The sequence below is a fragment of the Pectobacterium versatile genome, assembly GCF_020166435.1.
GTDB classification, from domain to species: domain Bacteria; phylum Pseudomonadota; class Gammaproteobacteria; order Enterobacterales; family Enterobacteriaceae; genus Pectobacterium; species Pectobacterium versatile.
This window is the reverse complement of sequence record NZ_JAINZP010000003.1, coordinates 230,687-288,357: the sequence shown is the minus strand read 5'-3', so window position 1 is coordinate 288,357 and position 57,671 is coordinate 230,687. Positions and strand designations below refer to the sequence as shown.

The window sequence follows — 57,671 nt, the reverse complement described above, 5'->3', positions numbered from 1 at the left end:
TAGTTGGCCTCCGACGAGAAGAAGTACGTTTTACCGCCGTAGCGATATTTATGTTCCGCGTTCACGTTGGTGAGTTTGGAGCCATCAACCGGATCGATAACGTCCATCGACACCACCGTCGAGAAGTAATTCGTGCCTGCCGCCAGTGACGCTCGTCCAATCACCAGCTCATTATCGTCATTGCTCCAGCCTTCAATCGGCACCGGATTACAGCCGCCCGCCTTCCCGATAGAAGGAATGAAAATATGCACACCGCAGGCGACACAAATCACCTGATTGCCTTCCATCACGTAACCCTGATCGCCACACAGCAGGCAGGCGTCAAACACCACGCCAAGACGCAGGCGATCGGGATAGCGGTTAATGATGAAAAAGCGCACGGCCTTGCCGTCATCGGCAATCCACACAAAGCGATGCAGTTTGCCATCGCGCACCTGCTCAATCGGAATATGTACTTTGCCATCGGCCGCCAGCGTCACCGGCTGAGCTTCCGACAGGCGAGGCGGCTGCGACGCGACCTTGTCCCAATAAAGCTGGGCCAACGCCACCACCACCAGCGCGGTGACCGTCGACAGCAGCGTGCGGCGCAGCGTGCGATAGCCTGCTGTCGCTTTACGCTTTTCAATCGCCTCATGCGTGACCAGCATCTGGCGACGCGCATGCCGCAGCGGCCAAACCAGCCCGGCAGCCAACGCTGCCATGAACAATGCGCTGAGGTAATTTAATAAATACGCGCTATTGGTGACGTGCGCCACATAGCTCAGGCGCGGCTTGGTGAGCCCCAGCGCCTGTAACTTCATCAACAGCAGCAGCAGATTACCGCTTATCGGCAACAGCAGAAGCGCAACCAACAGCGCCAGAAGCGGCCAACGCAGTAAACGAATGCGGCGCGCAATCATGCCGCACAGCGCGGCACAGAACACCAGCCAGCCAAACGCCAGCAGCACGGCGCTGAAATTCAGCAGCAGATCGGTATTAACTACATGGGTGGTTGTCAGCGCGGTCAGATTGGGATCGTTGCCCCACTGCACCGCCGCTCCCGCCACCAACAACGCCTGCCACAGATAGCCAAGGCGCGGGTGGGAAAAACACTGACAGACCAGAAACAGGATCAAGGTAAGCGCTTGAAGCGCCGTAAACCCCAGCAGAAACGCTTGCCCGTTAGGAAAATGTACGCCAATAAACGTCCCGGCAAACAGCGCCAGCAGCGTGATCCAACCTAGCGATCTGACTGTCGGCGTGGAACGATGGCTCCAGTTCAGCCCCAGCAATAGCGCTATCGGCAGGAAGGATTGGAGGGTCGTGATAAAAAAATTCATATATACCCGTCACCTTTCAAGTTGCAGGTGCGTCGGTTGAGCGCGATGCCGGGTGGCATCAGCACGCTGGCCGGAAAATCACCGATTCTACGGGCAACAAAAGTGTGCCCGCAGAAGCGTGAACATGGCCGCGACAGAACATCGCGGACAGAAGACCTTATTCTAAGCCGACGTATTTGAAGTCAAAGCTGACATCAAACGGTTTCCACCAGCGGCCTACGCCCGTCTCACCATCGGTGTGGCGGTGCATACCGGCTTTTGATGGCGGATCGATGTGGTAAGTCACTTTGTAGTTGCCCACGCCCATCATTTTGATGTTCGCGCCGTAGTGCGGGCCATCGCTGGCAACCATCGGCATGAAGGTACCTTCCTGCTTCGCACCGGTATCGGTGTTGGTCAGGGTGTAAGCGATGGTCAGGAACGGCATCCACTCACCGGCACCGAAGCCATTCTTGTTACCTTCAGCAGCGTGGATATCGGCTTCCAAATGGATGTCCGCTTTCGCAGCAGGCAGGCCCATCCCACGCGGTTCCATGTCGATAGGTTGCAGATAAACAGCGGCAATTTCCATTTCGTTCATGGAAACCGGCTCACCCGCTGGATATTCTTTAAACGCCAGCGCGGCAGGTGCAGTGAAAATACCGGCAATAACGGCACCCGCAATCAGACTTTTTTGCATATTCATCAAACCCATCCTCATCTCAGTCGTCCCTCTTCGCTTAATTCGCTAAGCGATTGGGGTTGTTATGGTTATTTGCTGCTCTTATACCCTAAATAATTCGAGTTGCGTGACAAAACGTTAGCGTTTTGAACAACGCTTTGCGTTGACCCTTTAGGGCAAGGCCCATTTATGGCCTTGTAACGCGGCAACTGCGCGAATCCCCAGGAACTTACTCAAGTAAGTGACTGGGGTAAGCAAGGACAAATTGGCTTAGCCAATTTGAACGCCGCTTGCGGCGGCCCCTTAGGGCGAGGCTCAGAGATGAGCCGAGTATTGCCAACGCACAAGCAGCTTGAAGTATGACGGGTATATTGCTTCCAGTATTACATTAACGTCGGATGCCTTCTTTATCAGATGGCAGACGCCCTGCGCCGCATCACCCACAGGGCGATTAGCGCCGCAACCACCAGCACACCCTGTGGAATCAGCGTCTCCACATAAGGATAAATCCCCAACCAGGTGATTTCCGGCACGCCGGTCAGCAACGTTGGTTCAAACAGTTTGCCTTCGATCAGTTCCAACACGCCTTTGCCCGCGAACACAAACGCCATCAGGTACATAAAGCAGCCGGTAAACATGAAGAACGGCTTCAGTGGCAGTTTGACAATGGTGTAGCGCATCACGAAGTAGGCGATCAGCAGGATCACACAGCCGATAGCAAACCCAGCCAGAATGGAGAGGTGCCCCGCCATGTTGCTGGCATCACCGACCAGCGCGTAATAGAACAACACCGTCTCCGCGCCTTCGCGATACACGGCCAGAAAGCTGGTAAGCCACAGGCCGATCATGGAGCCGCTGCTTAGCGAATGGGACAGCTTACCTTCCAGATAGGCCTTCCAGTGCCGCGCTTCCACTTTGGACAACAGCCAGTAGCTCATGAAGAACAGCATCACCACAGCGATCAGCATCGTAATGCCTTCCAGCAGCTCACGGCTGGCACCGGAATGGGTGAACACGAGCTGGAAAATGACGGCGGTAATCACGCTACACAGCAGCGCGACGTAAACCGACTGGCGGATCAGCGGCAGCTTGTCCTGCTGATTGTTTTTCACCAGATAGGCCACGATCGCCGCCACAATCAGCAAGGCTTCCAGACCTTCGCGCACAATAATCAGCAGGCTGTAGATCAACAGGCTCCAGTGGGTTTCGCCGCCGTCGCCCAGCATGGCCACGGCCTTCGCCAGTTCCTGCTGCAACGCGTCGGCCTGCCCTTGCAGCTGCTCCGCAGGCTGTTTGGCGTTCATCAGGCTCACCAGACGGGTGAAATAGCCTTCCAGCGTCGATTTGAACGCCGCATCGCGAGAACCAATTTTGTTCTCCATGCCGGTGGCTTCAAACAGATCGAAATAGGTGTCTTGCACCGCCATGATGGCGGGTTTGACCTGGCCTTGACGGTATTGCGCGATCGCAGCGGCAATAGCCTGATTGATATCGTCGGCGACTTTCGCCCAGTTCGCATCCGGCACCGCACCGGTATCCGCGTTCGCGGCAGATGTCGCCGTCACCTGCTGGCTGTCACGCGTTGTTGGCAACCCCGGCAAGGCATCTTCGATATCCTGCAACAGCGTAGTGACCCGATAGGCGACATCCGTCAGTTGATCGGATTGGCTGGCTAACGTAATCAACGCGGAGAATTGTTGATTAATGGAAGCTGCCTGCTGCGCCGAGCGATTCTGCCTGACTGACATCTCCATTTCAGAGTTTTTAAAGCCCTGATAGTGCGCCTGCTGCACGCTCTGGCTGGCCTTTTTGTAATCGCCGGCCTGATATTCCGTCACGGCTAGCGCGAGCTGGTCATCGATGATTTTGAAACTCTGCTGCCAGTACGGCGCAATGTCAGTGTTGTCATAGGCACCGTGCTGCTCCTGTGCGACCAGCTTGTGCCCTTCCGACAGCACGGGCAGAACGGCATCCAGTTCGCCCTTCAGCCAGGATATTTTTGCCTGTACCTCGGCCTGCGGCTTTCCTTCGCCAATCATGCGGCGAATTTCACCGAACGTAGCCTCTAACTGATAGCTTTTTTGCGCGGAAATGTTGATGCGGATAGGGCCTTCAAGGTTTTCAAACACCTCGAAATAGGCCATCTGAACTTCGGTGCGGGCCTCATCCGGCTTTTGCTGCTCATAGAGCTGAGCCGTTTTATCCAGCCGGGTTTCGATATCTTGAATAAATGAGGCGTAATCGGTCGCGGCAACGGCCACTGAAGAGCTAAACAGCCAACACAACATGAGAAGCGTTTTTTGCCAGATAGACATAAGCGAGTAATGAAGCACAAATGATATTTATTCTTATTATCACTTTGAAACCGCCATCTGTCTTGATTTACGTCACGAAAACATAAGCAATAAAGATTTTATTATGTAACAAATAATTTCAATTATCTATTTAACACCCCATAATCCATTGCTTTTACATATTCTTGTAAAAATACGGCTTTTTGATCGCAAAAACGGCGAAAACCATTTTTTAAAACAAAGCAATAATCATACCATTAATTAGATTTCGCCATTTTAATACTAAATGCACTCGTCGTAAATTGGCATTACTTTACACTCTCATAATCAAATTTACATAAAAAACACCACTTTCCCTCTGTAATCCAAGGCATTACGCACATTGACACTCACGCTTTTCACTGGCATTTTTTGGGCGATGGCTCAATAGCCTTCACACCGCAACCCAATGTCAAAGGAACTCAGCAGAGTCCTTTCTGCCCTGTTTGTCACCAGCCTCATTGGCTATCTCGTGCCCAACTCCTGCGTGCTTTCAGCATTTGTCGCGCATTCAACCCACCGCAGATCAGAATTTTTCCCATCCCTCACCATTACGACCATGCACCGACAACAGCGATGAGGTACCCTGCCTGACAGCCCGATGAACAGGGACAGCCATTGCCGGACGAGAGAAATAAGGTTGTGGATCGCTATCCGAATCCAGATTAAATACGTCCACTACGGCAGACAGTTCGCTGGTCTGTTCATCCAGACGAGCCGCCGCTTCTGCCGATTGCATCACCAATGACGCGTTCTGCTGTGTGACGCTGTCCATTTCGTGTACCGCTTGGCTAATCTGTGTAATACCGCGCGTTTGCTCATCCGTTGCCGCCGCAATTTCACCAATCAGATCGTTCACATCCGCGATAGAAGCGATAATGGCCGTCATCGCCTCGCCGGATTGCCGCACCTGCCCTGCACCAGTTTCAACGCGCGAAACCGATTCCGCAATCAGTGCCTCAATCTCTTTCGCCGCCTGCGCACTACGCTGCGCCAACGTACGAACCTCTCCTGCCACCACGGCAAATCCTCGCCCTTGCTCCCCCGCACGCGCTGCCTCAACGGCCGCATTCAGCGCCAGAATATTGGTCTGAAACGCGATACTGTTAATCACCGAGGTGATATCGGAAATTTGCCGCGAGCTGGCACTGATACCCTCCATTGTTGCCATCACGTTAGCGCTGATATTCCCACCTTTTTGCGCCATCTCAGCCGTATCCTTCGCCAGTTGGCGTACCTGATGTACGTGATCGGTAGTCTGCCGTACCGTGGAGCTAATCTCTTCCATACTGGCAGCGGTCTCCTGCAGTGCCGCCGCCTGCTGTTCCGTGCGGCTGGAGAGATTATCGTTACCATCCTTAATGCTGGATGTCCCGTTGTTGATTTCCGTCGTGCTTTGCCGGATGACGGTCACCGTATCACGCAAACTTTTCTGCAACTTCTTGATATCGGGAATCAACCGTCCCGCACAGTTTTTGCCAAATTCCACCAGCTCACAGCCTAAACGACCTGCCGTTAGCTGCGCCAAATGGGATTTAAGCACTGAAATCGGGATAACCAGATAATTCCTCAGATAGTATTCTGTGAAAATCAACACGATGAGGCCAATAATCATCACGGCAATAAGCGAATTACGATTTTGGGTATTGTGCTCATTCACGCTTGGAATCAACGAAGAAGCGGTAATATTGTCCGAATAGCGCTTGATGTCTTCACCAAACGTCAGGCTAATAGGTGGGTAAATGGAACGAAATATTTGTCGAAACCCTTCGTAATCATTACGTTGCAGCGCGGCATTCATCGGATCAATCGCGGTCGCAATCAGAGTACTCCACGTTTTATTTACCGCCTCAACCGTCGCAGGTTCGACACCAACGTGCTCCGCTGCCTGGAATTTCTCCAGCGAATCTTTGGTATTTTTTAGCGCAACCTGCGCCATTTCTAACGTATTCTTAGCGTTTTCTGGCTCGTTACGCTGCAAATAATCCATCGTTCTTTCCATACGGGTTATGGCTCGAAAATATTGATCGGCTCCATAGACCAGATGGGAATACGTTTTTCGCTGAGTCTCACTTTTATCAAGTAAATTGGTGACCTGATAAAGTGAGTAAAGACTGAATCCTGATGCAATTCCCCACGCCAGTAGCAGGGAAGCCACTATGAGCAGCACCATTATTTTTATGCTAATATTTCTTAGAAATTCCATAATGCACTCCGCGACGTTAACAAATATTTCCTGCCCACACGCTCTGCCGGAAAAGTATTTACTTTTTTGCTCATGACGGTGCCGTCCGTCGTATCACACCCTTTATCCCGCGCGATCTGACAGACGTTCTGGAATTCCCTGATTCATTACCCATTAGATGGGAAATTGTGCTCAAAAAAATTAACGAATAGAATGCGTTATCTTCCCTGAAATGCCAATTTCCGTTATTTTAAACAGTCGATCGAAATCAATATCAAATCCCAATCGGTGGATGATAGAGTGAGTATCGTCAAAAACAGTATAGGCATTAACGGATAAAGAGGATGAATACGCGACAACGTTATTTGTCAGACAAATGCCCTATGGAAAAAAGCAGCGGTAGCCAATATCGCAGGAAAATTTGCCACACACTGAGCATGACCACGATCAGTAAATCGATTTTCTTTATCGGCGATTATCGAAGATTAAATAGCTGCCCCCTGCCATAGGAATGCAGTTCTTAACGATCCAAGACTCGACTTTGGAGAATAATCATGCAGAAAGTGCTTACCGTCTGCCCGTATTGCGGGTCAGGCTGCAAAATTAACCTGCTGGTAGAGAACGGCAAAGTAGTGGGTGCGGAAGGAGCAAATGGCGTCACCAACGAAGGTGAGCTGTGCCTGAAAGGTTATTATGGCTGGGATTTTCTCAACGACACGAAAATTCTGACGCCGCGTTTAAAGCAGCCGCTGATTCGACGTCAGAAAGGCACGCCCTTTGAGGCCGTATCCTGGGATGACGCTATCGATTTCGCCAGTTCCCGACTGAAGGCGATTAAAGAAAAGTACGGTGCCGAGTCGATTATGCACACCGGCTCGTCACGCGGCCCCGGTAATGAAACCAATTATGTGATGCAAAAATTTGCCCGCGCGGTCACTGGGAATAATAACGTTGACTGCTGCGCTCGACTCTGCCACGGCCCTTCGGTAGCCGGGCTACAGGTTACGCTGGGCAACGGCGCAATGAGTAACTCTATCTGCGAAATCGAAAAAACCGACTGCATCCTGATTTTTGGCTACAACGCCGCAGACTCACACCCCATCGTGGCACGTCGAATCCTGAAAGCTAAAGCGCGCGGGGCAAAAATCATCGTGTGCGATCCGCGCCATATTGAAACCGCCCGCATCGCCGATCTGTGGCTGCCGTTGAAAAATGGCTCCAACATGGCGCTGGTCAACGCGTTCGCTAACGTGCTGATCAACGAAGGCCACTACGATAAAGCGTACGTCGCCCGCCATACCGAAGGCTTCGAGGAATTCAGCAAGACCGTCGCGAAATACACGCCGGAGTATGTCGCCGACATCACTGGCCTGTCGCCGAAATTGATTCGCGACGCGATGCGGATCTATGCCGCCGCGCCGTCCGCCACCATTCTCTGGGGAATGGGCGTGACGCAGTGGGGCCAAGGCGTTGATGTGGTCAAGGGGCTGTCCGGTTTGGCACTGCTGACCGGGAATTTGGGACGTCCGAACGTGGGCGTCGGGCCAGTGCGCGGGCAGAACAATGTTCAGGGCGCCTGCGATATGGGTGCGCTGCCCAATATGTTCCCCGGTTATCAAAATGTCACGGATAAAGCGGTGCTGGCGAAATTTGCCGATGCCTGGGGTGTGCCTGAACTCTCCGACAAAATTGGCTACTCGCTAACCGACCTCCCGCACAAAATTAAAGCAGGGAAAATTCGAGCTAATTACGTGATGGGCGAAGATCCGCTACAAACCGAGCCGGATCTGTCGATGCTGCGTGATGCATTCAACGAGCTGGACTTGCTGATCGTGCAGGACATCTTCATGACCAAGACCGCAGCGATTGCCGATGTGATTTTACCTGCAACCTCCTGGGGCGAGCACGAAGGGGTCTATACCGCTGCTGATCGGGGATTCCAGCGCTTTTATAAAGCCGTGGAACCACAGGGCGATGTCAAACCCGACTGGGAAATCATCAGCCTGATGGCAACAGCGCTCGGCTACCCGATGCACTATAACAACACGCAGGAGATCTGGGACGAGCTACGGCAGCTCTGCCCGCTGTATTACGGCGCGACCTACGAGAAAATGGCCGGACTAGGCTATGTGCCGTGGCCGTGCCCGACTGAAGACAGCCCCGGTACGCCGTGGCTGTACGCAGGCAACCACTTCGATCGTCCCGGTGGGAAAGGCCTGCTGCTCACAGCAGAATGGCGACCACCGATGGAATTGGTGGATGAAGATTATCCGCTGGTCTTGTGCACCGTACGCGAAGTTGGCCATTACTCCTGCCGTTCGATGACGGGCAACTGCACCGCGCTGCAAACGCTGGCGGATGAACCGGGCTACGTGCAGGTGAGCCCCTATGACGCCGAGCGTTTAGACATCCACGACCAGCAGCTAGCCTGGATCTCGTCACGGCGTGGCAAGGTGATCTCTCGCGTTGCCGTCAGCGAACGCATCAATAAAGGTGCCGTCTATATGACCTACCAATGGTGGATCGGTGCCTGCAATGAACTGACTCTGGATCATCTCGATCCGGTATCCAAAACGCCGGAATACAAACACTGCGCCGTGAAGCTGGAAGCCATCGACGATCAGCAGGCAGCAGAGAACTATGTACAGCAGGAATACAGCCAGTTGAAAGATCGGCTGCGCAGCACCGCAGAAAACGTCAGTTAATCTCCCTTACCTAAGCCGCCACGAACCTAAGCCGTCAGGTAAAAGCCGTGGCGGCTTAGGAAATACAGATGGTTTAGACACCGTTTAACCGTCCTCGCCGATAATGCCTTTATTCCCCACCTCATCTTGTAAAGATTTATTAATGAAAACGGATGGATTTCCGCTAATCGATAATAACTTTCTACGCAGAAATTAAATTTTCACACCTCTGTTTATCTTTTAAAATTATGTTGGCTATCACCGCCCTTCCCTCCGCCCAATTGTTTTTTATTCCAATTTAGCGCAATTTGCGTTTCATTTTACAATGCTTTAATTTGTTTTTAACAAAAAGAGCCCCCTATAGCGGTAGTTATCAATTCGATTAAAGTAATTTATAAACAATCGGTTAGATGAAAACCAGTGGGGATAAAAGGAATATTATTATTGCTCGTACAGAGGTCTTTTATGTTACCGATTACTGTTGCCTTATCGCTTCCTCATTATCTGTCATTTATTATTCGCATCGACCCCGGAAGCTAACTCCCGTCTTTCATTCGTATTCCCCTGAACGTCGCTGATGTCGGGAAATAACCTGATTTCATCCCTTTCGATATGCGGTTATAAAAAACTGCACGGCTTTTAGCACCCCAAATTCGCCGGAAGAAAGGCAGTAAGTTATTCAGAATATAATAAAAAACAGGAGATTCACTGTGCTCACTATTCTCGGTTTCTCTATGGTCATCTGCTTTATGTACCTGATCATGACCAAGCGAATGTCTGCGCTTATCGCGCTGATTCTTGTCCCTACACTGTTTGCACTGGCGGCAGGTTTCTATCAGGGACTGGGCGCGATGATGCTGGACGGCATCAAAACGCTGGCTCCAACGGGCGTTATGCTGACGTTTTCTATTCTCTACTTCGGCATCATGATCGATGCAGGCCTGTTCGATCCGCTGGTTCGCTTCATTCTCCGTCTGGTGAAAGGCGATCCGTTGAAAGTGTTGGTCGGCACCGCCGTGTTAACCTTAATGGTCGCGCTGGACGGTGACAGTACAACGACCTATATGATCGCGATTGCCGCATTCCTGCCGCTCTATCAGCGGTTGGGGATGAACGTGCTCGGATTGACCTGTCTGGTGAACATCGCCAGCGGCGTGATGAACCTTTCTCCGTGGGGCGGCCCGACGGCGCGCGCCGCCGCCGCATTGCGCGTTGATGCACTGGACGTTTTCCTCCCCATGCTCCCGGCGATTATTTTAGCCAGCCTGACGCTGGTCGGCGTGGCCGTTTTTCTGGGTCTACAGGAACGCAAACGGCTAGGCATCATTGATGTCAGCAGCTTCCAGAATGCCTCGATCAATCTAGGCAACGGCAGCGACGAAGAAAGCGACGCCAACCGCCGTCCTAACATGTTCTGGCCTAACTTTATTCTGACCACCCTGCTTCTGGTGTTTCTGGTGATTGGCCTTCTGCCCATTCAGGTGCTGTTTATGGTCGGCTTCGCTATCGCCGTCATGCTCAACTATCCCAAGCTGGAGGAGCAAAAAGCGCGGATCGGCTCACACGCCGCTAACGTGCTAGCAGTGACATCACTTATTTTCGCCGCTGGGATTTTCACTGGCATTTTATCCGGTACAGGCATGGTAGATGCCATGGCGAAGAGCCTGTTGCAGGTGATACCAGAAAGTTTCGGCCCATATCTTGCGGTGTTCACCGCGCTCATTAGCCTGCCGTTTACTTTTTTGATGTCCAACGACGCGTTCTATTTCGGAATCTTACCGGTTATCGCCCAGACGGCGGTCAATTATGGTATTACCCCAGAAGAGATCGCCCGTGCGTCGATTGTCGGCCAGCCGTTCCACCTGCTTAGCCCGCTGGTGCCGTCGCTCTACCTGCTGGTCAGTCTGGCAAAAGTGGACATCGGCGATCACCAACGCTTTGCAATCAAATGGGCGATTTTTGTCAGCCTGTCGCTGCTGGTCGGTGGTATTGTCTTCGGCGCATTTCCGTTCTATCACCAGTAAAACAGGATTGCTCCGGCCTGACCGGAGCAGACTCTGCTGGCAGGCGAGCCGTACTGACAAGAATATAAAGATTCCTCGTAACACCCTAACCGACATAGCAGGATAGCCATGGCTTTAACTCCCCTACAGACAAGGATTGTCAGACAGATTGTCGCCTACATTCGCCGCGAACAGCTGCCGCCCGGCGCTCACCTGGTCGAATCGTCGCTGGCGCAGGTACTGAACGCCTCACGCACGCCGGTCAAGGTCGCGCTGCTGTATCTGACGGAAAAAGGCATGCTGCATTACCACCGCAATCGGGGGTTTTATCTTGACTGCCATGCCGATGAATTAGGGCATCTGGTCACCGAGTTAGCCGCCAGCAGTGAAGAGCCGCTCTACCGGAAGATTGTTGATATGCGCCTTTCCCGCCGGTTGCCGGAACAGTTTTCAGAAGTGGATCTGATGCGAGAATGTCAGGTGTCCCGCTCCGTATTGCGTAACGTTCTGACGCGTATTCAACAGGAAGGTTGGCTGGAGTTCCGCACAGGTCAAGGCTGGCGAACCACGCCGATTATCGATTCCGTCACGGCCTATGAGGAAAGTTTTACTTTCCGCCTGCTGGTCGAGCCGGTCAGTCTGCTGTCGCCGCAGTTTCGTATCGATCAGCACACGCTCAGCGCCTGCCGTAAGCAGCAGGAAGACATTCTCAATGGGGGTTACCTGACGCTCACGCCGCATGAAATGTTCGATGCCAATACGCACTTTCATGAAACGCTGCTTGCCTGTAGCGGCAACCGCTTCGCCCACCATAGTTTGCAACGAATCAATCAATTACGGCGTCTGGTGGAATATCGCCAAGGGAGTCCAGCCTTCAACCCCAAGCGATTGGAACAGATTGCGGAGCATCTGGCGATTCTGGATTTCCTGCAACAGGGAGAGATCGAAACAGCGGCAGAATGGATGAAAAAGCATCTGGAAAAAGCATGCCACGATAAAGTGAGCATCGATCTTTTTCTGTGAAATAACCAACAGCGAGGTCTCAAATCATCAGTAACATATGTTTAAAAAATAAAAAACACCATTTTAAACACTCTAAACGCTCAGGTAGTTACAAACAGAAACACATAGAGCAATAATTAAACGTTAAATCAACAACACAAAAATCAACTCTTAACTACAAAAATAAAGTCACGATTTAAATAATTAAAAAATTAATTTTCTTATAAAATACCATGTATATAAACTTTTCGTTAATTGTTCTTTTATTTTTACTTAATCTTTAAGTAATTCACCATCTGTTTTATTGATGTATAGCCACATATCATTAGCAACACGACTTCAACACCTTACCCCACCCGCTTTTTCGGTAAAAAAATAAAAATAAACCACTGTTTAATAATGAGTTAATAAAAAAATCACGTTATATGCGATCTACGTATCACATCCCTATTTATCATTACAAGTGACATAGACATGCATTTTTCGCATGACAAAGATCACAATTACATAACAATCCGCAGAAAAAAAATGTAAAAAGCAAGAATCGTTGTAATATCGGCGGGCAGACACAACACCCCAATAACAGGTTCGGGTGAGGGATTGGTGTATTCAGGGAAAGCACCAACCATCACGCGGCAATAATATTGTGTTGTCTGAATCAATTCATCAACATGAGGTTTATATGCAAAGGCAGAAGTTACTTGTACAGATAGTCTTGGCTATCGTCCTGGGAATATTAATCGGCTGGGCTTGCCATCAATATCTTGACAGCAGTCGAGCAAAAGAAATTGCATCTTATTTCAACATGGTTACCGATATCTTCCTGCGCCTGATTAAAATGATCATCGCGCCACTGGTCTTCGCTACGCTGGTTTCCGGCCTTGCAAGCATGGGAGGAAACTCTTCTGCCGTTGGCCGTATCGGTATGAAAGCGATGATCTGGTTTGTCAGCGCCTCGTTCATTTCCCTGCTTATCGGTATGGTCTTCGCCAACCTGTTCCAACCCGGCGCAGGCATGAATCTCGAAATCCCCGTACAGCATGTTGCGACAGGCCTGAACACAGACAGCTTTACACTTAAGAGCTTCATCAGCCATATCTTCCCGAAAAGTATCGTAGAAGCGATGGCGAACAATGAGATCCTGCAAATTCTGGTGTTCTCTCTGTTCTTCGGCTCCGCGCTTGCCTATGTAAAAGGCAATAACAAGCACGCGACCACGATCATTTCCATGATCGAAGAACTGACCAAAGTGATGTTCCGCGTGACCGACTACGTGATGGCGCTGGCCCCTATTGCTGTCTTTGCCGCAATCGCTTCCGCGATTACCACGCAAGGTCTGGGCCTGCTTTACGACTTCGGTAAACTGATCGGTGAGTTCTATCTCGGCCTGGCCGTACTGTGGGGCGTTCTGTTCTTCGTTGGCTACCTGTTCCTGGGCAAAGGCATAGTTAGACTGGCGAAACTGATTCGTGAACCGACCATGTTGGCTTTCGCCACGGCGAGCAGTGAATCTGCTTATCCGAAAACCATGGAAGCGCTGACCAAATTCGGCGTGCCGAAAAAAGTCACCAGCTTTGTGCTGCCGCTCGGTTACTCGTTCAACCTCGACGGTTCTATGATGTACCAGTCCTTTGCGATTCTGTTTATCGCACAGGCTTACAACATCGACCTGAGCGTTACTGAACAAATTCTGATTCTGCTGACGCTGATGATCACCAGTAAAGGAATGGCGGGTGTAGCGCGTGCTTCCATCGTGGTGGTTGCCGCAACGCTGCCGATGTTCAGCCTGCCGGAAGCCGGTATCCTGCTGATTATCGGTATCGACCAGTTCCTGGATATGGGCCGTACTGCAACTAACGTCATCGGTAACAGTATCTCTACCGCCGTTGTGGCCAGTCTGGAAAAAGACGTCCACGATGATGATGAGGAAGAGGTTGCCGACGAAGTCGTTGCCTATAAGGAACCTCAGCAGGCCACGCAAAATAGCTAATGCTTAGTGAGTAAATACTTCATCTATAGCGGCCTTCAGGCCGCTATTTTTTTATCTCTCGTTGCCTGTCTACATTGTCAGGGCGTTTATAGCCCAGACGTCGATGACAGCCCTTTCATGTAGCGCCAGAATTTCTCAGAAGCCACATTCAACCGCGCATCGAGGCGATACAGATAAACCCCCATGCGGATCACGGCATTTTCCATACTCAGGATCGTCAGCTCTTTGTTTTTCAGCTCTTCCTGAATGGAATAGTCCGGTAGCCAGGCAATACCATAACCTTTCTTCGTCATACGTTTGAGCAAGTCGCTCATGGAAGAAACAAAATTGACCGTAAATTTATCGCTGTCGACGCTGGATAAGTAGCGGCTGACCTGACGCCCCATGTAGCTCGTCTCGGTATAGTTGAGTAGCGGCACCGATGAGGCACTGACATCAAACAGTGGCTTCCCTGCACTATCACACGCGCAGACCGGATAAAGCCGGGACTCCAGTATCTTCTCGTGCATGAAAGGCTCCCCCATCAGATCCTCATTGTAGAATGAGAAAATAAAGTCACTGCGCCCTTCTTTGAGATTCAGTACCGCCTCATCGACATCGATCGATTCGACATAAAAGATTTTTTCCTGCGGGTCTGGCACGTCTTTTAACAGCTCCGGCATGATGAATATCGACAGCGAATGCGCCGCGGCGATGGTGATCTTATTCTTGTAATTGTCCCCGCCGTGCAGCTTATTGAGCTGATACTCCAAATCATCCAGCGTATTGCGGATATAGGCGTGGAACACGCGCCCCTGCTCGGTTAACTGTAGCGGCAACGCACTGCGGTCGAAAATATCAAACCCAACCGCGGCTTCCAGCGCCTGAATTCGCCGACTGAATGAGGATTGAGAGATATTCCGCTTCTCGGCTGCCAGCGTAAAACTCCGGTGTTCTTCCAGCACAATAAAATCATACAGCCACTTGGTTTCGATATTATTCAGCATCGTCCCTCACTCAAAACGCTCAGCGCCATGTTTTCGCTCCCTATGCCAACGTTCTGCATCGCCAACAAAGATGCTTCCCACAGCACGTCGTTAAACCCAGTAAAAGCATAGAGATGCCAATAGTTATGCAAATCATACATAGCAGATGGGAATTTAGCAATTCACATTGCCCGGCAGTGTGCGATTATCCTTTTAATTTCATAATGCTACAGGGTTAACAGCATGAACAGTCTCGTGGGAATTCTTGGCGGTATGGGGCCGGGTGCAACCGTCGATGCGATGCAAAAACTGATCAAAAACACGCCAGCCTATCGGGACCAAGACCATATTCCGATGATTGCAGTTTCTATTCCTGATATCCCTGACAGAACACAGTGCATTCTCCAGCACAGCGCGTCGCCGCTGGATAAAATGCTGCAATATATGAAAATTCTCGAAAATGCGGGCGCTGAATGCATCATTATCCCGTGCAATACCGCGCACTATTGGTTTAATGACTTAAAACAGCAGTGCCGTGCGGAAATGATCAGCATTATTGATGTGACCTGTCAGGCAATTAAGAATGCCAACATCACACGCGTCGGCCTATTGGCGACGACAGCGACGGTCAAAGCGAGAATTTATCAGGACAACTTGGTTACCGATAATATTAATTGCTACACGCCGGATGATGCAGACCAACACCAGGTAATGGAAAGCATCTACGCTTATAAATCTGGTGATATCGCAGGAGCCTATAGGCTGTTGTCACCGGTAAAAGATCGCCTGCTGCAGGTTGGCGTCGAGAAAATTATTCTGGGTTGCACCGAGCTTCCTCTGATTCTGGAGCAGGAAGTCAGAACGTCAGCACAATACTATATCGATGCCACGGAAGAGTTAATTAAGAAAACGGTCGAATGGTATTTCTCCCACAGCCAGAAAAATAATATTGCCGCAGGACGGACAGCGCAAGCGGCGAACAGGTACACCCAGCCAGACTTTCCAGTGGAGCAATTTACGCTCCCTGACGCGTCGCTGAGAAGCATCGTGAATAGGATGAATATTCCGGTTGCAGCCACGGCAACATAGCGGTTGAGAAGTCAGGTTAGCATTCATAGCGACGGCAGTTTTGAAGGTTCAGGGGAGTTTTGGCGAATACAAACCTCAACGTTCTGATTGCCGTTTTCTATTGGTTCACGCTAACTTGCGATGAACCAAATTTATCATCAAGACTTAAACCAAAGTCGTAGTCTGCGCAGGCATTGTGTTTTACACTGCGCGCTGCAAAAACTGAGCAGATAAACGATTAAGTAGGCGATAATGGCGATGAACGGAACGATCACAACCTGGTTTAAAGATAAAGGTTTTGGATTTATCAAAGATGAAAACGGTGATAACCGTTATTTTCATGTGATTAAGGTCGCCAACCCTGATCTGATTAAGAAAGATGCGGCAGTCACGTTCGAACCCACCACGAATAACAAGGGTTTGTCAGCTTATGCTGTGAAAATCGTACCGGAAAGCAAATACATCTATATCGCGGGCGAACGCCTTAAGCTCACATCGATCAAGTCTTATCTGGTTTACAGCGAAGAAGTCTCTGCCGATCCTCGCATTGATAAAGAAAATGTGGTGCTGTCTGTGGGAGTACTGATGGGGAGTATCAGGCCAAAATCGGCGGCTAAGCCTGATGAAATGCGCTCGCTGAAAAAACTGGCGATCACCACCTTCCAAGGAACGACGTTAATCTTCACGGAAGATGAGATAGATGTGGATGCCACGGTGAAACTGCTCAAAGTCTGAAATAATTCGGACTGACCCTGTGCCGAGATCCTGCGCCATTCATAAGCAGAATTTCGGCATCGCTTACTCACCTCAGTGCGCCATGGTATAGGGGTCTTTCACAAACGCCAGACCACATTATGTAGAGCCCAGTTAATACTTTCCCCAAACTCAAGCCACATAGCCATCGAGTCCTGCAATCTGGTACAGCCTCAAGAATTACAGGTATAATCCCACAAATTATTCAACGGGTTTAGAAACGAAGATGACAAAACTCACCTTACAAGAGCAGATGCTAAAAGCTGGGTTAGTGACCAGCAAAAAAATGGCCAAAGTCCAAAGGACGGCTAAAAAATCACGCGTTCAGGCGCGTGAGGCAAGAGAAGCTGTGGAAGAAAATAAAAAAACACAGCTTGAGCGTGATAAACAGCTTAGCGAACAACAAAAGCAGGCCGCTTTATCTAAAGAATATAAAGCTCAGGTGAAGCAACTTATTGAAATGAACAGAATCAACATTTCAAAAGGCGATATTGGTTTTAACTTCACAGACAACAATTTAATTAAAAAAATAATTGTGGATAAAATGACTCAATCTCAACTAATTAACGGCCGTCTCGCTATTGCTCGTTTGGTTGCAGATAACAGTGGCGAGAATGAATATGCGATTATCCCTGCAAGCGTAGCCGATAAAATTGCCCAGCGAGATGCAAACAGTATTGTATTAAATAGCGCGCTTAGTCAGGAAGAGCAAGATGAAGAAGATCCGTATGCCGATTTTAAAGTGCCCGATGATTTGATGTGGTAATTAACTGTATTAGTCGATGGCGAATGAAAAGTCCCTCAGCTTCAGGGCTTTTCATGCAGATTTCATGTGTGGCCCCTTCATCATTAGACGGAAGGTAATAATCACTACAGGGATGACAGCAAACGGGATAAAAGTGATATTATCGAATCCACACGATACAGACAGCAACTGACGCAGGCATAAACGCTGGAGACGACTGATGAACAATGAAGTACCGCTGAAATATTATGACATCGTAGATGAGTATTCAACGGAATCCGCAGAACGAGTGAGCGAGTCCGAACGTGAATCTCTGGCGCGCTATTTCCAACTACTGATCACCCGCTTAATGAATAACGAAGAAATCAGTGAGAATGCGCAGAAAGAGATGGCCAGTGAAGCGGGTATCAATGAGCGCCGTATTGATGAGATCGCTACGTTCCTGAATCAATGGGGCAATGAGTAATTCCTGTTGGCGCATTTTGAAAATGAACACAAATTGTGTGTGGTTACGTCCACTTTCGTTCATCGCTGGCAGTCAAATTAAGCAGCAACTAATTTACATCAGGAATGCGCTTCAATTCTCTTCATAGCCGAGTATTTACCCTAAATAATTCGAGTGAGTGACAAACCTGCCTTTGGCAGGTTTGAACGCGGCTTGCAGCGACCTCAACGGAGCGAGGCACTCGCGCGTGTACCGAGTAGCGCAGCCAATGCACATGCAATTTGAAGTATGACGGTATAGATTAGAAAATCTGGTCAGATTGACCTCTCTGCTTATTATCAGACTACATCGCCGCGTGTAATCTAAATACCTTCGGGCTGTTAGACACATTGCAGCCCAATTCAGTTGGTCATGTAAACAACCCCGTATTCGAGCCCTAAAAAAAGCCCTCAAATAAACCTATCCTGGGGCTTCAAATAGCGAGTAAGAACCATCACTGCTTCAAACTTAGCCGCGGTTTTCTTCAATGTAGTGGGCCAGATCCGCCGGGGTCTTCAGAACGGTGGCGACTTCGGTTGGTGGAATCACACAGCCGTAAACGTCTTGCACTTCCAGCACCAGATCGACGGCCAGAATAGAGTCGAGAATATCGGACTCAATCAGCTCATCGTTAAAACCCACGTTACGGGATAAGATCTTTTCAAACAGCGCGAGTATTTCTTGTTCCATCATTTTTCCTGAGTAATTAGATCGTGCGGGCATGGGTATCCAGCAGCTTACGGTCGATTTTGCCGTTAGGATTAAGCGGCAACGCATCTTTGATAATAATTTGGGAAGGCACCATATAGGGTGGAATCACCTTCGAGAGCGACGTTTTAATCGCTTCTGGCGCTAAATTCGTCACGCAGAACGCGGCAATACGTAAAACGCCACCACCCGATTTCATCAGCGGCAGAACAACCGCTTCGCTGATGTCGGATATCGCCAGCAGGCGATTTTCAATTTCGTTGATTTCAATACGGTAGCCATTGAGTTTGATCTGGCTGTCATTGCGCCCCTGACAGTACAGTAGCCCGTCTTCGTAACCCAAGTCACCGGTTCTGTAGCCGCGGAAGGCTTCGCTCTCCCGATGCAGCAGTTTTTCCGCATTCTCTTTCGCGAGCCCAAGGTAGCCACGCATCACATTTTTTCCCCAAATGATCAGCTCCCCCTCAGACGTAATTTCCATTCTGGAGTCTGGCATCATCGCGCCGACCGGCAGCAGGTCATTTTCACTGTGCAGGATTTCATCGGTGATTTCTATGACGGTGGTCGCGATAGTTGCTTCCGTTGGGCCATAGGAGTTGAGAATTTTGGCATGCGGGAAGCGACGGCGTAACTGTTTTACCAGCGCTTTGTTGAGCACTTCGCCAATGAACACGAAGACGTTGAGTTCAGGTAAATATTCACTGTTGAACTGGGGAGACAGCAGCCTCTGGTAGGCGAAAGAGGGCGTTGAAACCCAGACGGAAACGCCGTTGTCTTTCAGGCGGTCGAGCCAGTTTTCTGTCGCGATATCCTCTTTCGCATTCAGAACGATGTGCCCTCCAGTTGCCAGATTCGCCAGCAGCGGGATCAGAGAGAGATCGAAGCTGAACACCGCATGGTTCATCAGCACGGGCATATCAGGCAGCGCAAAGTCCTCGCGCACCCACTTCATGAAATGCCACAGGCTTTCACGCCCGATCTGCACCCCTTTGGGTTTTCCAGTGCTGCCGGAGGTGAACATGATATAGGCGAGATCTTGCTCGACCAGCGCCTGCCCCGCCTCACTGGTAGCAATGAACTGTCTGGTCGCCACATCGTAATAATAAGGCGCACTCGCCAGATGGCAAATCTCGTTGAGCCGCTCCTCCGGATAGATGCAATCCACCGGGATATACGGAATGTTGTGCAGTAGGCAGCTATAGATTGCCACAGCAAACTCGGCCTGCTGATGTCCGTACAACACAACCGGCGAGCCAGCAGGCTGCCGACAATGCTGATAGCGATCCGACCAGTCGGTAACGGCGATAGAGAGTTGTTGCCAGGTCATCGCGTCATCGCTTCCGCTAATCGCCAACTGATCTGGGTTCGCGGGGTCGAGTAATGCCGCCCGGAGGAAATCTTGCAGTTCCTGAAGCTCTAAGTGAAGGTTCATAGGGGAGACATTCCGCTAAAGATGTAGAGGGAGGCCGCAGCGCTTGCCAGCGTAAGAATGCGACCGATGAACACAATAACTGGATGATGTAGACAACTGCTCAGCGCTGGACTGCGTTTGGCTGACCACTGCAGCATGTTGTGAGCAACGGAAATGGCGCCAAACAGCGCGCCGCTAATGACATAGTGTCGTTCGAGCCCGTTCCATGCCCCCATACAAAACAGGGTGCAGAAGATGCCAATATTCTGCGCCAGTGTTTTGTTCCGTCGGAAAAAGTCGAGCTTCATCAGATTCATATAAATCGGCATAAAGACCACATCCCTCAGCCATTCAGACAGGCTGATGTGGAAGCGTCGCCAGAAGTCCTGCGGGTTTTTAGCCAGAATAGGCATATTGAAGTTTGCTGGGATATTTAGGCCAAATAAGCGCCCTGCCCCAATAGCCATATTGCTGTAACCGGCAAAATCAAAATAAAGGTAGGCGCTGTAGGCCAGTGACATCACGACACCCACGCTTAATGTAAACGGGCGATGGCTCCACGACTCAATAACCAGATTATTGATCAGCATGGCGAATAGGAACTTCTGGATAATACCGGTAAAAATTTGCTCCATCGCCACTAAAAACTGCTCACGGGTAATGATGAAGACCGGTTTATTAATGTCATTCACCCATGTCCGCCAGCGATACATCGGGCCAGCCAGAATAATAAAAGGCATAAAAAGGTAGCAGAAGTAATGCAGGACGTTATGACCATCTTTTTTGCTGCGATAAAGCAGCACATCAATGGCGCGGAAGGTCATAAAGGACAGGCCGATCATGCCCCAGTGGTTGTTGAGGTGTAATTTCACCAAAAACAGCGGCAGCAGCGTCAGGCTGACCGCTTGCCAGATTTTTAACCAACCTTTCTCTTTTAAGGTGACGAGAACATAAAAGCTCAGGAACACGGCCACGGGAACAACGTAATCCCCCTGGAAAATATACCCCCAGCCGAACACCGCCAATACGGAGAAGGCGGATAAATACGTCAGCCGATAACTGAATACGCGATTAACCAGCGCAAACAATAATGCTGATGAAAACAGAAGGAAAAAAAACATTCCGGAGCTGTACATCATTCATCCTTCAGAATTTTTGATATTCAAAATGCACTTTTAAACTCATGCTTTCATCAACAGAGGTCCACGCGGCAATGGTGACTGCCAGAAAGAGATAAAGGAAAAAAAGGCGAATGGCGGTTTTCATCATTTAAAACTCTCTGCAATAAATTGATCCATCGCGACCCATGCCGATTCAGTGGGATGCAGGCGATCCCAATTCCAGCCGTTCTGATAAGGCTGCGCATACATATCAAAATAACGAACCTGATTTTCTTCCAGCATCGACCTGATCTGGCTGTCGACTGGCTGGAATTTCTGGGAGTTATTAATCGCCCACGGATTAATCGGATCGACAATGACCACAAACTGGGCATTACGCGCTTTCAGCAGTTGGATCGTCGCCCGTAATGCTTCCATCTGTGCAGGCACAATTGGCGCGTTATCCCACTCTTCCGGCGTTTGATCGTCTGCAAACACAGCTTTATCCATCCACAATGTCTCTGCACTTTGCTGACGAGACTGGTTCAGTACATGAGCCTGCGCCAACTCGCGATTCCAGTCGGGAGTCATATTGGAGGTTGGCTGCTGAGGCCACCGTTGTGTAGGCTGAGGGACAATATGTAGCATCGCCAGCCAGTCGTTTTTTATCAGCTCGCAAAAATTAGCAAATTGATAACTCACTTCCTGCCAGATAATTTGCGGATCCCAGCCATAGACCTTCATTTGTCCAAAGGTTAAATGGCTTATCTCTTCTTTATCGATATGTTGTAGATAATTGACTAAAAAGGGACGCGTCTGGTCATCTTTCATCAGAGGATCAAAAATAGACGCAGGGAAATTGTTGGCGAAAATAGCCGGAGGAATACCATCTGAATAAAAGCTATCGGGTGCCAGCAGCAAAACAACCTTACTGTTAGCATTAAGCTCGTTTTTAAAGCGCGAGAGCAGTAAAAAATGTGTGACGCTATCGACATAGCTATCGCCATAGGCCACAACCGGACGATGTAGCTGGTTATTAAAGTAATTATATACCGCGTAATGTTCGTCTTCAGATGTCGAAACCTCGGAAGCCCCGAGAAAGAAAATCGCATTGCCCTGTAAGGCATGGGAAATGGTGGCGATCTTTTCCTTTTGTTCCTTTGTCGTCCCTTCCATTGTGTTAATCAGTGGCTGGAATGTCAGCGCCGGATCAACACTTGTCACCAGCGGGGGAACACTAAGAAACAAGATGGCAAGAGTAACCATCAGGATATGTAGGCAGAGAGTATTTTTTATTTTCATTATAAAGGTAAGGCTGTGTGATATTTATTATTTGAAATTTGTGAATTTTTATCTTCACGGTAAATCGGTCCCTGTGTTTTTGGATTATATACCAGGGTTATCTTCGATGATGAGCGTTGCTGTGTAACGGTATGTACAGTGTTTATGTCCGTCACATAATAAGGTTGGTTAGCCCCACGCGATCGAGACAGGAGAAGGATTCCCCGCTATCCATTTTCGCTTACGTGATCTGAATATGAGGGGGAAAAATCCGTAGTTTGGGCCTCTGGGCACCGCCGATTCCCAGTTTTAAAGTGAGTGTTGGGATGATGGGGGGTCAGGAGCGCTTGCCACTATAAATAACGATCAGGGCGCAACCTCCCCTCTTGTACAGCGGATTCGATTTAGAGCAATGTAGACCAAAACTACACGCTAGTGGGCCGCGAGTGATGCTATTTGCATATTCCCTTTCCATCGTGCGTGGTTATCGCTATTTCCATCACGCCCCCATCCGCTCCAACTCACCATAGAATGAATACGGACGCCCATTTTCACCCCACGTTGCTTTTTTTATGACACAAATATCTTCTTCTATATAAATATCTAACTGTCTAATTTCCAATGAAAAATCATTATATTTATAATTAGAACAGAAATTACGATAGACTATCTTCCCTCCTTTATCAGAATAACACCCGACATCTTCTCGCCAAAATAAAGTTATTTCTGCATTAAATGGGCCGCTACTCATTTTCCCTTTCAGGCTGGCAATAATTTTTTTCTTCTCAACAAAAACCCACCGCACGGCATCAAGCGTCCAGGTATCGTCGCTCATGCTAAACTCACCAGAAAAAATATCTAAAGGCGCTTCATTATTATCAGAGCACATTTCATTTCCTTGAATATTCAAGATGTGGTAGCAGAGCTGATTATCTCAACCGCTTTTTAATCGCCTGACTCATATAAGGCGGTAGTGAATTTATCATCGTCACAATGGCATCAATGGTGCTATTTTCTTCATCAGCCACGCTGCTGTTTCTCATCACTGAGACTCTCAGCAACTTATTCGGCAATTTACCAAATGAAGACAACAGCTCAGCAACCTTCCCCATCAGAAGCTCTTTTTCTTTTCCTTCTGCGGCAACGGAGAAACGCGATAGATTACTTTCGGACGTTCGCCCATCAAGGCTGTCCAGATGTTGAATGTATTTGTCTCTATCCATCCCTGCATAGCCGACATATTTGCTCGGTGCAAGAAGCCAGCCATCCTGTGATTTATAGGCGTACCAGGCCCGAAAATAAGGCAGGTAATCATAGAGTTTATGGTCGGTTGACGACACAAGTTCGTCGTTGAATTTTTCAATATTTTCAATGCACTGGGATTCGTTCGTGATAGGTTCCATGATCATCACTCCATTCTAGTCTATACGCTGTCGTTATTCATAAGATAACACTACAACATGAAGTACATCATATTCAAGAATATAATAACCATATTTTTTAACCGGAGGGGAAATGCCATTAAAATCACTGCCACGTAGGCGGAGTCAAGGCACCCCGCCTTACTGGCAGTACAGCATCCTAGCCGCTAACGCGGGTAGCGTAGCGCTTCGACAAACAGTGAAAAGGCGGTGGTATGCTGTTTACGACTGGGATAATACAGATAGTAGCCAGGGAACGGCAGGCACCATTCCGTCAGCACCTGAATCAGGCGGCCACTAGCAATGCCCTCCCGCACGGAATCTTCCGGCACATAGGCCAAACCCAGCCCGATTTGTGCGGCATCGATTCGCTGGCGCAGACTATTCATCGTCAGTTGTCCCTCAACGCGTACTTTGATTTCCCGACCGTTTTTTTCAAACTCCCACGCATAGATTCCCCCTATTGTCGGCAGGCGCATGTTAATACAGCGGTGATGCTGCAAATCCTGTGGCGTCGTGGGAGCAGGATTACGCGCGAAATAGTTCGGGGAACCCACCACCGCCATACTCATTTCCGGTCCGACACGCACGGCGATCATGTCTTTCGCCACCTGCTCGCCCAGACGAATGCCCGCATCAAAGCGGCCGAGAACGATATCCGTTAAAGCGTTATCCACCGTAATTTCGACGTTAATATCAGGGTAATTCGCCAAAAATGACGTTAACATCGGCCATAGTATCGAATCAACCGCGTGCTCTCCCGCCGTGATGCGAATATTTCCCGCAGGCCGCTCGCGCATGTCGCCCAGTGCAACCAATTCACTTTCAATATCCGCGAAGCGCGGGCCAAGGCTATGCGCCAGCTTCTCTCCCGCTTCCGTTGGGGCAACGCTGCGCGTGGTGCGGGTCAGCAACCGCACGCCAAGCCGCTCTTCAAGACCGCGAATTGAATGGCTTAGTGCCGACTGAGAAAGCCCAAGCTTCGCCGCCGCTTTGGTAAAACTACGTTCTCTTGCCACCACGAGGAACGAGATGAGGTCATTAAAATTTTCTTTTAACATCAGAGTGTCCCGATAATGGTGTTATGAATAGGTATCTATTATACAAACTCATGAATGATGTCCATGTGAAACTGTTAACAACGGACTAATTCACGCTGAAAACCGCTAACTGCTGAATCCCCTCCCCACATGCCGCCACGCAATTAATGAATATAATTCATAGCCTCTTGCGGCTTTTTCCCTCTGGTTCTTGCCCGAAAACCGCGGTAACGTTTTTCAACGTCGCTTGCGACGACCCCAGGGTGACGGACAAGGATGTCCGTCATAAAAAGTGAAATGACTTTCCGCCTCTGCCGTGATGTTATCCATGTTAGCCTCGGTAGCGATTGCCGAAACGGAGGAAAAATTGAAAATTACCCGCAGCGGTTCACACCCGTCTCAGCCCAGCCCAGAAAGCTATTTTTCCGGCAACGTACGTATCGACGCCCCCTTCCAAGCCACCGCTCCCGCGCAGGTTGGCGGCGCGACGGTCACCTTTGAACCCGGTGCCCGTACGGCATGGCATACTCATCCAATCGGCCAGACGCTGATTGTTACACAAGGACGAGGTTGGCTTCAGGAATGGGGTGATGACATTCAGGAGATCAATCAGGGCGATATCGTCTGGATACCCGAAGGCGTAAAACACTGGCACGGCGCAACGGCACAAAACGCAATGACACACATTGCCATTGCCGAATCGCTGAACGGCAGCCCAGTCGACTGGTTGGAAAAAGTCAGCGACGAGCAGTACGGAAATGGAAGTAGCGACAAAAAAGAATAGCGGTACAGGTCCACTCAGCGTGCAGGCTGAATGGCTTTTCCCTTACTCTGATAGCCAATAAATCCTAGCTGAATCAATTGCACCGGATTCAGTACATGACACCGAAGAAATACGGCACATTTGTGGTACCTCTACTCATCGGAGCATTCACTTAATCTTAAGAACAAAATAATAACTATCGTTATTATCTATGTGTGGCTTTTTTTCCCGTCTTACGGTTAATCAGCCAGACACCCAGCAGAATAATCAGGACGCCGAGGGTTTTACGCAGGCTCATCGGTTCGTTCAGCCACGGCAGGAAAACCGCCGCCAGATAAACCATCGCATAGCTTAAGCTAATCAGCGGATAAGCGCGGCTTAATGGTAAATAGCGCAGCACCATGAACCAGCACACCATCGACAGCCCGTAGCAGATCACGCCGACCAGCACCGCAACCGCAGGCCAGCCCGTTACCAACGAACTGAGCGACGGCCAGTGCGCGAAGGAAATGCTCGGCAGCGCCAGCATGCCGCTTTTCATTAACACCTGCGCGGTGCTGGCTAGCACAGTGCTGATAATCGCCCAGATATAGCCTCTTTTCGCCATCATCCCCCCTGCATCAGATAGATACCGGTGACAATCAGCGCAATACCCCACCAGTGGTGCCTGTCCACACGCTCGCCAAACCCGTAGTGCGCCAGCAGCGTGACCAGTACAAAATTGATACTCAGCAGCGGATACGCCACACCGAGCGGGAGATGCTGCAACACCACAAGCCACAGCAGCAGCCCGATACCGAGCAGCAAGGCCGCCGACATCAGCCATCCCAGCGTCACGCGCTGGCGTCGATGCGTCGGCAAACGCCGCCAGCACTCCGCCGCCTGTTTCTGACACAGTTGCCCTAAACTGGTCAGCAGGCAGACGATGGCAACCAATAGATAACTCATGGCGCTACCTGCTTATAAAACAGCAGTACGTAACGGTGCGATTTTCTCAACTGATTGGGCGCAGGCAGATTGCGATACTCGTCATCGCTGTCCCGGTCGATCTTCAGCATCAGCGCGACATTTCCGCTACGCCGTTTCTCGGCAAGCCAGGTTGGAAAAGCCCCCTCATCCACAAAGCGGTCAGCGGAATCGGCATAGTTCAGCCCATAGTTCAGCTCGCCCCGCGCCTTAAATAAGGTGATATCACTGCGCTTCAACTCCCACGCCAGTCCGGCAGCCAGCCCCACCTCGTCGCTAAGCACATAGCGGCTGTCTTGCAGCAACGGCTGATGGCTACGAATAAAGGTTTGGGGGTTCTTTGAATCCACCACGCTCGCCGGAATACTCCCGCCAACGAGCAGCGCCAGAAATAACGGACAGCCCGCGACCAGATAGCCCCACGCCCGTTGCTTTTTCAGGCTGACAGCGGCAAAAGCCACCCAGCCGATGAAGCAGACAATCCCCGAGACGATGGTCAGCCCTTCTCCCGGTTGGTAGAGATGCGGCATGATGATGCCGAGGCCAAGCGCCGCAACAGCGAGCGCCAGCACGCTGCCGAAGGCAATATTGAGCCAACTATTGATGCGCAATACACGTTCGCGTACCGCAGGTGCCAAACCGGACAACCACGCCGCCATCAGCAGCGCTAGCGGCGCAAAGCACGGTAGAATGTAGGTCAGCAGCTTACCTTTAGCGATGCTGAAAAACAGCAGAGGCATCACCATCCAGCACAGCAGGAGGAACCGCTCTGGGTACGCCTTCCGTTCCGTCCAGCCGCTACGCAACGCGCCCGGCAGCAGCGCCAGCCAGGGGAACATCCCGAGAATCAAAACGGGTAGGTAATACCAGAACGGCGCTTTATGCTGCGCATCGTCTTCGGCAAAACGCTGGATATGTTCAATCCAAAAGAAGTAATGCCAGTAATCGGCTTCTCGCGCATGCACCGCCAGCGCCCACGGCGCACTCAGCAATACCGCGACGACAACCGCCAGCGGCCCAAACAGCAGCAGTTCCTTAATCCGCTTTTGCGCCAGCGCCACCGGTAGCACGCTGATGACCGGCAAGGCCAGCGCCAGAAAGCCTTTGGTCATAAATCCCATGCCGCAGGCCAGCCCCATCAGCCCCCAAGCCGCGAGCCGCTCACGCGTCAGCGTGGCACGCTGAATCAGCACGTGGCTGAACAGCGCCGTCGTCATCCAGAGCGTCACCATCGGATCGAGCACGCTGTACGTGCCGATACCATACACGAGCAGCGATGTCAGATAGATCGTCGCCGCCAACAGCGCGGTACGCTGGTTTTTCCACAGCAGCATCGCCAGCCAGAACACCAGCAGTGCGCTCAACCCGGTAGAAAATACCGAGGCAAAACGCACGGAAAAATTGGTATGACCTAATAACCATTGACTGATGTTATTCAGCCAGTAGCCCGCAACGGGTTTCTCAAAGTAGCGAATACCCAGCAAGTGTGGCACGATCCAATCGCCACGCTGAAGCATCTCGCGGCTGATTTCGGCATAGCGCGTTTCGTCCGGTGACCACAGCCAGCGGCCGTTAAGCGGCAACAGGTAGAGCAAAGCAAATAACACCAATATCATGGTGCTTTTCAGTCTTATCATGCCTTTTTCCATGCTATCTCCTGCTTTATTTATTCTTCCGTTTGCACACCAAGCCACCCTTCCCGTCCGGGAAACGGCGCGCGGTCAATCTGCCCGATGGGCAGCGCGGTTGGGTCATCAGGCAGTAATGCGGAAAGCGGACAAAATTCGATGTGCTGCTGGCGGGCGCGAAGCAGCAATTGGCGGAACAGCGCCAGCTTCGCGCCACCTTCAACCTCCGCATGGATGGTGTAGACCGGCACGCCGCGATCCTGCTGGATCGCCTCAAGAATAAAGTCGTTAAATTCGCCGTCACTCACGCGCTCGCCGATGACTTCGTCGTAGGTCGGCAATGTGACCGGAATCTGCACGGTGCCTAGCTCACCATTTTTCAGGCGCGGCCGAAAAGGCCGGATACCGCGGCAGTCGCTGTTATAGTCCAGATTCCAGCGCTGCTTCATCTCTACAACACGCGAATCGGCTCGCCAGCCCGCCACAGCGGAACAGCGCACCAGCGATGGCAGAATTGATGTCAGCGCGTCCATTCCTTCACGGAACTGCGCGGCTAGTTGCGCATCCGACCAGCGGGCGACATTCACCTGCCAGCCGTGATGATCCCAAGCATGTAACCCGACTTCATGGCCTGCGTCGTGCGTCTGGCGGATTAACGAGCCAAACCGTGCACCGATATGACGCCCCGGCCACGCCGTACCGGCCAGCAAGATATCCCAACCGTAGAGCGAGGCTGCGTTGGAACGCAGCATCTTCCATAAAAAGCGTGGACGCAGCAGACGCCACAGGTGACGCCCCATGTTGTCCGGCCCGACACTAAAAAAGACACTCGCCTGAATATCGAACTCCGCCAGCACATCCAGCAGCGCAGGCACGCCGTCTCGCGTACCGCGCCAGGTATCGACATCTATCCGCAGGCCAACACGCGTCATCCCTGCGCATCCGTGGCGTTGTCTGATTGCAAGGGGTCAACGGTACGCAGGAAATAGTCCAGCGTTTCCGCGACGGTTTGCTCCATCTTCACCGTTGGTTCCCATGCCAGCAGGCGTTTGGCGTTGCGAATGCTTGGCGTGCGGTGCGCCACATCCTGATAGCCTTTCCCGTAATAGCTGCTGCTTTCCACGTCAATAAATCCGGCGAACGGCGGGAAGCGATCGCGCAGCGGGTGCGCATTAAAGCTGGTCAGCAGCATTTCACCCAGTTCGCGGATACTGGCTTCATTGTGCGGATTACCGATATTGATGATCTGCCCGTCACACTGGCCGTTACGGTTTTCAATAATACGGAACAGCGCCTCAATACCGTCGTGAATATCGGTAAAGCAGCGTTTCTGCGCCCCGCCATCCACCAGCTTGATTGGCGATCCTTCCACCAAATTAAGGATCAATTGAGTAATGGCACGGGAGCTACCGATACGTGCCGCATCCAGCGTATCCAGACGCGGCCCCATCCAGTTAAACGGACGGAACAGCGTGAAACGCAGGCCGTTTTTCGCGCCGTACGCCCAGATCACCCGGTCCAGCAACTGCTTGGATACGGAATAAATCCAGCGCTGCTTGTTGATCGGCCCGACAATCAGGCGCGAAGTGTCTTCATCAAACTCTTTGTCATCACACATACCGTACACTTCTGAGGTGGACGGGAAAACGATGCGTTTGTTGTAGCGCACGCAGTCGCGCACGATTTTCAGGTTCTCTTCAAAATCCAGTTCAAACACGCGCAGCGGGTTACGGGTGTATTCAATCGGCGTGGCAATCGCCACCAGCGGCAGAATGACATCGCATTTCTTAATGTGATATTCGATCCATTCGTTATGGATGCTGATATCGCCTTCCACAAAATGGAAACGCGGATCGCCAAGAAAACGGGCGATGGCATCCGAGCTGATATCCAGCCCGTAGATCTCATAGCGATCGTCGCGCAGCAGGCGTTCAGTCAGGTGGTTACCAATAAAACCGTTCACGCCAAGGATCAGGACGCGCGTGCGGCGTCGCTGCACACGGCTGGCGAGGTTACCCAGTCGTGCCTGTGGCACCATACCCATTTCCGCCGCCAGTCGGCTGCCAGACATATACAGCCCGGTCTCACTCTGCCCGCTGACGATCTCAAGCGCATCCTCACCGCAGGACACCACCAGCGGCGACGTCGAGAGAATCGCGCCCGGCTCACCACCGATCTTGTCCTTTACAACACGAGCGCGCCAAATCGTCACGTTGCGCTCACCGAGAAACGTAAACGCGCCCGGATACGGCTCCGTCACCGCGCGGATCAGGTTGTTAATCTCACGGGCGCTTTTGTGCCAGTCGATCAGCCCATCTGCCGCCGTGCGACGTCCGAAATAGCTGGCTCGGCTTTCATCCTGCGGCGTCAGCGTAATCTCACGCGAGCGGATCAGCGGTAATTGCTGCGCCAGCAAAGCGGCGGCGGCGGTACGGCACTTTCCATGCAGCGTCAACGCAGTATCGTCATCGTCAATCGCCACCACGGACTGGGCAACGATATCACCCGCATCAGCGCGAGAAACCATCTTGTGCAGCGTCACGCCCGTCTGCGTTTCACCGTTCACCAGTACCCAATTCACCGGCGCACGTCCCCGGTAGCGCGGCAACAGTGAGCCGTGCAGATTGAATGCGCCAAACGCTGGCAACTGGAGAATGTCATCGCTTAATAACGTGCGGTAATAGAAGGAAAAAATAACATCCGGTGCCAGCTCCCGAATGCGGTTCACCCAGAGCGGATGGTTAATGTCTTCCGGTGCAAACACCGGCACGTCCATCTCGGCGGCCGCTTTCGCCACCGACGCATAGAAGTGGTTCTCGCCCGGCGCATCGCTGTGTGTGAACACGGCTTGAATCTCATAGCCCGCGAGCTTTAACGCCTCAAGACCGACGCAGCCAATATCATGGTAGGCAAATACGATCGCTTTCATTCTTCTTCATCCCGTAAGCTGGTGGTCAGTGGCGTTGCCGCACTCACTGTCTTTTGCACAAAATAGCGTGGTCGTGCGCGAACATCGGTATAGATACGACCGATGTATTCCCCTAATAGCCCCATCCCGACGAACTGCGCACCGATAAACATAAACAGCACAGCAAACAGCGTGAACACGCCTTCTGCCGCCCACTCTGCACCGAAGAACAGTCGTAGGCCGACCAACAGCAGCGCCAGCAGGAAACCCGACAGCGCGACGACGCTGCCGATCAGGCTGAGTATGCGCAGCGGTGTTGTTGTCAGGCAGGTCAGCAGGTCGTACATCAGGTTAATCAGCTTCAGAAAGCTGTATTTGGACGTGCCAAACTCGCGCTCGGCATGCATCACGTCGATCTCGATGGTTTTCCGCGCGAAGGTATTGGCAAGGATAGGAATAAAGGTGCTGCGTTCGTGGCAGCGCAGCATCGCGCTGACAATGTGGCGACGATACGCGCGCAGCATGCAGCCATAATCGACCATGGATTTCCCAGTTGAACGCCGGATCATCATGTTGATGGTTTTCGAGGCCAGTTTGCGAAACAGCGAATCCTTCCGGTTTGCCCGCACGGTGCCGACCACGTCATACCCTTGCGCAGCGTACTCCACCAGCCGTGGGATTTCCTCCGGCGGGTTCTGTAAATCGGCATCCAGCGTGATAATCACATCGCCCACCGCCTGCTGGAACCCAGCCATGATGGCCGAGTGCTGACCATAATTTCGGTTCAACAACACGGCAATAATGTGCTTCTCTGGGTCACTCGCCGCTTCGGTCAGCAGTTCCGCCGAACGATCGCTGCTGCCGTCATCAACCAGAATGATTTCCCAAGGTTTACCGATCTGCCGACAGGCTGCCAGCGTGCGTTCGAGCAGTACCGGCAGGCTCTCTTCTTCGTTATAAACGGGAATCACAATAGAAACATTTTTGATGTCATCAATCACAAACAGACTCCAAAATCGAGGTTAGCGCCGCGACGACGCGATCGACATCGCTGTCCTGCATATCGGGGAACAGCGGCAGCGTCATCAGCGATGCCGAATTCCATTCCGTTGCCGGCAGGTGCAAATGGGGATAGCGCTCACGGTAGTATTTCTGCGTATGCACCGCTCTGAAATGCAGCCCAGTGCCAATGCCGTGAGCCTGCAATGCCGCCATCAAATCATCGCGCGATATGCCGCACAGCGTTTCATCCACGCGCACCATAAACAGATGCCAGGCGTGCAGATGGGGATAGTCAGGAACGGCCAGCGGTAGGAGTGGCAGCGGGCGCAGTTGGGTGAGATAGCGAGCGGCAAGCTGCTGACGGCGGGCGTTGATCGCCGGGAGTTTATCCAGTTGAACCAGCGCAATGGCTGCATTGATATCCGCCAGATTGTATTTAAACCCCGGCGCCACCACTTCGGCCTGCGGTTTGCGCCCTTGTAACTGCCTGTCGAACGCATCCACGCCCAGTCCATGAAACTTCAGGCTGCGTAGTCGTTCGGCGAGAGCCTCGTCGTCCGTCACCACCATGCCGCCTTCCGCACAGGTGATGTTTTTAATGGCATGAAACGAGAAAATGGCGGTTCCGCTCGCGCCGATCCATGCATCGCGATACTGCGTACCCACGGCGTGTGCGGCATCCTCAACCAGCGGGATGCCGTAGCGTTCACTGAGCGCACGCAGCGCATCCAGATCGGCAGGCGCACCGGCATAATGCACGGGAATAATGGCTTTGGTCTTCGGTGTGATGGCCGCCTCGATATCCTGCGGTCGCACCATCAGCGTATTCCGATCCACATCTACCATCACTGGTTCCGCGCCCAAGAGCGTGATGATGTTAACGGTTGAAACCCAGGTTTGGGATGGTGTAATCACCTCGTCGCCGGGGCCAACACCGAGCGCCATCAGCGTGACGTGCATACCGCCCGTCGCTGAACTGACCGCTATCGCCTGTCGGCACCCTATTCGCTGGCAAAACGCCTGCTCTAATTGCTGACATTTCGGCCCCGTGGTTATCCAGCCGGATCGTAATACTTCAGCCACGGCAGCAATTTCCTCTTCGCCCATGTTCGGGCGGGAAAAAGGCAAAAATTCCGTCATAACGTATTCCCAAAATAAATAATGGCGAGAAATCATCATTCAGCAGTCTAAATAATGAAGCCTTAAGCCAACCTTAATTTATTGCGACAATCATAAAACCACAGATAAACGGCACGACATGACAAAACAGCAAAAAGACATAATTAATTACAATGCAAAAATGAACTTTTCGCGAATAACCAAATGACAAGAGGTCGTTTTATTGATTTACAGCAAGAAATCAATCTTCGCCAAATAAGTCTCGCGTATAGACTTTCCCCATCACATCTTTTAATTCATCGGCATAACGATTGGTAATAATAATGTCACACTGTTGTTTGAAACTGTCGAGTTGATGAATGATAGGGAAGTCTAAATAATCATCACTATCAATTCCAGGTTCATAAATCACCACATTGATTCCTTTCGCTTTTATCCTTTTCATAATGCCCTGAATGGAAGAAAAGCGAAAATTATCCGATCCTGCTTTCATGATGAGACGATGGACACCAACAGTTTTGGGGTGGCGACGGATAATCGTATCGGCAATGAAGTCTTTCCGCGTATGGTTAGCATCCACGATAGCCTTGATCAGGTTATTTGGAACAGTACAATAATTAGCCAGAAGCTGCCGAGTATCCTTTGGCAAACAGTAACCACCATAGCCAAAGGAGGGATTGTTATAGTAATCGCCGATACGCGGATCGAGACATACACCTTCAATAATCTGTCGAGCGTTCAACCCTAGTGATTCTGCGTAACTATCCAATTCATTAAAGTAGGCCACGCGCATCGCAAGAAAGGTATTCGCAAACAACTTTATCGCTTCCGCCTCTGTTGGATCGGTAAACAACACGCGAATGTCTTTTTTTAATGCACATTCCGTCAATAAGTTAGCGAAAAACCTTGCCCTTTCCGACCGTTCACCCACTACAATCCGCGACGGATAAAGATTGTCATGTAACGCCTTTCCTTCACGCAAAAACTCGGGTGAAAAAATGATGTTATCCGTATCCAGCTGTTGGCTAATTTTCTCTGTAAAGCCAACCGGCACCGTTGATTTAATCACCATAATAGCCTGCGGATTAATCGCAAGCACATCGCGAATGACCGCCTCGACCGACGAGGTATTAAAGTAGTTGGTTTTCGGATCGTAATCCGTTGGCGTCGCGATAATAACAAATTGCGCATCAATATAAGCTTCATGCTTATCCAATGTAGCAAAAAAATCAAGCGTTTCATGTTGTAAAAAACGTTCAATCTCAACGTCATTAATCGGTGATTTTCTTTGATTTAACAATACTACTTTTTCAGCAACAATATCCAACGCCACAACTTGATGCCGTTGCGCTAATAATAAACCATTCGATAATCCGACGTATCCTGTTCCACTTATTGCTATTTTCATCAAGCGCTCTTTATTCTAGCATATGCTAAAAAACACGGTTCATCGCAGTATCTTTCTTATTTTTTCATCTGACGAGAAGGGTTACATTACAATTTATTTCCTGCCGACCCTTCATTGTTACCCCCTACTATTATCGACTCCACCATTCACGCAGTTGCCTCTCAATTTTTCAATGAACCGAAAAATTCATAATGTGCAGTATCATTAGCAACATCAGTTAAACGCTAATTAAACATAGCGCATTTAATGGGAAATGAAATATTTTTTACACCATGTAACACTTACAGATAATTAGCATCAAAAAAAATTACTAGCGAAATTATGTATAAAAAAATAATTTGTCACTTCCCTTTACTGTTATGCCCAAAATAATTCGAGTTACGTGACAAAACGTTAGCGTGTTGAACAGCACAAAGCGTTGCCCCTTCAGGACAAAACCTATGCTTGGTGTAATATGGCAACCGCGCGACAAAACTCATCCGGAGCGAACTTTACCAACCAACGGGTGGCCTCTGGTGAGAGACAAGATGTCTCTCATTTAATTCTAGGAGCTTACTCAGCTAAGTGACTGGGATATGTAAGTTTATCCTCTTGCCGAGTTCCTACAACTCGAAGTATTCGGGGTATAGAAATAATTAATATTGATGCAATGCCTGACAGCGCACGCAGCTTCTGACAAAATAGCGGCCATCTCCCCCTATTTCAAATTGATGGGTCTTTTCTCAGATGGCAGCAAAGATTATTGATGGTAAAACGATTGCGCAGCAGGTCAAAGACGAAGTTGCCGCACGAGTCACGCAGCGTTTGGCAGAAGGAAAACGCGCACCGGGCCTAGCTGTTGTGCTGGTCGGCGAGAATCCAGCGTCACAGATTTATGTCGCCAGCAAGCGCAAGGTGTGTGAAGAAGTCGGCTTTATTTCCCGCTCTTATGATTTACCTATCACCACAACGGAATCTGAGCTGTTGGCCCTTATCGACCAGCTCAACGCCGATCGGACGATTGACGGTATTCTCGTTCAGCTTCCGCTGCCGGAAGGCATCGATAATACCAAGGTGATTGAACGCATCGCGCCAAGTAAAGATGTGGATGGCTTCCATCCTTACAACGTGGGTCGTCTGTGCCAGCGTGCGCCAATGCTGCGCGCCTGTACGCCACGCGGCATTATCACGCTGTTGGAGCGTTATAATATCGACACCTTCGGGCTGAATGCCGTTGTGGTCGGTGCATCCAATATTGTTGGCCGTCCGATGAGTCTGGAACTGCTGCTAGCTGGCTGTACGACTACCGTCACGCACCGTTTCACCAAAAATCTGCGCCACCATGTTGAAAACGCCGATCTACTGGTTGTCGCGGTCGGTAAACCGGGCTTTATCCCCGGCGAATGGATTAAACCGGGCGCGATTGTGCTGGACGTGGGGATTAACCGTCTGGAAAGCGGCAAAGTGGTCGGCGATGTGGAATTTGACACGGCGCAGGAAAGAGCGTCTTACATCAGCCCCGTACCGGGCGGCGTCGGCCCAATGACCGTTGCCACACTGATTCAAAACACGCTACAGGCGTGCGAAGAGTACCATGACCACGCCGAATAATTGGCGATACCCGTCATACTTCAAGTTGCTTGTGCGTTGACTGCCCTTACTCACCCCAGTCACTTACTTATGTAAGCTCCTGGGGATTCGTGCGGTTGCCGCGTTACAAGGCCATAAATGGGCCTTGCCCTAAAGGGTCAACGCAAAGCGTTGTTCAAAACGCTAACGTTTTGTCACGCAACTCGAATTATTTAGGATATATTCGGTCAAACACCGATAAACAGGAATTTATGGCAACCTTTAATCTTGAAAAGCATCCACACGTTGAACTGTGCGATCTCTTGAAACTGCTGGGCTGGAGCGAAAGTGGCGCAGCAGCCAAACTGTCTATTGCCGCAGGCGACGTGACCGTTGACGGCCAGACGGAAACACGCAAGCGCTGCAAAATCGTTGCTGGGCAAACCGTTCAGTTCAATGGCGAGACGGTAAAAGTCGCCGAGTAACCTTTACGGCATCGATTACAGCGAAAAAAAAGCCCGCAATGTTATTCTTGCGGGCTTTTTATTTACTGAAAGCGTGTTACAGAAAGAAAGCGTTACTTACGGCGCCAGATCGTTCCCTGTGGGCCATCTTCCAGCACGATCCCCATTTCATTCAAGCGATCGCGAGCCTGATCCGCGAGCGCCCAGTCTTTCGCCGCACGCGCATCTTTACGCTGCTGGATTAACGCCTCAATTTCTTTCACTTCCTCGTCATCCACCTGCGCACCATTTTGCAGGAACTGCTCAGGGTCTTGTTCCAGCAGGCCAAGCACGCCGGACAGTTTACGCAGTGCCGATGCCAGTTGATTCGCCGCCTGTACATCTTCCGTTTTCAGGCGGTTAACTTCACGCGCCATATCAAACAGCACCGAGTAGGCTTCCGGCGTGTTGAAATCGTCGTCCATTGCTTCACGGAAACGGGCTTCAAACTCGTCACCGCCGTGTGCTGCAATGCTGAGATCCATTCCACGCAACGCGATATACAAACGTTCCAACGCCGATCGCGCCTGTTTCAGGTTGTCTTCGCTGTAGTTCAACTGGCTACGATAGTGGCCTGACATCAAGAAGTAACGCACGGTTTCCGGATCGTAATACGCCAGCACGTCGCGTACGGTGAAGAAATTGTTGAGTGACTTTGACATCTTTTCGCGGTCAACCATCACCATGCCGGAGTGCATCCAGTAATTCACATACGAGCCGTCGTGTGCACAGCTGGACTGCGCGATCTCGTTTTCGTGGTGCGGGAACATCAAATCTGAGCCGCCGCCGTGAATATCAAAATGCGTGCCCAGCTGTTTGCAGTTCATGGCAGAACATTCGATATGCCAGCCAGGGCGCCCTTCTCCCCACGGAGAGGACCAGTGTGGTTCACCCGGCTTGGACATTTTCCACAGCACGAAATCCATCGGGTTACGCTTCACTTCGGTAATTTCAACGCGCGCGCCAGCCTGCAACTGATCCAGATCCTGACGGGACAGCACGCCGTAACCCGGCGCGGTATCAACGGAGAACATCACATCGCCATTACTCGCGACATAGGCGTGGCGACGGGCAATCAGCGCCTCCACCATTTCGATGATGTCGGCAATATGGTGTGTCGCACGCGGTTCGGCATCCGGGCGCAGAATATTCAACGCATCAAAATCGGCGTGCATCTCTGCGATCATACGGGTCGTCAGTTGGTCGCTGGTTTCCCCATTTTCGATCGCACGTTTAATAATTTTGTCGTCAATATCGGTGACATTACGCACATACTTCAGTGAATATCCCAGATACCGCAAATACCGCGCCACTACATCAAACGCCACGAAAGTACGCCCGTGACCGATATGACACAGGTCATAAACGGTGATGCCACACACATACATTCCCACCCGACCGGCGTGGATGGGTTTAAATTCCTCTTTTTGGCGACTCAGCGTATTAAAAATCTTTAGCATCAGGGCGTTCCAGTGTTTTTATAAAAATGGTTTTCACAAAAAAATGGGCTTCACAAAGCATAGCGTTCACACGATAGGTCAATCACCGCCGCAGGTAGCGTCAGTAACATCAATGCATTCAGGGTTTACACCCCAACGGCGTATTGAAACCTGAACCCTATTGTATTGCAAGGTTAAGAAGAGGGAATAAGCGAGAAAGGATAAAAATGAAATGGCCCAGATTTCCGGGCCATTTCATACAATCGACGTTGCTGACGAAAAAACGTTCAGCTAACAAAAAACAATTAGCGCCAACGCGGATTCGACATCACAGAATATTTTCCGCTGCCAAGCAGGGCAATCGCGATACCCGCGAAGAAGAACACCGCCGTACCTTCAACACCCCAGGCACCGGTTTTGGCCAGCGTAACGAAACCACCAGCGTTAACCAGTAACGTCGCCACCACCATCGTGAAGGAGAAAACCAGCGCAGAAGGACGTGTAAAAATGCCGAGAATCATCAGGATCGGAGTGATGACTTCTCCGACATAGACACCGTAACCAACAAAAGCAGGGAGCCCTGCCGAAGTCAGCATGCCTTCAATGGCACCGATTCCACCGTGTACCTTATGCCAGCCATGAAACAGCATCAAAACACTGAAAGATACGCGCAAAAACAGTTTGCCAAAATCCGGTTTGTCTAATAAACGATTAACACTATCCAGAATACCCAGCATAGTTCACCTATCTCTTTAGAGTTATTTATGAAGAATAAGAATTACTCTCAGATTAATCTGAGCCACAAAAAAAGAACACGTTGATTACGCAAAACATTGATCTGGGGCAACAAAAATCTCATTCAAATTAATTAACTTTTATTTGAAATTTTGATCAATTTATTTGTTTTTAAAAGTCTCTATTGCCTGATTAACACCTTATTGCGCACTATTCTTAAGCGCACATATTATGTGACGTCTACCAAAATCAGAGTAGTAAACCTTTTTATACGATTTTCTCATCTATCCAACCGCCAACAGCGGTGTGGTAAACGCGAAGTACTGACTCAATCGACCAGTTATGCTATAACAGCGCTCTTGCTTGTTCACCGTCTTTTGTGAACTGCCCTCTTAATCACTAAGGCTATCTAGGGTTCATTATTATGATTACGCTTCATACCAACCACGGCGATATCGTTATTAACACGTTTGCAGACAAAGCGCCGGTTACCGTAGAAAATTTCCTGAACTACTGTCGCAGCGGTTTTTATGACAACACGATTTTTCACCGCGTGATTAATGGTTTTATGATTCAGGGCGGCGGCTTCGCTCCCGGCATGGATCAGAAAGAAACCAATGCGACAATCAAAAATGAAGCCAACAACGGCCTGAAAAATACCCGTGGCACGCTGGCGATGGCACGTACCAACGATCCGCACTCTGCGACTGCCCAGTTCTTTATCAACCTCGTTGATAACGATTTCCTGAACTTCCGTTCAGAGCGTGCCGATGGTTGGGGCTACTGCGTATTCGCTGAAGTCACCGAAGGCATGGACGTTGTTGATAAAATCAAAGGCGTTGCTACCGGCCGCAGCGGCATGCATCAGGACGTACCGAAAGAAGACGTGGTGATTACCCACGTAACGATCAGCGAATAATCCGACCTGCATGGCAACGCTGTTCATTGCCGATCTGCATTTAAGTGTTCATGAACCGGCGATTACCGCCGGTTTTCTGCGTTTTTTACGCCATGACGCGATCCATGCCGATGCGCTGTACATACTTGGCGACCTGTTCGACGCCTGGATAGGTGACGACGATCCTCAGCCGCTGCATGCGACTGTCGCCACGGAACTGTATGCCTTACATCAGCGCGGCATTCCCTGCTATTTCGTGCACGGTAACCGTGATTTCCTGATCGGTAAGCGTTTCGCCAAGCAAAGCGGAATGACACTGCTGCCGACAGAAACAGTGCTCGATCTCTACGGCCAAAAGATTCTCATTCTGCATGGCGATACCCTGTGCACTGACGATCAGCATTATCAGCAATTCCGCCGTCGGGTACACAACCCGTTCATTCAGCGACTCTTCCTGCTATTACCGCTGTCGCTACGTATGAAAATTGCGGCGAAAATGCGGTCAACTAGCCTGCACGAAAACCAAAAAAAATCGCAGCAGATTATGGATGTCAGTCACGACACCGTACTTGAACGCTTACGGCATTATCAGGTGGAAACGATGATCCACGGCCACACGCACCGCCCGGCCATTCATCAGGTCGATCTCGGTGAATCGTCTGGTCGTCGCGCCGTTCTCGGAGCCTGGCATGAAGAAGGGTCGATGATTAAGGTCACGCCACAAAATATCGAACTGATTTCTTTCCCATTTTAATGCGTTTCTTGACATTGACTTAACGGTCTCTCGCCTTATTCCTCCTGCATTTCCGCATACGCAACCGTTTTCCTCGCCATAATGGCGTGATATGCTCTACGCCCTCAACGCCAGACCCTCACTGTCTGGCCGACGCGAACGCGTCACGAACACGTACAATCACAGGAGCGTTACAGGCATGTCATCCAACGTTGCCCCGGCTAAAATTGCCATCCTCATGGGTTCAAAGAGTGACTGGGCCACCATGCAGTTTGCTGCGGAAATCCTCACCACGCTGAACATTCCTTTTCATACCGAAGTCGTTTCCGCACACCGGACGCCAGATAAGCTGTTCAGCTTTGCTGAGCAAGCGGCACAGAACGGTTTTGATGTGATTATTGCGGGCGCAGGCGGCGCAGCACACCTGCCGGGTATGCTGGCAGCAAAAACGCTGGTTCCCGTGCTTGGCGTGCCGGTACAAAGCTCAACGCTGAGCGGGGTAGACAGCCTGTATTCCATCGTCCAAATGCCTCGCGGCATCCCAGTCGGCACATTGGCGATTGGCAAAGCGGGCGCAGCGAATGCGGCTCTGCTGGCCGCACAAATTCTTGCCCTGCATGACAATGACATCGCCACCCGACTGGCAGACTGGCGTCAGGCGCAAACCGATGATGTGCTCTCTCATCCCGATCCGCGGGAGGAGGCATGAAACCGGTCTGCGTATTAGGCAATGGTCAGTTGGGCAGAATGCTGCGTCAGGCTGGTGAACCGCTAGGCATTGCGGTTTACCCAGTGGGGCTGGATGCAGAGCCGGAGTCGGTTCCGTTTCATAACAGTGTCATTACCGCCGAGATCGAACGTTGGCCGGAAACGGCGCTCACCCGTGAGCTGGCCGAGCACACGGCGTTTGCGAACCGCGATATTTTCCCGCGTCTGGCCGATCGCCTGACGCAAAAGCAGCTGCTGGACTCGCTGAATCTGGCAACCGCGCCTTGGCAGTTGCTGGCTAGTGCCGATGAATGGCCACACGTCTTTGCCTCATTAGGTGAACTCGCGATCGTTAAACGTCGCGTCGGTGGTTACGACGGCCGTGGGCAGTGGCGCTTGCGCGATGGCGAACAGCAAACGCTGCCCGCTGACTGCTATGGCGAATGCATCGTTGAGCAGGGCATTAACTTTTCTGGCGAAGTCTCGCTGGTGGGTGCCCGCAATACGCACGGCAAATGTGTGTTCTACCCGCTCACTCATAACCTGCATCAGGATGGCATTCTGCGCACCAGCGTGGCTTTCCCTCAGCCCGATCCGCAGTTGCAGCAGCAGGCCGAACAGATGCTGTCTGCAATAATGAATGCGCTGGGTTATGTGGGTGTGATGGCGATGGAATGCTTTATTGTCGGCGACCACCTGCTTATTAACGAGCTGGCTCCACGCGTACACAATAGCGGACACTGGACGCAAAATGGTGCGTCGATTAGCCAGTTTGAACTCCACCTACGTGCCATTCTGGACCTGCCGCTGCCAGTGCCGGTTGTCGAAACGCAGTCGGTGATGGTCAACTTGATCGGGACGGACGTGAATAACAACTGGCTGGCGCTGCCGCTGGTGCATTTACACTGGTATGAAAAAGAGGTTCGTCCTGGCCGCAAAGTTGGGCACCTCAATCTACCGTCGTCGGACACCGTGCAGTTGCAACACACGCTGCAATTGCTGGCACCTCTCTTACCAGAGGAATACCACAGCGGTCTGGCGTGGGCAGAAAAAAAACTTATCGCCTGATGGATCACAGCCGTCATCTGGCAGGTCACTGCCTGCTGGATGACGCCGAGATGCTATACAAACAAATGAGGTAACACGCTTAACACTCCTTTTTAAAGGCTAATTATTGTTCAAAAAAACCAAGCCATTCCTTATGGCTAAAATAATTTAGAGTATAAACGTGACATCAACAAAATTGAGTTTACCATTTAAATAATCGTTTTGTTTTATTTTCCACTCACACCTTAATTTTCGAAAACCAAATAAAGTATCAATAGAGATTCGTTAAAAAAAATTAAATTAAAGTATCAAGATTGATATTTTAATTTTCTCGAAAATTTATTAAAATACCCCCCGTCAATTCATTTCTGTGATCGCCTCAATATTATTCGCTGACCACCACGATATAGAATGCCGCCACAAAACAGTATTGACCTACTGACATAATTAGCAACATGTCTCGTTCGTTTCTTAAACTCCGTAACGGCAACTTGCCGATACTGTAATTTTTATAATCCACATCATGTGGCAATACCCTTGTAACGGGTAATATGTTCACCGAGGAGAAATCAGTATATGAGCACCATTCAAGATAGCAGCCAGGTGTTAGAACAGGCTTCAGGATGGCGTAAAAGCGACACCGTCTGGATGCTGGGCCTCTACGGCACGGCTATCGGCGCTGGCGTATTGTTCTTACCTATCAATGCCGGTATTGGTGGGTTAATTCCGTTAATTATCATGGCACTGATTGCTTTCCCGATGACATATTATTCTCACCGTGCATTATGCCGCTTTGTATTATCCGGCAAGAAAGGTGGCGAAGATATTACCGAAGTCGTTGAAGAACATTTCGGCGTTGGTGCAGGTAAATTAATCACTTTGCTTTATTTTTTCGCTATTTATCCGATCCTATTAGTTTATAGCGTTGCCATCACCAATACGGTAGATAGCTTTATTACTCACCAATTGCACTTGCCTTCTCCGCCACGTGCCCTGCTGTCATTAATATTGATCCTCGGATTAATGTTTATTGTACGTTTCGGTGAAGCGATGATCGTTAAGGCCATGAGTATTCTGGTTTACCCGTTTGTTGCCGTGCTGATGTTGCTGGCGCTTTATTTAATTCCGAACTGGAACACCTCTGTTTTTGAAAACATTTCTTTGAGTTCCAGCGTCACCGGCAACGGTCTGTTGGCAACACTATGGCTGGCTATTCCGGTGATGGTTTTCTCCTTCAACCACTCGCCAATCATCTCCTCTTTCGCCGTTGCCAAACGTAAAGAATATGGCGATGACGCAGAGCAAAAATGCTCACGTATTCTGTCTTACAGCCACATCATGATGGTGTTGACCGTGATGTTCTTCGTTTTCAGCTGCGTACTGAGCCTTTCTCCAGTTGAGCTGATGGAAGCAAAAACACAGAACATTTCTATTCTGTCCTATCTGGCGAACCACTTTAACAACCCAGTAATCGGCTATCTGGCACCAGTTATTGCCACCATCGCGATCTCTAAATCGTTCCTGGGTCACTATCTGGGTGCGGGCGAGGGCTTTAACGGCATGATCGTGAAATCCCTGCGCAGTAGAGGCAAAACCATTTCCAACACCAAATTGAACCGCATCACTGCGCTGTTCATGCTGATCACCACCTGGATTGTCGCGACGCTGAACCCAAGCATTCTGGGCATGATCGAAACATTGGGCGGCCCAATTATCGCGTGCCTGCTGTTCCTGATGCCGATGTATGCCATCCAGAAAGTCCCAGCGATGAAGAAATACAGCGGCCACATCAGCAACGTCTTTGTCACCCTGATGGGACTGATCGCTATTTCTGCCATCGTTTACAGCCTGCGCGATCTGCTGTAATCCCCCCACCCTAATTTAACGCCGGCGCGTTGTTTTCTAGTCATACCCTAAATAATTCGAGTGCAGGACAAAACGTTAGCGTTTTGAACAACGCAAAGCGTTGGCCCCGAAGGGGTGAGGCCATAAGGCCGAATAACGCGGTAACCGAACGAATCCCCAGGAGCTTACTCAAGTAAGTGACTGGGGTGAGTGAGGACAAATCGGCTTAGCTGATTTGAACGCCGCTTGCGGCGGCCCTTCAGGGCAAGGCTCAGAGATGAGCCGAGTATTGCCAACGCACATGCGGCTTGAAGTATGACGGGTATCCGGCGTTTTTTTTCAAGGAAATCGCTATGGTCAGCGTATTTGATATCTTCAAAATCGGCATCGGCCCGTCCAGTTCTCATACCGTCGGTCCGATGAAAGCGGGTAAAATGTTCACCGACGATCTGGTGAACCGCGCGCTTATCTCATCGGTGACACGTATTGTCGTTGATATTTACGGCTCGCTCTCCCTGACGGGGAAAGGGCACCACACCGATATCGCTATCATTATGGGGCTCGCGGGTAATCTGCCGGATAGCGTAAATATCGATAGTATTCCGGCGTTTATTCAACAGGTGAAAGACACTCAGCGCCTGCCGATGCTCAACGGTCAGTATGAGGTCAGCTTCCCGCTGGAATCCTCCCTGCGTTTCCAGCCGGAAAACCTGCCGCTGCATGAAAACGGCATGACCATTCGCGCCTATAACCAGCAAGAGTTGGTCTATAGCAAAACGTATTACTCCATCGGAGGCGGATTCGTCGTCGATCAGGAAAACTTCGGCAAACCCAATCTGGCAGAGGAAAGCGCGCCCTATCCGTTCTTTTCTGCCCAGAAGTTACTGCAACACTGTCACGATCACTGCCTGTCTTTATCCGCCATCGTCCTGAAAAACGAGATTGCGATGCATGGTCGGGAAGCGCTTGAGCACTATTTTGCTGACGTATGGAAAACCATGCAGGACTGCATGCATCGCGGCATGAATACAGAAGGCGTGTTGCCTGGCCCATTGCGCGTTCCGCGCCGTGCATCGGCGCTGCATCGCCTGCTGTTCATCAACGATCGTTTTTCTAACGACCCGATGGATGCGATGGACTGGGTTAACATGTTCGCGATGGCCGTATCGGAAGAAAATGCGGCTGGCGGGCGCGTCGTCACAGCACCGACGAACGGCGCGTGCGGCATTATTCCCGCCGTGCTGGCCTATTACGATCGCTATGTTCAACCCGTCACCCCAGAATCTTACCTACGCTACTTCCTGGCATCCGGCGCTATCGGTATGCTCTACAAAATGAACGCCTCTATTTCCGGTGCGGAAGTGGGCTGTCAGGGAGAAGTCGGCGTTGCTTGTTCGATGGCGGCAGCCGGTCTGGCTGAGCTACTCGGCGCTAGCCCTGAACAGGTCTGCATCGCGGCAGAAATCGGGATGGAGCATAATCTGGGGCTGACATGCGATCCGGTAGCGGGTCAGGTTCAGGTGCCGTGCATTGAACGCAACGCCATTGCCTCCGTAAAGGCGATCAACGCCGCAAGAATGGCAATGCGCCGTACCAGCGAGCCACGCGTATCGCTGGATAAGGTCGTTGAAACCATGTATGAAACAGGTAAAGACATGAACGCCAAGTACCGTGAAACGTCTCGCGGCGGTTTAGCAATTAAAGTCGTGCTGTGCGAATGATATCCTCAGGGGATCATGGTGGGAGATAAACTGGCCTTGTCGCGTTAAATGCCTGGCAAATTAACGCGACAATCAGAGGGTCATGCGTAAGGGTTAATGCATTTGCATTAGCCCTTTATTTTTTATCGCTTTCAGGCAGCGACCAGACAATATTGTTTTCAGCCGCCGCGATGTACCAGTCCACAGTGCTGTTAGCAGGCTTTTTGATATTTTCATGCTTGGTGAGCGCTTTGGCAGGAAACGTGGCGGCTTTCTTTCTGATACGCAGCGGCGTCTGTTTTTTCTCACCGCTAATCTGTGCATGGAAGGATTCCACTTCGGCATCGAAAAGCACGCCTTCAATCTGATGCAGACGATTCAACCCACGCAGAATAGAGAGCAGGCTACTGAGCGTAATGGATTCGCCCATTTCCGCACGCTTGATCGTCGCAATCCCCAACCCTGCCCGCTCGGCGAGATCGACCTGCGATAGACGTTGCTGAATTCTGGAGTCTTTTATTCTCCGGCACAGCTCGGTAATAATTTCGCCTTCGTTCATGGTACTGAATTTCATCTTACCCGCCACTTGCCAGAGTCAAAAAATTTGTGCGCATTTTATCATCAATTTTCCAAATGGCACGGACAATTGATGAACGGTATCCATAATTTTTTTATGGTCGATACACACTGACAAGGAGACCACTGTATCTCACTATCAGTACTGATTACTTTTAGTTCAAAACATTACTTAATTGAATAATTAAAAATATTAACAAATCACTAAAAAAATTAATCATTTGATTTATATGATTAAAATAACAATATGAATTTTAGATTGCGAATAATAAATAAAAACACATAAATTAAGGTAAACTTTATTCCATATTCGTACGATTGCACCGTACGCTGATTCTCTACTATTGAACCTCAATCCCATAGGAAAGGAACTTCCGTAATGAGTATCACGAACCTTAATAGTATCAACTACTCAGTTCCCTCGGTGAACCGTAAGGAATCTGTGGAAAATGCGTTTTCACTCAGTGGCAACACATCAAAGCCAAACTTCCATTCAGTTTCCACTACGACTAATCCCCCTTCAACGATTCAGTCAAGCAAGCGTTATGATTTTTCCAATATGACGCCACAGGAAGCGATTGATGCGACAAAAGAGCTCACCGCCTCCGGCGATATGTCATTTGAAGAAAGTCTGGAAATCGGTATGGCGGCACTGCTCATTTTGCATCCTCCTGTTGACGATGTCTCCTCCACCGACCCCAATCGGAAAATCAATTTTATACAAATGCTAAAAAATGGAATAAGCGGTTCGCTATCACGCGGCGAGCACTTACATGCAGAACAGAAAAAATCAGTATTAGATAAACTAGCACAACTTAGTTACACGCCGATTAGCGTGAAGGCATAATGAAAAGCAGGTTCTCTTTTAAGAGAACCTGCTGAGAATGCGGTGTTATCGAATATTCAGTGAAGTGCCAAGCGTTCTAAAAGGTGCATTAATTGAAGTAGATTGATAGCGGAAAGGACCTGACTGCATGCCATCGCCATTGAAATAAGCCATCCATCCCACATAAGTCGAACCTACAGGGCATGACTCGGTATAATAACCACCGACGACACAGACGCCATTAACCTGATAGGGACTCTTTTGCGTACCATTCACCCAGCCAAAGCGGTTATTACCATAGCCCACTTCCAGCACTGCAATTCGCAGTTGCGCTCCACCATGATCCTGAGTTGTCGCAAGTTTATTTGGGCCAATATATTCCCAGGCTCCACCATTCTGTGTTGATGCCACAGCATAGACATAGACAGAACTCAATGCAGGCGCTGGCGCACGAAGAGGCTTATAGTCCTGAGAAGAGGATTCATTTGCAGATGTTGGGTTCTCCAGAAGGGGAGAGTCGAATGCTGTAATTACCTCCGCCACTGGCTCTTCCTGAGCCTGAGAATAAGCCGGAAACATCACACTAACCAACATACTGAATGCAACGCCAATATATATTTTCTTTCTCATCCTGAGTAATTCCATTTAAATACAGCCAATCGCTGCATATAAACTATGAATCAAAATTTTATTTTTTTCAGTAATTAAATCACAAAAAACAAAAAACTTTTAAATTAAAAAATAATAATTAATCGGTTATTTATTTTTATGAAAAGTTTAAAAATATTCGCAATATCATTACCATTCATAATAAAATGATACGCATAGAAATGATATTGCATTCTATTATTTAAGTACGGTTCTAACCAAAACGCCCAGTAATATAATCCTCTGTGCGGCGCTGAGTCGGAGAGGTAAATAGATCGTCCGTACGATTGTATTCGATCAGTTTGCCCTGATTGATAAACGCGGTGTAATCCGACACGCGAGCCGCCTGCTGCATGTTGTGCGTCACCAGCACCAGAGTGAAATGCTGCTTTAGCGTTCCCATTAGCTCTTCAACAATCAGCGTAGAAATGGGATCGAGTGCGGAGGTCGGCTCATCCAGCAACAATACTTCCGGCTCAATGGCGATCGCCCGGGCGATCACCAAACGCTGCTGCTGCCCGCTGGATAGCGTCAGTGCGTTGTCGCTCAGACGATCCTTTACCTCATGCCAAAGCGCCGCCGCACGTAACGCACGCTCAACGGCATCATCCAGAAAACGGCGATCGCGTAATCCCTGTAATCTCAGGCCATAAATCACGTTTTCATAGATCGACTTGGGAAACGGATTCGGTCGTTGAAAAACCATACCCACCCGACGGCGCAACGTAGCAACATCCAGCTGCGGGTCGTTGATAAGCATCCCATTCAGCCTGATATCACCTTCGGTACGGCAGTCGTCCACCAGATCGTTCATACGATTAAAGCAGCGTAACAGCGTGGATTTGCCACAGCCTGACGGGCCAATCAGCGCCGTCACCTGATTCTTCGGAATACGAATCGAAATATCGTTCAGTGCCTGCTTGTCGCCATAGTAAAGATTCAGATGTTCCACGGTTAACGTCGTCTGCTCATCACTCAGTTGATGAACATCAGGCAGCGGTGCCATCTCCTTTTGTGTCATAAATCCCATAACTTCATCCTACTTTCAGAGTGATAACGAACGGTATTTCTCACGCAGAACATGGCGAATCCCAATCGCCGCAAGGTTCAAGCCAACCACAATCAACACCAGTAGCAGTGCGGTGATGTACACCAGCGGCCTTGCCGCTTCCACATCCGGGCTTTGGAACGCCAGATCGTAGATTTGGAATCCCAGATGCATAAATTTTCGCTCAAGATGCAGATAAGGGAAAATATCATCAACCGGTAACACGGGAACTGACTTCACCACACCAACCAACATCAGCGGTGCGGTTTCTCCTGCGGCACGCGCCACGGCGAGGATCAAGCCCGTCATCATCGCGGGAACCGCCATCGGCAGCACAACATGCCATAGCGTTTCGGCTTTGGTCGCTCCCAGCGCTAATGAACCGTGGCGCACGGACATTGGGATGCGCGACAGCCCTTCCTCCGTCGCCACAATCACCACTGGCAGCGTCAGCAGTGCCAGCGTCAGTGACGCCCACAGCAGCCCCGGCGTCCCAAACGTCGGATTAGGCAGCGCTTCAGAATAGAACAGTTGGTCCAGCGTACCGCCGATGAGATAAACAAAAAAGCCTAACCCGAATACGCCATAAACAATAGAAGGCACCCCCGCCAGATTGACCACGGCAATCCGCACCCAGCGCGTTAAGCTGTTTTTCCCCGCGTACTCATGCAGATAAACCGCGGCGATCACTCCCAACGGCATCACGACAATAGACATCAGCACCACCATCAGCACCGTGCCAAAAATGGCGGGGAAAAGGTGGCCAGCGCTGTTGCTGTCCGGCGAATAGTGCACCAGCATGAATTTCGCCTGCTCGCCCCAGTGGCTGACTTTTTCCCACAGGTTCATCGCATTAGGGAACCAGGCCTGTTCAATGTCTCTGAGCGGAATAAGATGGACGCTGCCGTTCGCGTCGCGTAGCTGCACAGTATCACGATTAATGTCCAGATTGAGTGAGGTTAGCTGGCGCGACAGCTCATCGAAGCGGCGTTGCAGTTCAATACGTTCAGCCTGAAGGCGGGCTAACGCCTGATTATCCAGCGTCTTGGCCTGCTGCCGTTTTTTTTCTTCCAGCCGCAGCGTCTCAAACTGCTGGTTGATCTTCGCCATCTCTCCCATGCGGATGGCCTGCGTCTTCGCCAGCAACCCCTGCACCTGCTCGACGCGATGCTGCAACGTTGCAGGGAGATCCGTCGCCACCAGCGGCTGCTCGCCCTCCAGCATGCCAGCCAAATAGCCATAGGCCGTGCCATTATTCGTCCGCTTCAACACCAGAATATCGGCAGGTTTATCAAAGCGGACAATATCGCGCGACAGCAGCGAGCGGAAACTCTGCCCATAGATTTCACGCTGACCAATTTTGATCAAATAGCGGGTTTCAGCGTCCCCGGGCGAAGAGGACAAACCGGCCTGTTCTAACTGCTGAGACGAAAGCGTCTGCTCCGCATAAATTTCCCCTATCAGCGCACGCTGCGCACCGTGTTCAGGCTGCAACGTCAGCAACCAAACGGGCTGCGGCCACAGATAGCGCATACCTTGCCCAGCCAGCAGCACGATAATTGCCAGCATCGCCAGCAGGCTAATAGAAATTGACGACGCGGTCAGCCACACCCAGGGCCTTCCCGAACGGAACCAGCGCTTCACGCGTTTTCTCCTTCATCACGATAGCGTTGGCGTAAGCGCTGTCGGATAGTTTCAGCCAGCGTGTTCACGATGAACGTGAAAACAAACAGCGTTAATGCCGTTAAGAACAGCACCCGATAGTGACCGCTGTTCGTCACCGCTTCCGGCATTTCAATGGCAATATTCGCCGCCAGCGAACGCAGCCCCTGAAGCAGACCTTCATCCATAATCGGCGTATTGCCCGTCGCCATGAGCACAATCATGGTTTCCCCCACGGCGCGACCAAAACTCAGCATCAACGCGGCGAAAATCCCAGCGCTGGCGGACGGCAGCACGACACGCCACAGGGTTTGCCACGCCGTCGCCCCCAGCGCTAACGATCCCTGACTTAAGCGAGCTGGTACGCTGAACAGCGCATCTTCCGCTAGCGAAAAAATCAGCGGGATCAGCGCGAAGCCGAGGGCAACGCCCGCTACCAGCGTATTACGTTGGACAAAATCATCGCCTAACCACTGATATAGCGGCTGCCCCAATACTGCGATTTCGATATGTGGCGCAAGCCAGCAGCCGGCCACAAATGTCAGCAAAATGGCAGGGATAAGGAAGAGTGCGTCCCAGCCAGCAGGGAAACGGGTGCGCCAGCGCGTCGGCAGGCACTCAATCAGCCAACCGCAGCCGAGCACGGCCAGCATCCATAAAATCGGCATGACCAGAATGGCTGACAAATACGTCGCAAAATGCGGGGCCAGCCAGATGGCCGCAATCAGGCCGACAACCACCGTCGGCAGCGCACCCATGATTTCCAGCGTGGGTTTAATCCAGCGCCGCAGCGTCGGCGACATAAAGCAGGCGGTATAAATCGCGGCAGACAGCGCCAGCGGAGTCGCAAATAGCATGGCGTAAATCGCCGCTTTCATCGTGCCCAGCATCAGGGGCATCATGCTGAATTTAGCCTGATAACTGTCATCCGCAGACGTGGATTGCCAGATATAGGCAGGCTCTGGGTAGTTCTCGTACCACAGCTTTTGCCACAGCCCGCGCCAGCCAATATCGGGATACGGGTTATCAACCTGATAGCGATGCCAGCCCTGCGCCGTTTCAACCAAGATGGCAGAACCGCGAGGCGAAAATGCCAGCGTTTGTGCATGGGTCGGTAGCGTCTGCGTCAGCAGCGCATGAGACTGTTTACTGGCAAACAGCGACAGTTGCCCCTGCGCGTTCAATGTGGCAAAGACCCGCCGCTGCGCCTCCGTTGCCAGCAACACCGATTCGCCCACAACGTGCGGAAACTCGCGAATCTCCGTCAGCGTCGCGCCCTTTTCGCTAGGAACCTCAAACCATTGGCTAATCCGCCCGTCAGCAGCCTGCACCAGCAGCGATCGTCCACCAGACAACAGCGCCAGATGCAGCGGTTCCGCCAGTTGTAACTGTCGCTCTTCCCGCAGCGTCAGCGCGTTCGCCCCCACCTGCCACAGCGTTAATGTCTTACCGCTGAGCAAATACACTTGCTGCCCGTCTGGCGTCAGCAGCAGTTGGCTAATCGTACCCGCCGGAAGCGTAATCTGCGCCCGTTGCCGCACGCCATTTTTATCAACATCGGCAATAATCAAGGCATTTTCCTGCCCGATCGCCGCAACAACGGCATGCTTTTCACCCACCGCAGCTACTGCCAGATGACGCAGCGGCTGCGCGGATAACCCAAGCGAATACGCCTGCTCACCCAGCGGATAATCCCAGACAGGAGAACGGTTTTCCGTACGCGATAACATACGTGACAATATAGGCTGAACGAAAATCAGACGGCCATCAGGCTGACTCAGGGCATAAACCTGTCGCTCGCCCTGACTCTGCGCCAGCAAACTCAGCGCGGGAACCAACTGAATACGCGACATAGGCTGGTTTTCCGCAAACGGAATAAACTCGCCATAGCCCTGACTGTCGATGCGAAACCCGATTTGCCCGTTGTCGCTAAGCCCCAGCGCTAGCGACGGCTCCGCACTGTGGCGTTGCACCGTTTTTTGGCCGTTAACAGTGGGGGAAAGGAACAGTGGCGTCACCACATACAGTAGATAGAAGAAGATTAACAACAGCATAGCCAGCACCAGCAGCCCACTGCCCGCAACAATGCGGTGAACCAAACGATCGATCCACGCTCGCCGACGATCCCGATACTGTGATGTGTTGCCTGTGTTTACCATTATTCTCGCCGTTAGAGTGAAGCCGCCAGAGTCGTGTTGCTAACGTATTGCGGGTAGCATATGTTGCCTTTACGCCCATAATATGACAATGGTAAGTCTGTCTATGAATTAGATTTTATACCCTAAATAGTTCGTGTCGTATGAAGGCGGCAACCGAGGGAGTCCTCAGGAGCTTACTTTAGTAAGTGACTGGGGTGAGTGAGGGTAGCCAACGTACAGACGGCTCGAAATATGACGGGTATCGTCATCAACACGCCATAATGTTGTTGTACCCTATACCCACAGAGGAAGGGTATGAATATTGGATGAACCTTCAGTACATGAGTTGAGCGGAGTGACAATGGGTCAGGACAAACTCTACATAGAGAAAGAATTAAGTTGGTTATCCTTTAATGAACGAGTACTTCAGGAAGCAGCAGATAAAAGCAATCCGTTAATCGAACGCATGCGCTTTCTTGGCATTTACTCCAGCAACCTTGATGAATTTTATAAAGTCCGTTTTGCCGATTTGAAAAGACGCATTCTGATTAACGAAGAACAAGGTCTGGACGGCAATCTGCGACACCTTTTAGGTAAAATTCAGGCGCGCGTACTAAAAACCGATCAAATCTTCGATAGTTTGTACAACGAGCTGTTGCTGGAAATGGCGCGTAACCAGATTTTTCTGGTTAATGAGCGTCAGGTTTCCCCTAATCAACAAGAGTGGCTGAGGGACTACTTCCGGCAATATCTGCGCCCACACATCACGCCAATACTCATCTTTAACGAAACCAATCTGGTGGAGTTCCTGAAGGATAACTATACCTATCTTGCCGTCGAAATTATTCGTGGCGATGAAATCAGTTATGCCTTGCTGGAAATTCCTTCGGATAAAATACCGCGCTTCGTCAACCTGCCAGCGGAAGCGCCGCGCCGCCGTAAGACCATGATCCTCATCGATAACATTCTGCGTTACTGTCTGGATGATATCTTCAAGGGCTTCTTTGATTACGATGCGCTGAACGCGTACTCCATGAAGATGACACGCGATGCAGAATACGATCTGGTGACGGAAATGGAATCCAGCCTGTTGGAATTGATGTCTTCCAGCCTGAAGCAGCGCTTAACCGCCGAGCCGGTAAGATTTGTGTATCAGCGCGACATGCCGGACGCGATGGTCGGAATGCTACAAGAGAAACTAGGGATTTCTTCCGTTGACTCCGTCATCCCCGGCGGGCGTTATCATAATTTCAAAGATTTTATTTCTTTCCCGAACGTCGGACGCGCCAATCTGGTCAACAAACCCTTGCCCCGCCTGCGGCACAGTGGGTTCAATCATTTTCGCAATGGGTTTGATGCGATCCGTGAGCGCGACGTTCTGCTCTATTACCCGTACCACACCTTCGAACACGTATTGGAACTGCTGCGACAAGCCTCTTTCGACCCTAACGTGCTGTCCATCAAAATCAATATTTACCGCGTCGCCAAAGACTCACGCATCATTACCTCAATGATCCATGCGGCGCACAACGGTAAGAAAGTGACGGTCGTGGTAGAGCTACAAGCACGCTTTGACGAGGAAGCAAACATCCATTGGGCTAAGCGCCTGACGGAAGCTGGCGTGCACGTCATTTTCTCGGTGCCTGGGCTGAAGATTCACGCCAAACTGTTCCTGATTTCCCGCCGCGAAGGGGAAAACATCGTGCGTTACGCGCACATCGGTACCGGTAACTTCAACGAGAAAACCGCTCGCCTGTATACCGACTACTCGCTGTTGACCGCCGACGAACGCATTACCAACGAAGTCCGCCGCGTCTTCAACTTCATTGAAAACCCCTACCGTCCGGTCAGCTTCGAGCACCTGCTGGTGTCACCACAAAATTCCCGCGACAAGCTTTACCAACTGATCGATACCGAGATCGAAAACGTGCTGGCGAATCGTGATGCAGGCATTACGCTTAAGGTAAATAATCTGGTGGATAAGGGGCTGGCAGAAAAGCTGTATAAGGCTTCGTCTGCGGGCGTAAAAATCAATCTGCTGGTACGTGGCATGTGTTCACTGATCCCTAATTTACCGGGGATCAGCGAAAATATTCAGGTCATCAGTATTCTTGACCGCTATCTGGAACACGATCGGGTGTATGTCTTCAACAACGGCGGAGACAAGAAAGTCTACCTCTCTTCCGCAGACTGGATGACACGCAATATTGATTATCGCATTGAAGTCGCAGTGGAAATTCTGGATCCCATTTTGAAAAACCGCGTGCTGGAAACGCTGGATATTCTGTTCAGCGATACGGTGAAAGCCCGTGTCATTGATAAAGAGTCGAGCAACCGCTATGTCTCACGCGGCAACAAGCGTAAAGTACGCGCGCAAAATGCCATTTACGACTACATCAAGGCGTTGGAGCAACCTGGAGATAAGCCTGAATAATGCCGTTAACGAACAATGAAAAAACCGAGATAAAGCCGCAAGAGTTCGCGGCTATCGACCTGGGCTCCAATAGTTTTCACATGGTGATCGCACGCGTGGTAAACGGTGCGCTTCAGGTATTGGGACGTTTAAAACAGCGGGTGCATCTAGCCGACGGGCTGGACAGCAAAAACATGCTCAGCGAAGAAGCGATTCAACGCGGTCTGAGCTGTCTGGCGCTGTTTGCTGAACGCCTGCAAGGCTTCCCAGCAATGAACGTGTCCATCGTCGGAACGCACGCGCTGCGTCAAGCGGCTAACGCGCAGGAATTTCTGCGCCGCGCGGCGGATATCATTCCCTATCCGATAGAGATCATTTCCGGCCACGAAGAAGCCCGCCTGATTTTTATGGGCGTGGAGCATACGCAACCGGAAAAAGGCCGCAAGCTGGTCATCGACATCGGCGGCGGTTCTACAGAACTGGTTATCGGTGAAGATTTCGAGCCGATGCTGGTGGAAAGCCGTCGTATGGGGTGCGTCAGCTTCGCACAGCAATTTTTCCCGAATGGTGAAATTAGCGAAGCCAACTTCAAGCGCGCCCGGCTGGCCGCAGCGCAAAAGCTGGAGACGCTGTCCTGGGAATACCGCATATACGGCTGGAAATTCGCCCTCGGTGCGTCTGGAACGATCAAAGCCACGCATGAAATTCTGGTGGAGATGGGAGAGAAAGATGGCCTGATTACGCCCGAGCGACTGGAAATGCTACGCACGCAGATCTTGCAGTTTAAGCACGTTAAAGCACTGAGTCTGCCGGGTCTGTCCGAAGACCGTCAGTCAGTGCTGGTGCCCGGTCTGGCTATTCTGTGCGGTATTTTCGATGCGCTGGCGATCAAAGAACTACGCCTGTCCGATGGCGCATTGCGCGAAGGCGTACTGTACGAAATGGAAGGTCGATTCCGCCACCAGGATATTCGTATCCGCACCGCACAGAGCCTGGCGACCCACTACAATATCGACCGTGAGCAGGCGCGACGCGTGCGGGAAACCACGCAGCAACTTTATGCGCAGTGGGCAGAGCAAAATCCTAATCTAGTGCATCCACAGCTTGAGGCTATTTTAAACTGGGCTTCTATGCTGCATGAAGTTGGGTTGGGCATTAACCATAGCGGCATGCACCGTCATTCCGCTTACATTCTGCAAAATACCAATTTGCCCGGCTTCAATCAGGAACAGCAACTTGTGCTGTCCATGATCGTGCGGTTGCACCGTAAAGCGATCAAGCTGGAAGAGTTGCCGCGGTTGAACCTGTTCAAAAAGAAACAGTATTTGCCCATGGTACAGCTCTTGCGCCTTGCCACGCTGTTGAATAACCAGCGTCAGGCAACGACAACGCCGGAATCGTTACGGCTGCACACCGATGACAACTACTGGACGCTGACGTTCCCACGTGACTTCTTTACCAACAACACGCTGGTACAGCTGGATTTGGAACGGGAACAGGAATATTGGCTGGACGTCACTGGCTGGAAGCTGATGATTGAGGAAGAAAAAGCCTGATTGATGAAAATGTTACGTGGAGAATCGAGCCTACGTCGAACAGTAAAGTGGCGCAAAATCGTGCAATCGAGCTGGCCGGTGAAGCTCGGTTAACGTAAAGTTTACAGGGATAGGGCCGATACCCAAATGATGGCTGGCGAGAATTTTCGCCAACATCATGCAACCTCGGCGGAAAGGTACGCTTTCTTTCACGCCGGATATGGATCCACTCAGTGTTAAGGAGAGTGAAATGGATGTATCACAGATTGCATCACTCGCTACCGACCTCAGCAACCTGCGTACCAGCAGTGAGGCTAGTACACTTGTGATGAAAAAAGCGCTCGATAACCAAGAAGCTCTTGCTGCTGGTCTTTTGCAGGCATTACCACCTCTGCCAGCAAATCCGGCGATTGGGCGTAACGTCAATACCACGGCGTAATCCCCTTGTACCACACAACCCGCTTATCCGTTTTTGAGCGGGTTTTTACTGATTCCCTTTGTCCTTTTTATGCCCTTTCCTCTTCGCGCGGGCTTCTAACCCCTCTCTCCTTGCACTGAACGTGCGAAAACCGGATCGACCAGCATCTTTTTCACTGCGGTAGATTGACCTCGCCTACTGCTTGTGCCTAAATAAACAACAGCGAATGTTCGCTTTCACAGAGGATTAACTGGTAATGTCCACGCTTACCCACAAACGACGATTATCGATACGCCCACGACGA

Annotated in this window: 48 protein-coding genes and 1 pseudogene (2 of these 49 running past the window's edge); 22 read left to right on the top strand and 27 right to left on the bottom strand. The window is 50.6% G+C overall.

Annotated features, from left to right (window positions below; genetic code table 11):
- The 4 genes from K7X24_RS06120 to K7X24_RS06105 form a co-directional block, all read right to left on the bottom strand.
- On the bottom strand, nucleotides 1-1,319 hold the 5' portion of the coding sequence (locus K7X24_RS06120) for a Fe-S-containing protein (RefSeq protein ID WP_224553676.1). Its footprint begins 76 nt before the window's first position; the window shows 1,319 of its 1,395 coding nt (coding positions 1-1,319); its start codon is at nucleotides 1,317-1,319; its stop codon lies beyond the left edge, outside the window.
- Nucleotides 1,320-1,476: 157 nt separating this feature from the next.
- Nucleotides 1,477-2,004 (bottom strand): iron transporter, encoded by a 528-nt coding sequence (locus tag K7X24_RS06115; protein WP_010285198.1) that lies wholly within the window; start codon nucleotides 2,002-2,004, stop codon nucleotides 1,477-1,479.
- 386 nt (nucleotides 2,005-2,390) lie between these two features.
- The gene (locus K7X24_RS06110) at nucleotides 2,391-4,295 is read right to left on the bottom strand and encodes an FTR1 family protein (protein ID WP_224553674.1); all 1,905 of its coding nucleotides are present in this window, start codon (nucleotides 4,293-4,295) and stop codon (nucleotides 2,391-2,393) included.
- A 544-nt stretch (nucleotides 4,296-4,839) separates the two neighbouring features.
- Nucleotides 4,840-6,519, bottom strand: a complete 1,680-nt coding sequence (locus K7X24_RS06105; protein WP_224553672.1) for a methyl-accepting chemotaxis protein — start codon at nucleotides 6,517-6,519, stop codon at nucleotides 4,840-4,842.
- 533 nt (nucleotides 6,520-7,052) lie between these two features.
- On the opposite strand from K7X24_RS06105, the gene fdhF reads away from it, so the two are divergent.
- The 4 genes from fdhF to K7X24_RS06085 all read left to right on the top strand — a co-directional run bounded on the left by fdhF (nucleotide 7,053) and on the right by K7X24_RS06085 (nucleotide 14,177).
- A complete protein-coding gene (gene fdhF / locus K7X24_RS06100) occupies nucleotides 7,053-9,203 on the top strand; it encodes a formate dehydrogenase subunit alpha (RefSeq protein WP_224553670.1) in 2,151 nt (716 codons plus the stop codon).
- Between the two features lie 689 nt (nucleotides 9,204-9,892).
- The gene (locus K7X24_RS06095; RefSeq protein ID WP_010298373.1) at nucleotides 9,893-11,206 is read left to right on the top strand and encodes a CitMHS family transporter; all 1,314 of its coding nucleotides are present in this window, start codon (nucleotides 9,893-9,895) and stop codon (nucleotides 11,204-11,206) included.
- 108 nt (nucleotides 11,207-11,314) lie between these two features.
- On the top strand, nucleotides 11,315-12,208 hold the full coding sequence (locus K7X24_RS06090) for a GntR family transcriptional regulator (RefSeq protein ID WP_224553668.1): 894 nt from the start codon (nucleotides 11,315-11,317) through the stop codon (nucleotides 12,206-12,208).
- 661 nt (nucleotides 12,209-12,869) lie between these two features.
- A complete protein-coding gene (locus K7X24_RS06085) occupies nucleotides 12,870-14,177 on the top strand; it encodes a dicarboxylate/amino acid:cation symporter (protein WP_224553666.1) in 1,308 nt (435 codons plus the stop codon).
- Between the two features lie 86 nt (nucleotides 14,178-14,263).
- Here K7X24_RS06085 and hypT read toward each other — a convergent pair whose 3' ends face one another.
- Nucleotides 14,264-15,163, bottom strand: a complete 900-nt coding sequence (gene hypT, locus K7X24_RS06080; protein WP_224553665.1) for a hypochlorite stress DNA-binding transcriptional regulator HypT — start codon at nucleotides 15,161-15,163, stop codon at nucleotides 14,264-14,266.
- Nucleotides 15,164-15,385: 222 nt separating this feature from the next.
- Here hypT and K7X24_RS06075 point away from each other — a divergent pair.
- The 4 genes and pseudogenes from K7X24_RS06075 to K7X24_RS06060 all read left to right on the top strand — a co-directional run.
- Nucleotides 15,386-16,099, top strand: a pseudogene (locus tag K7X24_RS06075) (aspartate/glutamate racemase family protein); the annotation flags it as partial.
- Between the two features lie 363 nt (nucleotides 16,100-16,462).
- Entirely contained in the window at nucleotides 16,463-16,945 is a 483-nt protein-coding gene (locus tag K7X24_RS06070) for a cold-shock protein (protein WP_224553663.1), read from the top strand.
- 244 nt (nucleotides 16,946-17,189) lie between these two features.
- Nucleotides 17,190-17,729, top strand: a complete 540-nt coding sequence (locus tag K7X24_RS06065; protein ID WP_224553661.1) for a DUF2058 domain-containing protein — start codon at nucleotides 17,190-17,192, stop codon at nucleotides 17,727-17,729.
- A gap of 199 nt (nucleotides 17,730-17,928) precedes the next feature.
- A complete protein-coding gene (locus K7X24_RS06060; RefSeq protein WP_224553659.1) occupies nucleotides 17,929-18,174 on the top strand; it encodes a YmjA family protein in 246 nt (81 codons plus the stop codon).
- 486 nt (nucleotides 18,175-18,660) lie between these two features.
- Here K7X24_RS06060 and K7X24_RS06055 read toward each other — a convergent pair whose 3' ends face one another.
- From K7X24_RS06055 to K7X24_RS06025, 7 genes are all read right to left on the bottom strand, one after another.
- Complete coding sequence (locus K7X24_RS06055) at nucleotides 18,661-18,882, bottom strand: acyl carrier protein (protein ID WP_224553657.1); 222 nt, start codon at nucleotides 18,880-18,882, stop codon at nucleotides 18,661-18,663.
- Nucleotides 18,883-18,898: 16 nt separating this feature from the next.
- Nucleotides 18,899-20,332: an AMP-binding protein gene (locus tag K7X24_RS06050; RefSeq protein ID WP_224553655.1), complete on the bottom strand. Its 1,434-nt coding sequence runs from the start codon at nucleotides 20,330-20,332 to the stop codon at nucleotides 18,899-18,901.
- Nucleotides 20,329-21,447: a membrane-bound O-acyltransferase gene (locus tag K7X24_RS06045; RefSeq protein ID WP_224553652.1), complete on the bottom strand. Its 1,119-nt coding sequence runs from the start codon at nucleotides 21,445-21,447 to the stop codon at nucleotides 20,329-20,331. Before K7X24_RS06045 ends, K7X24_RS06050 begins: the two co-directional genes overlap by 4 nt.
- Before the next feature lie 129 nt (nucleotides 21,448-21,576).
- On the bottom strand, nucleotides 21,577-22,713 hold the full coding sequence (locus K7X24_RS06040) for a D-alanyl-lipoteichoic acid biosynthesis protein DltD (protein ID WP_224553650.1): 1,137 nt from the start codon (nucleotides 22,711-22,713) through the stop codon (nucleotides 21,577-21,579).
- 478 nt (nucleotides 22,714-23,191) lie between these two features.
- On the bottom strand, nucleotides 23,192-23,581 hold the full coding sequence (locus K7X24_RS06035) for a hypothetical protein (RefSeq protein ID WP_224553648.1): 390 nt from the start codon (nucleotides 23,579-23,581) through the stop codon (nucleotides 23,192-23,194).
- A gap of 40 nt (nucleotides 23,582-23,621) precedes the next feature.
- Nucleotides 23,622-24,095, bottom strand: a complete 474-nt coding sequence (locus tag K7X24_RS06030) for a hypothetical protein (RefSeq protein ID WP_161529481.1) — start codon at nucleotides 24,093-24,095, stop codon at nucleotides 23,622-23,624.
- A gap of 185 nt (nucleotides 24,096-24,280) precedes the next feature.
- Nucleotides 24,281-25,174 carry a LysR family transcriptional regulator gene (locus K7X24_RS06025; protein WP_224553646.1) on the bottom strand — a complete coding sequence of 298 codons (894 nt, stop codon included), beginning with the start codon at nucleotides 25,172-25,174 and terminating at the stop codon, nucleotides 24,281-24,283.
- Between the two features lie 307 nt (nucleotides 25,175-25,481).
- Here K7X24_RS06025 and K7X24_RS06020 point away from each other — a divergent pair, with 307 nt between their 5' ends.
- Nucleotides 25,482-25,937, top strand: coding sequence for a cupin domain-containing protein (locus tag K7X24_RS06020; protein ID WP_224553644.1), 456 nt, complete (start codon nucleotides 25,482-25,484; stop codon nucleotides 25,935-25,937).
- Between the two features lie 184 nt (nucleotides 25,938-26,121).
- Here the strand turns inward: K7X24_RS06020 and arnF are convergent, their stop codons facing one another.
- From arnF to K7X24_RS05980, 8 genes are all read right to left on the bottom strand, one after another.
- Entirely contained in the window at nucleotides 26,122-26,523 is a 402-nt protein-coding gene (gene arnF / locus K7X24_RS06015) for a 4-amino-4-deoxy-L-arabinose-phosphoundecaprenol flippase subunit ArnF (protein WP_224553641.1), read from the bottom strand.
- On the bottom strand, nucleotides 26,523-26,864 hold the full coding sequence (arnE, locus tag K7X24_RS06010) for a 4-amino-4-deoxy-L-arabinose-phosphoundecaprenol flippase subunit ArnE (protein ID WP_224553640.1): 342 nt from the start codon (nucleotides 26,862-26,864) through the stop codon (nucleotides 26,523-26,525). The genes arnF and arnE overlap by 1 nt, the downstream gene beginning before the upstream one ends.
- Nucleotides 26,861-28,531: a lipid IV(A) 4-amino-4-deoxy-L-arabinosyltransferase gene (gene arnT, locus K7X24_RS06005; protein WP_224553638.1), complete on the bottom strand. Its 1,671-nt coding sequence runs from the start codon at nucleotides 28,529-28,531 to the stop codon at nucleotides 26,861-26,863. Before arnT ends, arnE begins: the two co-directional genes overlap by 4 nt.
- A gap of 17 nt (nucleotides 28,532-28,548) precedes the next feature.
- Nucleotides 28,549-29,442, bottom strand: coding sequence for a 4-deoxy-4-formamido-L-arabinose-phosphoundecaprenol deformylase (arnD, locus tag K7X24_RS06000; RefSeq protein ID WP_224553636.1), 894 nt, complete (start codon nucleotides 29,440-29,442; stop codon nucleotides 28,549-28,551).
- Nucleotides 29,439-31,439, bottom strand: coding sequence for a bifunctional UDP-4-amino-4-deoxy-L-arabinose formyltransferase/UDP-glucuronic acid oxidase ArnA (gene arnA, locus K7X24_RS05995; protein WP_224553633.1), 2,001 nt, complete (start codon nucleotides 31,437-31,439; stop codon nucleotides 29,439-29,441). Before arnA ends, arnD begins: the two co-directional genes overlap by 4 nt.
- Nucleotides 31,436-32,419 (bottom strand): undecaprenyl-phosphate 4-deoxy-4-formamido-L-arabinose transferase, encoded by a 984-nt coding sequence (gene arnC, locus K7X24_RS05990; protein WP_224553631.1) that lies wholly within the window; start codon nucleotides 32,417-32,419, stop codon nucleotides 31,436-31,438. Before arnC ends, arnA begins: the two co-directional genes overlap by 4 nt.
- On the bottom strand, nucleotides 32,412-33,560 hold the full coding sequence (gene arnB, locus K7X24_RS05985; protein ID WP_224553629.1) for a UDP-4-amino-4-deoxy-L-arabinose aminotransferase: 1,149 nt from the start codon (nucleotides 33,558-33,560) through the stop codon (nucleotides 32,412-32,414). Before arnB ends, arnC begins: the two co-directional genes overlap by 8 nt.
- 220 nt (nucleotides 33,561-33,780) lie before the next feature.
- On the bottom strand, nucleotides 33,781-34,947 hold the full coding sequence (locus K7X24_RS05980) for a nucleotide sugar dehydrogenase (RefSeq protein WP_224553627.1): 1,167 nt from the start codon (nucleotides 34,945-34,947) through the stop codon (nucleotides 33,781-33,783).
- Between the two features lie 726 nt (nucleotides 34,948-35,673).
- Between K7X24_RS05980 and folD the strand changes: the two genes are divergently transcribed.
- Together folD and ybcJ are read left to right on the top strand one after the other, a co-directional pair.
- Complete coding sequence (gene folD, locus K7X24_RS05975) at nucleotides 35,674-36,537, top strand: bifunctional methylenetetrahydrofolate dehydrogenase/methenyltetrahydrofolate cyclohydrolase FolD (protein ID WP_224553626.1); 864 nt, start codon at nucleotides 35,674-35,676, stop codon at nucleotides 36,535-36,537.
- A 230-nt stretch (nucleotides 36,538-36,767) separates the two neighbouring features.
- Nucleotides 36,768-36,980: a ribosome-associated protein YbcJ gene (gene ybcJ / locus K7X24_RS05970; RefSeq protein ID WP_039486392.1), complete on the top strand. Its 213-nt coding sequence runs from the start codon at nucleotides 36,768-36,770 to the stop codon at nucleotides 36,978-36,980.
- A gap of 92 nt (nucleotides 36,981-37,072) precedes the next feature.
- Here the strand turns inward: ybcJ and cysS are convergent, their stop codons facing one another.
- Together cysS and K7X24_RS05960 are read right to left on the bottom strand one after the other, a co-directional pair.
- A complete protein-coding gene (cysS, locus tag K7X24_RS05965) occupies nucleotides 37,073-38,458 on the bottom strand; it encodes a cysteine--tRNA ligase (protein ID WP_224553624.1) in 1,386 nt (461 codons plus the stop codon).
- 284 nt (nucleotides 38,459-38,742) lie between these two features.
- The gene (locus tag K7X24_RS05960) at nucleotides 38,743-39,174 is read right to left on the bottom strand and encodes a DoxX family protein (protein WP_224553622.1); all 432 of its coding nucleotides are present in this window, start codon (nucleotides 39,172-39,174) and stop codon (nucleotides 38,743-38,745) included.
- 422 nt (nucleotides 39,175-39,596) lie between these two features.
- Here K7X24_RS05960 and ppiB point away from each other — a divergent pair, with 422 nt between their 5' ends.
- The 6 genes from ppiB (at nucleotide 39,597) to K7X24_RS05930 (ending at nucleotide 46,124) form a co-directional block, all read left to right on the top strand.
- Complete coding sequence (gene ppiB / locus K7X24_RS05955; protein WP_039492307.1) at nucleotides 39,597-40,091, top strand: peptidylprolyl isomerase B; 495 nt, start codon at nucleotides 39,597-39,599, stop codon at nucleotides 40,089-40,091.
- 10 nt (nucleotides 40,092-40,101) lie between these two features.
- Complete coding sequence (gene lpxH, locus K7X24_RS05950; RefSeq protein WP_224553620.1) at nucleotides 40,102-40,824, top strand: UDP-2,3-diacylglucosamine diphosphatase; 723 nt, start codon at nucleotides 40,102-40,104, stop codon at nucleotides 40,822-40,824.
- Nucleotides 40,825-41,002: 178 nt separating this feature from the next.
- The gene (gene purE, locus K7X24_RS05945; protein ID WP_224553618.1) at nucleotides 41,003-41,512 is read left to right on the top strand and encodes a 5-(carboxyamino)imidazole ribonucleotide mutase; all 510 of its coding nucleotides are present in this window, start codon (nucleotides 41,003-41,005) and stop codon (nucleotides 41,510-41,512) included.
- Nucleotides 41,509-42,579 (top strand): 5-(carboxyamino)imidazole ribonucleotide synthase, encoded by a 1,071-nt coding sequence (gene purK, locus K7X24_RS05940; RefSeq protein ID WP_224553616.1) that lies wholly within the window; start codon nucleotides 41,509-41,511, stop codon nucleotides 42,577-42,579. Before purE ends, purK begins: the two co-directional genes overlap by 4 nt.
- A 555-nt stretch (nucleotides 42,580-43,134) precedes the next feature.
- Nucleotides 43,135-44,424: an HAAAP family serine/threonine permease gene (locus K7X24_RS05935; protein ID WP_095700166.1), complete on the top strand. Its 1,290-nt coding sequence runs from the start codon at nucleotides 43,135-43,137 to the stop codon at nucleotides 44,422-44,424.
- Between the two features lie 332 nt (nucleotides 44,425-44,756).
- Entirely contained in the window at nucleotides 44,757-46,124 is a 1,368-nt protein-coding gene (locus K7X24_RS05930; RefSeq protein WP_224553614.1) for an L-serine ammonia-lyase, read from the top strand.
- A 115-nt stretch (nucleotides 46,125-46,239) separates the two neighbouring features.
- Here K7X24_RS05930 and K7X24_RS05925 read toward each other — a convergent pair whose 3' ends face one another.
- Entirely contained in the window at nucleotides 46,240-46,677 is a 438-nt protein-coding gene (locus K7X24_RS05925) for a helix-turn-helix domain-containing protein (RefSeq protein WP_010280336.1), read from the bottom strand.
- A gap of 381 nt (nucleotides 46,678-47,058) precedes the next feature.
- On the opposite strand from K7X24_RS05925, the gene K7X24_RS05920 reads away from it, so the two are divergent.
- Entirely contained in the window at nucleotides 47,059-47,526 is a 468-nt protein-coding gene (locus K7X24_RS05920; RefSeq protein ID WP_224553612.1) for a hypothetical protein, read from the top strand.
- Between the two features lie 45 nt (nucleotides 47,527-47,571).
- On the opposite strand, the gene K7X24_RS05915 is transcribed toward K7X24_RS05920, so the two are convergent.
- The 4 genes from K7X24_RS05915 to K7X24_RS05900 form a co-directional block, all read right to left on the bottom strand.
- Nucleotides 47,572-48,135: a YolA family protein gene (locus K7X24_RS05915; protein WP_010300946.1), complete on the bottom strand. Its 564-nt coding sequence runs from the start codon at nucleotides 48,133-48,135 to the stop codon at nucleotides 47,572-47,574.
- A gap of 232 nt (nucleotides 48,136-48,367) precedes the next feature.
- The gene (gene pstB / locus K7X24_RS05910; protein WP_224553610.1) at nucleotides 48,368-49,183 is read right to left on the bottom strand and encodes a phosphate ABC transporter ATP-binding protein PstB; all 816 of its coding nucleotides are present in this window, start codon (nucleotides 49,181-49,183) and stop codon (nucleotides 48,368-48,370) included.
- Between the two features lie 15 nt (nucleotides 49,184-49,198).
- On the bottom strand, nucleotides 49,199-50,845 hold the full coding sequence (pstA, locus tag K7X24_RS05905; RefSeq protein WP_224553608.1) for a phosphate ABC transporter permease PstA: 1,647 nt from the start codon (nucleotides 50,843-50,845) through the stop codon (nucleotides 49,199-49,201).
- On the bottom strand, nucleotides 50,842-53,022 hold the full coding sequence (locus K7X24_RS05900; protein ID WP_224553606.1) for an ABC transporter permease subunit: 2,181 nt from the start codon (nucleotides 53,020-53,022) through the stop codon (nucleotides 50,842-50,844). The genes pstA and K7X24_RS05900 overlap by 4 nt, the downstream gene beginning before the upstream one ends.
- Nucleotides 53,023-53,362: 340 nt before the next feature.
- Between K7X24_RS05900 and ppk1 the strand changes: the two genes are divergently transcribed.
- The 4 genes from ppk1 to K7X24_RS05880 form a co-directional block, all read left to right on the top strand.
- Entirely contained in the window at nucleotides 53,363-55,435 is a 2,073-nt protein-coding gene (gene ppk1, locus K7X24_RS05895; protein WP_224553604.1) for a polyphosphate kinase 1, read from the top strand.
- On the top strand, nucleotides 55,435-56,970 hold the full coding sequence (gene ppx / locus K7X24_RS05890) for an exopolyphosphatase (RefSeq protein WP_224553603.1): 1,536 nt from the start codon (nucleotides 55,435-55,437) through the stop codon (nucleotides 56,968-56,970). The genes ppk1 and ppx overlap by 1 nt, the downstream gene beginning before the upstream one ends.
- Before the next feature lie 229 nt (nucleotides 56,971-57,199).
- Nucleotides 57,200-57,388, top strand: coding sequence for a YjfB family protein (locus K7X24_RS05885; protein WP_211023375.1), 189 nt, complete (start codon nucleotides 57,200-57,202; stop codon nucleotides 57,386-57,388).
- Nucleotides 57,389-57,623: 235 nt separating this feature from the next.
- Nucleotides 57,624-57,671 carry the beginning of a YfgG family protein gene (locus tag K7X24_RS05880; protein ID WP_103862474.1) on the top strand. The gene runs 168 nt beyond the window's last position, so only the first 48 of its 216 coding nucleotides appear in the window; its start codon is at nucleotides 57,624-57,626; the stop codon falls past the right edge of the window.

Bases quoted from the DNA above. Each gene is read 5' to 3' on its own strand.
- K7X24_RS06090 (WP_224553668.1), top strand. From the start codon at position 11,315: ATGGCTTTAACTCCCCTACAGACAAGGATTGTCAGACAGATTGTCGCC.
- fdhF (WP_224553670.1), top strand. From the start codon at position 7,053: ATGCAGAAAGTGCTTACCGTCTGCCCGTATTGCGGGTCAGGCTGCAAA.
- K7X24_RS05920 (WP_224553612.1), top strand. From the start codon at position 47,059: ATGAGTATCACGAACCTTAATAGTATCAACTACTCAGTTCCCTCGGTG.
- K7X24_RS05915 (WP_010300946.1), bottom strand. From the start codon at position 48,135: ATGAGAAAGAAAATATATATTGGCGTTGCATTCAGTATGTTGGTTAGT.
- K7X24_RS05930 (WP_224553614.1), top strand. From the start codon at position 44,757: ATGGTCAGCGTATTTGATATCTTCAAAATCGGCATCGGCCCGTCCAGT.
- K7X24_RS06020 (WP_224553644.1), top strand. From the start codon at position 25,482: ATGTTAGCCTCGGTAGCGATTGCCGAAACGGAGGAAAAATTGAAAATT.
- K7X24_RS06045 (WP_224553652.1), bottom strand. From the start codon at position 21,447: ATGTACAGCTCCGGAATGTTTTTTTTCCTTCTGTTTTCATCAGCATTA.
- ppx (WP_224553603.1), top strand. From the start codon at position 55,435: ATGCCGTTAACGAACAATGAAAAAACCGAGATAAAGCCGCAAGAGTTC.
- K7X24_RS06070 (WP_224553663.1), top strand. From the start codon at position 16,463: ATGGCGATGAACGGAACGATCACAACCTGGTTTAAAGATAAAGGTTTT.
- K7X24_RS06050 (WP_224553655.1), bottom strand. From the start codon at position 20,332: ATGAACCTTCACTTAGAGCTTCAGGAACTGCAAGATTTCCTCCGGGCG.
- arnT (WP_224553638.1), bottom strand. From the start codon at position 28,531: ATGGAAAAAGGCATGATAAGACTGAAAAGCACCATGATATTGGTGTTA.
- arnF (WP_224553641.1), bottom strand. From the start codon at position 26,523: ATGGCGAAAAGAGGCTATATCTGGGCGATTATCAGCACTGTGCTAGCC.
- K7X24_RS06085 (WP_224553666.1), top strand. From the start codon at position 12,870: ATGCAAAGGCAGAAGTTACTTGTACAGATAGTCTTGGCTATCGTCCTG.
- K7X24_RS06055 (WP_224553657.1), bottom strand. From the start codon at position 18,882: ATGGAACAAGAAATACTCGCGCTGTTTGAAAAGATCTTATCCCGTAAC.
- purE (WP_224553618.1), top strand. From the start codon at position 41,003: ATGTCATCCAACGTTGCCCCGGCTAAAATTGCCATCCTCATGGGTTCA.
- K7X24_RS05935 (WP_095700166.1), top strand. From the start codon at position 43,135: ATGAGCACCATTCAAGATAGCAGCCAGGTGTTAGAACAGGCTTCAGGA.
- K7X24_RS06105 (WP_224553672.1), bottom strand. From the start codon at position 6,519: ATGGAATTTCTAAGAAATATTAGCATAAAAATAATGGTGCTGCTCATA.
- K7X24_RS05960 (WP_224553622.1), bottom strand. From the start codon at position 39,174: ATGCTGGGTATTCTGGATAGTGTTAATCGTTTATTAGACAAACCGGAT.
- ppk1 (WP_224553604.1), top strand. From the start codon at position 53,363: ATGGGTCAGGACAAACTCTACATAGAGAAAGAATTAAGTTGGTTATCC.
- K7X24_RS06110 (WP_224553674.1), bottom strand. From the start codon at position 4,295: ATGTCTATCTGGCAAAAAACGCTTCTCATGTTGTGTTGGCTGTTTAGC.
- ybcJ (WP_039486392.1), top strand. From the start codon at position 36,768: ATGGCAACCTTTAATCTTGAAAAGCATCCACACGTTGAACTGTGCGAT.
- K7X24_RS06060 (WP_224553659.1), top strand. From the start codon at position 17,929: ATGAACAATGAAGTACCGCTGAAATATTATGACATCGTAGATGAGTAT.
- arnA (WP_224553633.1), bottom strand. From the start codon at position 31,439: ATGAAAGCGATCGTATTTGCCTACCATGATATTGGCTGCGTCGGTCTT.
- K7X24_RS05900 (WP_224553606.1), bottom strand. From the start codon at position 53,022: ATGGTAAACACAGGCAACACATCACAGTATCGGGATCGTCGGCGAGCG.
- K7X24_RS05980 (WP_224553627.1), bottom strand. From the start codon at position 34,947: ATGAAAATAGCAATAAGTGGAACAGGATACGTCGGATTATCGAATGGT.
- K7X24_RS06065 (WP_224553661.1), top strand. From the start codon at position 17,190: ATGACAAAACTCACCTTACAAGAGCAGATGCTAAAAGCTGGGTTAGTG.
- arnB (WP_224553629.1), bottom strand. From the start codon at position 33,560: ATGACGGAATTTTTGCCTTTTTCCCGCCCGAACATGGGCGAAGAGGAA.
- K7X24_RS05885 (WP_211023375.1), top strand. From the start codon at position 57,200: ATGGATGTATCACAGATTGCATCACTCGCTACCGACCTCAGCAACCTG.
- arnD (WP_224553636.1), bottom strand. From the start codon at position 29,442: ATGACGCGTGTTGGCCTGCGGATAGATGTCGATACCTGGCGCGGTACG.
- K7X24_RS06025 (WP_224553646.1), bottom strand. From the start codon at position 25,174: ATGTTAAAAGAAAATTTTAATGACCTCATCTCGTTCCTCGTGGTGGCA.
- ppiB (WP_039492307.1), top strand. From the start codon at position 39,597: ATGATTACGCTTCATACCAACCACGGCGATATCGTTATTAACACGTTT.
- hypT (WP_224553665.1), bottom strand. From the start codon at position 15,163: ATGCTGAATAATATCGAAACCAAGTGGCTGTATGATTTTATTGTGCTG.
- folD (WP_224553626.1), top strand. From the start codon at position 35,674: ATGGCAGCAAAGATTATTGATGGTAAAACGATTGCGCAGCAGGTCAAA.
- pstB (WP_224553610.1), bottom strand. From the start codon at position 49,183: ATGGGATTTATGACACAAAAGGAGATGGCACCGCTGCCTGATGTTCAT.
- K7X24_RS06040 (WP_224553650.1), bottom strand. From the start codon at position 22,713: ATGAAAATAAAAAATACTCTCTGCCTACATATCCTGATGGTTACTCTT.
- cysS (WP_224553624.1), bottom strand. From the start codon at position 38,458: ATGCTAAAGATTTTTAATACGCTGAGTCGCCAAAAAGAGGAATTTAAA.
- lpxH (WP_224553620.1), top strand. From the start codon at position 40,102: ATGGCAACGCTGTTCATTGCCGATCTGCATTTAAGTGTTCATGAACCG.
- K7X24_RS06035 (WP_224553648.1), bottom strand. From the start codon at position 23,581: ATGTGCTCTGATAATAATGAAGCGCCTTTAGATATTTTTTCTGGTGAG.
- arnE (WP_224553640.1), bottom strand. From the start codon at position 26,864: ATGAGTTATCTATTGGTTGCCATCGTCTGCCTGCTGACCAGTTTAGGG.
- purK (WP_224553616.1), top strand. From the start codon at position 41,509: ATGAAACCGGTCTGCGTATTAGGCAATGGTCAGTTGGGCAGAATGCTG.
- K7X24_RS06030 (WP_161529481.1), bottom strand. From the start codon at position 24,095: ATGGAACCTATCACGAACGAATCCCAGTGCATTGAAAATATTGAAAAA.
- K7X24_RS06115 (WP_010285198.1), bottom strand. From the start codon at position 2,004: ATGAATATGCAAAAAAGTCTGATTGCGGGTGCCGTTATTGCCGGTATT.
- K7X24_RS05925 (WP_010280336.1), bottom strand. From the start codon at position 46,677: ATGAAATTCAGTACCATGAACGAAGGCGAAATTATTACCGAGCTGTGC.